The 57456-nt window shown below is 63.9% G+C and carries 51 protein-coding genes and 2 pseudogenes (2 of these 53 running past the window's edge); 24 read left to right on the forward strand and 29 right to left on the reverse strand.

All coding sequences use genetic code 11. The annotated features are described in order from the left end of the window. The 7 genes from hutC to hutG all read left to right on the forward strand — a co-directional run. Positions 1-313 carry the final stretch of a histidine utilization repressor gene (gene hutC / locus K3F44_RS21540; protein ID WP_178080811.1) on the forward strand. 398 nt of this gene lie to the left of the window's left edge, so only the last 313 of its 711 coding nucleotides appear in the window; its start codon lies off the left edge, out of view; it ends in the stop codon at positions 311-313. Further along, entirely contained in the window at positions 310-882 is a 573-nt protein-coding gene (locus K3F44_RS21545; protein WP_150572665.1) for a HutD family protein, read from the forward strand. The genes hutC and K3F44_RS21545 overlap by 4 nt, the downstream gene beginning before the upstream one ends. A 167-nt stretch (positions 883-1049) precedes the next feature. Beyond that, positions 1050-2723, forward strand: a complete 1674-nt coding sequence (gene hutU, locus K3F44_RS21550; RefSeq protein WP_220632930.1) for a urocanate hydratase — start codon at positions 1050-1052, stop codon at positions 2721-2723. A gap of 72 nt (positions 2724-2795) precedes the next feature. Next, a complete protein-coding gene (hutH, locus tag K3F44_RS21555) occupies positions 2796-4328 on the forward strand; it encodes a histidine ammonia-lyase (RefSeq protein ID WP_101315650.1) in 1533 nt (510 codons plus the stop codon). A 154-nt stretch (positions 4329-4482) separates the two neighbouring features. Then, entirely contained in the window at positions 4483-5886 is a 1404-nt protein-coding gene (locus K3F44_RS21560) for an amino acid permease (RefSeq protein WP_188035177.1), read from the forward strand. A gap of 15 nt (positions 5887-5901) precedes the next feature. Beyond that, the gene (hutI, locus tag K3F44_RS21565; RefSeq protein ID WP_220632931.1) at positions 5902-7107 is read left to right on the forward strand and encodes an imidazolonepropionase; all 1206 of its coding nucleotides are present in this window, start codon (positions 5902-5904) and stop codon (positions 7105-7107) included. Between the two features lie 10 nt (positions 7108-7117). Continuing rightward, positions 7118-7921, forward strand: a complete 804-nt coding sequence (gene hutG, locus K3F44_RS21570; protein WP_150571207.1) for an N-formylglutamate deformylase — start codon at positions 7118-7120, stop codon at positions 7919-7921. Here hutG and K3F44_RS21575 read toward each other — a convergent pair. Further along, positions 7918-8205, reverse strand: a complete 288-nt coding sequence (locus K3F44_RS21575) for a hypothetical protein (RefSeq protein ID WP_150571206.1) — start codon at positions 8203-8205, stop codon at positions 7918-7920. The genes hutG and K3F44_RS21575 overlap by 4 nt on opposite strands. 186 nt (positions 8206-8391) lie before the next feature. Here K3F44_RS21575 and pip point away from each other — a divergent pair, with 186 nt between their 5' ends. The 7 genes from pip (at position 8392) to K3F44_RS21610 (ending at position 17180) form a co-directional block, all read left to right on the forward strand. Then, positions 8392-9363 carry a prolyl aminopeptidase gene (pip, locus tag K3F44_RS21580; protein WP_101315661.1) on the forward strand — a complete coding sequence of 324 codons (972 nt, stop codon included), beginning with the start codon at positions 8392-8394 and terminating at the stop codon, positions 9361-9363. Continuing rightward, positions 9360-9797 carry a D-aminoacyl-tRNA deacylase gene (dtd, locus tag K3F44_RS21585; RefSeq protein ID WP_101315663.1) on the forward strand — a complete coding sequence of 146 codons (438 nt, stop codon included), beginning with the start codon at positions 9360-9362 and terminating at the stop codon, positions 9795-9797. The genes pip and dtd overlap by 4 nt, the downstream gene beginning before the upstream one ends. 263 nt (positions 9798-10060) lie before the next feature. Then, a complete protein-coding gene (locus K3F44_RS21590) occupies positions 10061-11776 on the forward strand; it encodes a glucan biosynthesis protein G (RefSeq protein WP_259407007.1) in 1716 nt (571 codons plus the stop codon). Continuing rightward, complete coding sequence (mdoH, locus tag K3F44_RS21595; RefSeq protein ID WP_220632933.1) at positions 11769-14333, forward strand: glucans biosynthesis glucosyltransferase MdoH; 2565 nt, start codon at positions 11769-11771, stop codon at positions 14331-14333. Before K3F44_RS21590 ends, mdoH begins: the two co-directional genes overlap by 8 nt. Positions 14334-14613: 280 nt before the next feature. Continuing rightward, positions 14614-15411, forward strand: a complete 798-nt coding sequence (locus tag K3F44_RS21600; protein WP_101322924.1) for a transporter substrate-binding domain-containing protein — start codon at positions 14614-14616, stop codon at positions 15409-15411. A 79-nt stretch (positions 15412-15490) separates the two neighbouring features. Beyond that, positions 15491-16453, forward strand: a complete 963-nt coding sequence (locus K3F44_RS21605) for an amino acid ABC transporter permease (protein WP_150571204.1) — start codon at positions 15491-15493, stop codon at positions 16451-16453. Next, entirely contained in the window at positions 16446-17180 is a 735-nt protein-coding gene (locus K3F44_RS21610; protein WP_101322925.1) for an amino acid ABC transporter ATP-binding protein, read from the forward strand. Before K3F44_RS21605 ends, K3F44_RS21610 begins: the two co-directional genes overlap by 8 nt. Before the next feature lie 41 nt (positions 17181-17221). Here K3F44_RS21610 and K3F44_RS25185 read toward each other — a convergent pair whose 3' ends face one another. The 13 genes and pseudogenes from K3F44_RS25185 to ubiE form a co-directional block, all read right to left on the reverse strand. Further along, on the reverse strand, positions 17222-18094 hold the full coding sequence (locus K3F44_RS25185) for a methyl-accepting chemotaxis protein (RefSeq protein WP_371918906.1): 873 nt from the start codon (positions 18092-18094) through the stop codon (positions 17222-17224). Next, positions 18077-19165: pseudogene (locus K3F44_RS25190) on the reverse strand (methyl-accepting chemotaxis protein); the annotation flags it as partial. The pseudogene K3F44_RS25190 and the gene K3F44_RS25185, both read right to left, overlap by 18 nt. A 151-nt stretch (positions 19166-19316) precedes the next feature. Next, positions 19317-20189 (reverse strand): methyl-accepting chemotaxis protein, encoded by an 873-nt coding sequence (locus tag K3F44_RS25195; RefSeq protein ID WP_371918907.1) that lies wholly within the window; start codon positions 20187-20189, stop codon positions 19317-19319. Beyond that, positions 20172-21233 (reverse strand): annotated as a pseudogene (locus tag K3F44_RS25200) (methyl-accepting chemotaxis protein); the annotation flags it as partial. The pseudogene K3F44_RS25200 and the gene K3F44_RS25195, both read right to left, overlap by 18 nt. Before the next feature lie 100 nt (positions 21234-21333). Continuing rightward, positions 21334-22041: a 16S rRNA (uracil(1498)-N(3))-methyltransferase gene (locus K3F44_RS21625; RefSeq protein WP_101315675.1), complete on the reverse strand. Its 708-nt coding sequence runs from the start codon at positions 22039-22041 to the stop codon at positions 21334-21336. Next, entirely contained in the window at positions 22038-22829 is a 792-nt protein-coding gene (gene tatC / locus K3F44_RS21630; RefSeq protein WP_101315677.1) for a twin-arginine translocase subunit TatC, read from the reverse strand. Before tatC ends, K3F44_RS21625 begins: the two co-directional genes overlap by 4 nt. After that, positions 22826-23242: a Sec-independent protein translocase protein TatB gene (gene tatB / locus K3F44_RS21635; protein ID WP_101315679.1), complete on the reverse strand. Its 417-nt coding sequence runs from the start codon at positions 23240-23242 to the stop codon at positions 22826-22828. The genes tatC and tatB overlap by 4 nt, the downstream gene beginning before the upstream one ends. A 3-nt stretch (positions 23243-23245) precedes the next feature. Beyond that, complete coding sequence (locus tag K3F44_RS21640; RefSeq protein ID WP_220632936.1) at positions 23246-23530, reverse strand: twin-arginine translocase TatA/TatE family subunit; 285 nt, start codon at positions 23528-23530, stop codon at positions 23246-23248. A gap of 124 nt (positions 23531-23654) precedes the next feature. Next, positions 23655-23990: a phosphoribosyl-ATP diphosphatase gene (locus K3F44_RS21645; protein WP_101315683.1), complete on the reverse strand. Its 336-nt coding sequence runs from the start codon at positions 23988-23990 to the stop codon at positions 23655-23657. Position 23991: 1 nt separating this feature from the next. Then, the gene (gene hisI / locus K3F44_RS21650) at positions 23992-24384 is read right to left on the reverse strand and encodes a phosphoribosyl-AMP cyclohydrolase (protein ID WP_220632937.1); all 393 of its coding nucleotides are present in this window, start codon (positions 24382-24384) and stop codon (positions 23992-23994) included. 73 nt (positions 24385-24457) lie between these two features. Continuing rightward, positions 24458-26068: a ubiquinone biosynthesis regulatory protein kinase UbiB gene (ubiB, locus tag K3F44_RS21655; protein WP_101315687.1), complete on the reverse strand. Its 1611-nt coding sequence runs from the start codon at positions 26066-26068 to the stop codon at positions 24458-24460. Then, on the reverse strand, positions 26065-26688 hold the full coding sequence (locus tag K3F44_RS21660) for an SCP2 domain-containing protein (RefSeq protein WP_220632938.1): 624 nt from the start codon (positions 26686-26688) through the stop codon (positions 26065-26067). The genes ubiB and K3F44_RS21660 overlap by 4 nt, the downstream gene beginning before the upstream one ends. Beyond that, positions 26688-27458 carry a bifunctional demethylmenaquinone methyltransferase/2-methoxy-6-polyprenyl-1,4-benzoquinol methylase UbiE gene (gene ubiE / locus K3F44_RS21665; RefSeq protein WP_101315691.1) on the reverse strand — a complete coding sequence of 257 codons (771 nt, stop codon included), beginning with the start codon at positions 27456-27458 and terminating at the stop codon, positions 26688-26690. Before ubiE ends, K3F44_RS21660 begins: the two co-directional genes overlap by 1 nt. A gap of 124 nt (positions 27459-27582) precedes the next feature. Between ubiE and K3F44_RS21670 the strand changes: the two genes are divergently transcribed. After that, positions 27583-27858, forward strand: coding sequence for a polyhydroxyalkanoic acid system family protein (locus K3F44_RS21670; protein WP_101315693.1), 276 nt, complete (start codon positions 27583-27585; stop codon positions 27856-27858). 98 nt (positions 27859-27956) lie between these two features. Here the strand turns inward: K3F44_RS21670 and K3F44_RS21675 are convergent, their stop codons facing one another. After that, positions 27957-32834: a DUF6543 domain-containing protein gene (locus K3F44_RS21675; protein WP_220632939.1), complete on the reverse strand. Its 4878-nt coding sequence runs from the start codon at positions 32832-32834 to the stop codon at positions 27957-27959. A gap of 53 nt (positions 32835-32887) precedes the next feature. Here K3F44_RS21675 and K3F44_RS21680 point away from each other — a divergent pair, with 53 nt between their 5' ends. Together K3F44_RS21680 and K3F44_RS21685 are read left to right on the forward strand one after the other, a co-directional pair. Beyond that, on the forward strand, positions 32888-33307 hold the full coding sequence (locus K3F44_RS21680) for a phasin family protein (RefSeq protein WP_101322926.1): 420 nt from the start codon (positions 32888-32890) through the stop codon (positions 33305-33307). A 10-nt stretch (positions 33308-33317) separates the two neighbouring features. Beyond that, a complete protein-coding gene (locus K3F44_RS21685; RefSeq protein ID WP_220632940.1) occupies positions 33318-34076 on the forward strand; it encodes a phasin family protein in 759 nt (252 codons plus the stop codon). A gap of 121 nt (positions 34077-34197) precedes the next feature. On the opposite strand, the gene K3F44_RS21690 is transcribed toward K3F44_RS21685, so the two are convergent. The 14 genes from K3F44_RS21690 to gshB all read right to left on the reverse strand — a co-directional run bounded on the left by K3F44_RS21690 (position 34198) and on the right by gshB (position 48157). Beyond that, entirely contained in the window at positions 34198-34812 is a 615-nt protein-coding gene (locus tag K3F44_RS21690) for a TetR/AcrR family transcriptional regulator (protein ID WP_150571198.1), read from the reverse strand. Between the two features lie 4 nt (positions 34813-34816). Beyond that, positions 34817-36499, reverse strand: coding sequence for a class II poly(R)-hydroxyalkanoic acid synthase (gene phaC, locus K3F44_RS21695; RefSeq protein WP_220632941.1), 1683 nt, complete (start codon positions 36497-36499; stop codon positions 34817-34819). Between the two features lie 87 nt (positions 36500-36586). Continuing rightward, positions 36587-37438 carry a poly(3-hydroxyalkanoate) depolymerase gene (gene phaZ / locus K3F44_RS21700; RefSeq protein WP_101315704.1) on the reverse strand — a complete coding sequence of 284 codons (852 nt, stop codon included), beginning with the start codon at positions 37436-37438 and terminating at the stop codon, positions 36587-36589. A gap of 55 nt (positions 37439-37493) precedes the next feature. Next, positions 37494-39173, reverse strand: coding sequence for a class II poly(R)-hydroxyalkanoic acid synthase (gene phaC / locus K3F44_RS21705; RefSeq protein ID WP_101315706.1), 1680 nt, complete (start codon positions 39171-39173; stop codon positions 37494-37496). A 352-nt stretch (positions 39174-39525) separates the two neighbouring features. Continuing rightward, positions 39526-39903, reverse strand: coding sequence for a gamma-butyrobetaine hydroxylase-like domain-containing protein (locus tag K3F44_RS21710; RefSeq protein WP_101315708.1), 378 nt, complete (start codon positions 39901-39903; stop codon positions 39526-39528). Between the two features lie 144 nt (positions 39904-40047). Beyond that, a complete protein-coding gene (hslU, locus tag K3F44_RS21715) occupies positions 40048-41394 on the reverse strand; it encodes an ATP-dependent protease ATPase subunit HslU (protein ID WP_101315710.1) in 1347 nt (448 codons plus the stop codon). Between the two features lie 73 nt (positions 41395-41467). Then, positions 41468-41998: an ATP-dependent protease subunit HslV gene (gene hslV, locus K3F44_RS21720; RefSeq protein WP_188035187.1), complete on the reverse strand. Its 531-nt coding sequence runs from the start codon at positions 41996-41998 to the stop codon at positions 41468-41470. 295 nt (positions 41999-42293) lie between these two features. Then, complete coding sequence (locus K3F44_RS21725; RefSeq protein WP_220632942.1) at positions 42294-43565, reverse strand: dihydroorotase; 1272 nt, start codon at positions 43563-43565, stop codon at positions 42294-42296. Beyond that, complete coding sequence (locus tag K3F44_RS21730; RefSeq protein WP_101315718.1) at positions 43562-44566, reverse strand: aspartate carbamoyltransferase catalytic subunit; 1005 nt, start codon at positions 44564-44566, stop codon at positions 43562-43564. The genes K3F44_RS21725 and K3F44_RS21730 overlap by 4 nt, the downstream gene beginning before the upstream one ends. A gap of 12 nt (positions 44567-44578) precedes the next feature. Beyond that, complete coding sequence (gene pyrR, locus K3F44_RS21735) at positions 44579-45097, reverse strand: bifunctional pyr operon transcriptional regulator/uracil phosphoribosyltransferase PyrR (RefSeq protein WP_103435772.1); 519 nt, start codon at positions 45095-45097, stop codon at positions 44579-44581. A 51-nt stretch (positions 45098-45148) separates the two neighbouring features. Further along, entirely contained in the window at positions 45149-45580 is a 432-nt protein-coding gene (gene ruvX / locus K3F44_RS21740) for a Holliday junction resolvase RuvX (RefSeq protein WP_101315722.1), read from the reverse strand. Continuing rightward, entirely contained in the window at positions 45580-46149 is a 570-nt protein-coding gene (locus K3F44_RS21745) for a YqgE/AlgH family protein (protein WP_101315724.1), read from the reverse strand. The genes ruvX and K3F44_RS21745 overlap by 1 nt, the downstream gene beginning before the upstream one ends. A gap of 69 nt (positions 46150-46218) precedes the next feature. Further along, positions 46219-47118 carry an energy transducer TonB gene (locus tag K3F44_RS21750; protein WP_220632943.1) on the reverse strand — a complete coding sequence of 300 codons (900 nt, stop codon included), beginning with the start codon at positions 47116-47118 and terminating at the stop codon, positions 46219-46221. 85 nt (positions 47119-47203) lie between these two features. Then, positions 47204-48157, reverse strand: coding sequence for a glutathione synthase (gshB, locus tag K3F44_RS21755; protein ID WP_150571194.1), 954 nt, complete (start codon positions 48155-48157; stop codon positions 47204-47206). A 236-nt stretch (positions 48158-48393) separates the two neighbouring features. Between gshB and K3F44_RS21760 the strand changes: the two genes are divergently transcribed. The 7 genes in view from K3F44_RS21760 to trhA are tightly spaced (at most 45 nt apart) and all read left to right on the forward strand, a layout consistent with a single transcriptional unit that may run on beyond the window. Beyond that, positions 48394-48795 (forward strand): PleD family two-component system response regulator, encoded by a 402-nt coding sequence (locus tag K3F44_RS21760; protein ID WP_101315730.1) that lies wholly within the window; start codon positions 48394-48396, stop codon positions 48793-48795. A gap of 45 nt (positions 48796-48840) precedes the next feature. Beyond that, the gene (gene pilH / locus K3F44_RS21765) at positions 48841-49206 is read left to right on the forward strand and encodes a twitching motility response regulator PilH (RefSeq protein WP_101322927.1); all 366 of its coding nucleotides are present in this window, start codon (positions 48841-48843) and stop codon (positions 49204-49206) included. Further along, positions 49203-49751, forward strand: a complete 549-nt coding sequence (locus K3F44_RS21770) for a chemotaxis protein CheW (RefSeq protein WP_220632944.1) — start codon at positions 49203-49205, stop codon at positions 49749-49751. The genes pilH and K3F44_RS21770 overlap by 4 nt, the downstream gene beginning before the upstream one ends. Before the next feature lie 10 nt (positions 49752-49761). After that, entirely contained in the window at positions 49762-51822 is a 2061-nt protein-coding gene (locus K3F44_RS21775; RefSeq protein ID WP_101315734.1) for a methyl-accepting chemotaxis protein, read from the forward strand. Between the two features lie 10 nt (positions 51823-51832). After that, positions 51833-56794, forward strand: coding sequence for an Hpt domain-containing protein (locus K3F44_RS21780; protein WP_220632945.1), 4962 nt, complete (start codon positions 51833-51835; stop codon positions 56792-56794). Then, on the forward strand, positions 56787-57248 hold the full coding sequence (locus K3F44_RS21785; protein ID WP_101315738.1) for a chemotaxis protein CheW: 462 nt from the start codon (positions 56787-56789) through the stop codon (positions 57246-57248). The genes K3F44_RS21780 and K3F44_RS21785 overlap by 8 nt, the downstream gene beginning before the upstream one ends. Before the next feature lie 32 nt (positions 57249-57280). After that, positions 57281-57456, forward strand: partial view of a PAQR family membrane homeostasis protein TrhA gene (gene trhA, locus K3F44_RS21790; protein WP_101315740.1) — the 5' end (the start) only. 442 nt of this gene lie beyond the right edge of the window; 176 of the gene's 618 nt are visible here — the first part of the coding sequence; it begins with the start codon at positions 57281-57283; its stop codon lies beyond the right edge, outside the window.

Here is a 57456-nt window from a genome sequence, read left to right on the forward strand (position 1 = left end):
CGAAAACGGCGTGCCGGTGCAGATCGAGGATCGCTACGTCAACGCCGCGATTGCCCCGGACTACCTCAAGCAGGACTTTACCCGGCAGACACCCTATGCCTACCTGTCGCAGGTGGCGCCACTGACTGAAGGCGAGCACGTGGTCGAGGCGATTCTGGCCGAGCCGGACGAGTGTCGCCTGCTGCAGATCGATGCCGGCGAGCCATGCCTGCTGATCCGCCGCCGCACCTGGTCGGGTCGCCAGCCGGTCACCGCCGCACGCCTGATTCACCCCGGTTCCCGCCATCGCCTGGAAGGACGCTTCAGCAAATGAGCCAGATGCAGTTGCTACACGCGGCGGATTACCCGCGCATGCCATGGAAGAACGGCGGCGGGTTTACCGAAGAGATCGCCCGCGATGCTGGCGATGGCCTGGATGGATTTGGCTGGCGCCTGTCGATTGCCGATATCGAAGAGTCGGGCGGCTTTTCCAGCTTTGCCGGGTACCAGCGGATCATCAGTGTGCTGCAGGGGGATGGCATGCGTCTGGTGGTCGACGGCCAGCTCAGCCGGCCGTTGCTGGCGTTCGATGCGTTTGCCTTCGGCGGCGAGAGCCAGGTTCAGTGCAAGCTGCTGGGCGGGATGATCCGCGACTTCAACCTGATCTACGCGCCGCAGCGCTATCGGGCGCGGTTGCAGTGGTTCGATGGCACCAGCCGCCTGTATAGCTCGGCGTCGACGCTGTTGCTGTTTGCCGCTGGTAGCCAGGTTGAAGTGCAGATGGCCGGGCGCGAGCTGCAGCGGCTGGGGTTGTATGACTGTTTGCGCCTGGAGGGCAACGACGGGTTGCTGGAGTTGGACGTGCAGGGGCGGTTTTGCCTGATTGAATTGATCACGGTTTGAGATTGCCGGGGCGCCGGACCGGTCGGAAAGGGGTGCGTAGCGCCCCCGGCTATCTAACGGCGAGCTCCGAATAATTTGGTTGTCCATGCTTGTACATACAAGTAAAGGTGTGTTTGTATATTACTCATCGACACCCCGCCGTCGGATGACCGCAAAGGACCTCTCCCGTGACTGACAACAACAAATACCGTGACGTAGAAATCCGTGCCCCACGTGGCAACAAGCTGACCGCCAAAAGCTGGCTGACCGAAGCGCCGCTGCGCATGCTGATGAACAACCTCGACCCACAAGTGGCCGAGAACCCCAAGGAGCTGGTGGTGTACGGCGGCATCGGCCGTGCTGCGCGCAACTGGGAGAGCTACGACAAGATCGTCGAGACCCTGACCCGCCTGGAAGACGACGAGACCCTGCTGGTCCAGTCGGGCAAGCCGGTGGGCGTGTTCAAGACCCACAGCAACGCCCCGCGCGTGCTGATCGCCAACTCCAACCTGGTGCCGCACTGGGCCAACTGGGAACACTTCAACGAACTGGATGCCAAGGGCCTGGCCATGTACGGCCAGATGACCGCAGGCAGCTGGATCTACATCGGCAGCCAGGGCATCGTCCAGGGCACCTATGAAACCTTCGTCGAGGCCGGCCGCCAGCATTACAACGGCAGCCTCAAAGGCAAGTGGGTGCTCACTGCAGGCCTTGGCGGCATGGGTGGCGCACAGCCGCTGGCCGCAACCCTGGCCGGTGCCTGCTCGCTGAACATCGAGTGCCAGCAGAGCCGCATCGACTTCCGCCTGAGCAGCCGTTATGTCGACGAACAGGCCAGCGACCTCGATGACGCCCTGGCGCGTATCGCCAAATACACCCAGGAGGGCAAGGCGATCTCGATTGCCCTGCTCGGCAACGCTGCCGAACTCCTGCCTGAGCTGGTCAAGCGTGGCGTGCGCCCGGACATGGTTACCGACCAGACCAGCGCCCACGACCCGCTCAACGGCTACCTGCCTGCTGGCTGGAGCTGGGAGCAGTACCGCGACCGTGCGCAGACCGACCCGGCGGCAGTGGTCAAGGCCGCCAAGCAGTCGATGGCGGTGCACGTCAAAGCCATGCTCGACTTCCAACAGCAAGGCGTGCCGACCTTCGACTACGGCAACAACATTCGCCAGATGGCCATGGAGGAGGGCGTCAGCAATGCCTTCGACTTCCCAGGCTTCGTCCCGGCCTATATCCGCCCGCTGTTCTGCCGCGGGGTCGGCCCGTTCCGCTGGGTGGCGCTTTCGGGTGACGCCGAGGACATCTACAAGACCGATGCCAAGGTCAAAGAGCTGATCGCCGACGATGCCCATCTGCACCGTTGGCTGGACATGGCCCGTGAGCGCATCAGCTTCCAGGGTCTGCCGGCGCGGATCTGCTGGGTTGGCCTGGGCCAGCGTGCCAAGCTCGGCCTGGCCTTCAACGAGATGGTCCGCAGCGGTGAGTTGTCGGCACCGATCGTGATCGGCCGCGACCACCTCGACTCTGGTTCGGTGTCCAGCCCCAACCGCGAAACCGAATCGATGCAGGATGGCTCCGACGCCGTGTCCGACTGGCCGCTGCTCAACGCCTTGCTCAACACCGCGAGCGGCGCGACCTGGGTGTCGCTGCACCACGGCGGCGGCGTTGGCATGGGCTTCTCGCAGCACTCGGGTATGGTCATCGTCTGTGATGGCAGCGATGAAGCTGCCGAGCGTATTGCTCGCGTCTTGACCAACGACCCGGGCACCGGCGTCATGCGCCACGCCGATGCGGGCTACCAGATCGCCGTTGACTGCGCCAACCAGCAGGGCCTCGATCTGCCGATGATCAACGGCTGATCAGCCGCCGCCGACAACGCCGATACTGAATAACAAGAAGGGGCCTGCGGGCCCCGCCAATGGAGTAGCGAAGTGACCGAACTGACCCTCAAGCCCGGTACCCTGACCCTGGCCCAGCTGCGCGCCATTCATGCCGCACCCGTCAAGCTGCGCCTGGATGACAGCGCGGGCCCGGCGATCGATGCCAGCGTCGCTTGTGTCGAGCAGATTCTCGCCGAAGACCGCACCGCCTACGGCATCAACACCGGTTTCGGCCTGCTGGCCTCGACCCGCATCGCCCGTGAAGACCTCGAGAACCTGCAGCGTTCACTGGTGTTGTCGCACGCCGCAGGCATCGGCGCGCCGCTGGACGACGCTTTGGTGCGGCTGATCATGGTGCTCAAGATCAACAGCCTCAGCCGTGGTTTCTCCGGCATTCGGCGCAAGGTCATCGATGCGCTGATCAGCCTGGTCAACGCCGAAGTCTATCCGCACATTCCGCTGAAAGGCTCGGTCGGCGCCTCCGGCGACCTCGCGCCGCTGGCGCACATGTCACTGGTGCTGCTCGGCGAGGGCAAGGCTCGTTACAAGGGGCAGTGGCTGGAAGCTAACGAAGCACTGGCTGTGGCCGGCCTCGAACCGCTGACCCTGGCCGCCAAAGAGGGCCTGGCCTTGCTCAACGGCACCCAGGCGTCTACCGCTTATGCCCTGCGCGGCTTGTTCCACGCTGAAGACCTGTTTGCCGCCGCGATCACCTGCGGCGGCCTGACCGTCGAAGCCGCGCTGGGCTCGCGCTCGCCGTTCGATGCACGCATCCATGAAGTGCGCGGCCAGCGCGGCCAGATTGACGCCGCGGCCTGCTACCGTGACCTGCTCGGTGACTCGACCGAAGTGTCGCGCTCCCACGAAAACTGCGGCAAGGTCCAGGACCCGTACTCGCTGCGTTGCCAGCCACAGGTGATGGGCGCTTGCCTGACCCAGTTGCGTCAGGCCGCGGAAGTGCTGGCGATCGAATCCAACGCTGTCTCCGACAACCCGCTGGTGTTCGCCGCCGAAGGTGATGTGATTTCCGGCGGCAACTTCCACGCCGAGCCGGTGGCCATGGCCGCTGACAACCTGGCCCTGGCGATTGCCGAGATCGGTTCGCTGAGCGAGCGTCGCATTTCACTGATGATGGACAAGCACATGTCCCAGCTGCCGCCGTTCCTCGTCGAAAACGGTGGGGTCAACTCCGGGTTCATGATCGCCCAGGTCACCGCCGCAGCATTGGCCAGTGAGAACAAGGCGCTGTCGCACCCACACAGCGTCGACAGCCTGCCGACCTCGGCCAACCAGGAAGACCACGTGTCGATGGCGCCGGCAGCAGGCAAGCGCCTGTGGGAAATGGCCGAGAACACGCGTGGCGTGCTTGCCATCGAATGGCTCGGTGCCTGCCAGGGCCTGGACCTGCGCAAGGGCCTGAAAACCTCGGCCAAGCTGGAGCAGGCGCGCCGCGCCCTGCGTGCCAAGGTTGCCCACTACGAGCGTGACCGGTTCTTCTCGCCGGATATTGAAATGGCCAGCGCGCTGCTGGCCGAAGGCACGCTGACCGGGTTGTTGCCGGCTGGAGTATTGCCAAGCCTGTGAAAAGCTGGGGGCCTGCTGCGCAGGCCTTCGCGGGTGAACCCGCTCCCACAGGTTACAGCGGCGCTGCAAATCCTGTGGGAGCGGGTTCACCCGCGAAGGGCCGCAAAGCGGCCCCAACGCGCTAATCCGTCCATAAAAATAAAAGGGACGCAGCATGCAACAATCTCAAGGTCTAAAACGCGGGCTGACGTCCCGCCACATCCGTTTCATGGCGCTCGGCTCGGCGATCGGCACCGGGCTGTTCTATGGCTCTGCCTCAGCCATCCAGATGGCCGGCCCAGCGGTACTGCTGGCCTACCTGATCGGTGGCGCCGCCGTGTTCATGGTCATGCGCGCGCTCGGCGAAATGGCCGTGCACAACCCGGTCGCCGGCTCCTTTGGCCAATACGCCAGTACCTACCTGGGGCCGATGTCCGGCTTTGTGCTGGGCTGGACCTACGCCTTCGAGATGATCATTGTCTGTATCGCCGACGTGACCGCCTTCGGTATCTACATGGGCTTCTGGTTCCCTGAAGTGGCACGTTGGATCTGGGTGCTGGGCATCGTCTTCCTGATCGGCGGGCTCAACCTGTGCAACGTCAAAGTGTTCGGCGAGATGGAGTTCTGGCTGTCGCTGCTCAAGGTCGGGGCGATTGTCGCGATGATCCTCGCCGGGCTTGGCATCATGGCCTTCGGCATGGGCCAGGTCGGTAGTGGCTCGGCGGTCGGCGTGAGCAACCTGTTCGAGCATGGCGGCTTCATGCCCAACGGCATTGCCGGGGTGATCGCCTCGTTTGCCGTGGTGATGTTCGCTTTTGGCGGTATCGAAATCATCGGTATCACTGCTGGCGAAGCGAAAGACCCGCAGCGGGTCATCCCCAAGGCCATCAACGCCGTGCCGCTGCGTATCCTGCTGTTCTACGTGCTGACTCTGTTTGTGCTGATGAGCCTGTACCCATGGCCGCAGATCGGCAGCCAAGGCAGCCCGTTCGTGCAGATATTCAGCAACCTTGGCATCGGTTCGGCTGCTGCTGTGCTTAACGTAGTGGTGATTTCTGCGGCAGTGTCGGCGATCAACAGCGACATCTTCGGTGCCGGGCGCATGATGTACGGCCTGGCCCAGCAGGGCCATGCCCCGCGTGGCTTCGCCCAGCTGTCCAAACACGGTGTGCCGTGGCTGACGGTGGTAGTGATGGGCGCGGCGCTGCTGATCGGCGTGGTGCTCAACTATCTGATCCCGGAGAACGTGTTCCTGCTGATCGCCTCGATCGCCACTTTCGCCACGGTCTGGGTCTGGCTGATGATCCTGCTCACTCAAGTGGCGATGCGCCGCAGCATGAGCCGTGAGGAAGCAGCCAAACTGAAGTTCCCGGTACCTTTCTGGCCCTATGGGCCGGCCCTGGCGATTGCCTTCATGGTGTTCATCTTTGGTGTGCTCGGCTACTTCCCGGATACTCAGGCAGCGTTGCTGGTCGGGGTGGTGTGGGTGGTGTTTCTGGTCGCGTCCTACCTGCTCTGGTGCAAGCCGCGTGCAGGTCAGGGTCAGTTGGCCGAGCAGCAGGCCGAGCTGCACCGCTAGTAACGGAGGAAGTGTATGGCAACGTTATGGCAGCACTGCCATGTGGCAAGCATGGTCGGCGGCAGCTATTCGATCATCGAGGATGCGGCGATCATCACCCGCGCCGGTCTGATCGAATGGATCGGCCCACGCGCCGAGCTGGCGCCACAGGCCGACCTGGAGACGGTCGATCTGGGCGGTGCCTGGGTCACCCCGGGGCTGATCGACTGCCACACCCATGCGGTGTTTGGCGGTAACCGCAGTGGCGAGTTCGAGCAGCGTTTGCAGGGTGTCAGCTATGCCGAGATTGCCGCCCAGGGCGGCGGCATTGCCAGCACCGTGCGCGCCACTCGCGCGGCCAGCGAAGAGCAGCTGCTGGCCAGCGCCCGGCAGCGGGTCGAAGCGTTGATGCGCGATGGGGTGACCACCCTTGAGATCAAGTCAGGCTACGGCCTGGACCTGGTCAACGAACGCAAGATGTTGCGCGTCGCTCGGCGTCTGGGCGAAGCGCTGCCGCTGACCGTGCGCAGCACCTGCCTGGCTGCCCATGCGCTGCCGCCGGAATATGCCGGGCGCGCCGATGACTACATCCAGCATATCTGCGACGAGCTGCTGCCAGCGTTGGCCGGCGAAGGCCTGGTCGATGCGGTCGATGCCTTCTGCGAACACCTGGCGTTCTCGCCGGCGCAGGTCGAGCGGGTGTTCATCAAGGCCCGCGAACTGGGCTTGCCGGTCAAGCTGCATGCCGAGCAGTTGTCATCGCTGCACGGCTCCAGCCTGGCTGCCCGTTATCAGGCGCTGTCGGCCGATCACCTGGAGTTCATGACCGAAGACGACGCCATTGCCATGGCCGCGGCGGGCACCGTCGCGGTGCTGCTGCCGGGCGCGTTCTACTTCCTGCGCGAAACCCAGCTGCCACCGATGGACGCGCTGCGTCGGCACGGGGTGAAGATCGCCCTGGCCAGCGACCTCAACCCTGGCACCTCGCCTGCCCTGTCGCTACGGCTGATGCTCAACATGGGCTGCACGCTGTTCCGCATGACCCCTGAAGAGGCGTTGGCCGGGGTTACCGCGCATGCCGCCACGGCACTGGGCCTGGGCAGCACTCACGGCACGCTGGAAGCCGGCAAGGTCGCCGACTTTGTCGCCTGGCAGATCGATCGCCCGGCCGACCTCGCGTACTGGCTGGGCGGCGACTTGCCCAAGCGGGTAGTGCGCGGCGGTGTGCAATCAACTTTTTGAGCGAGGCCTCATGGACAACGTATTGAGCTTTCACCAAGGCCGCCTGCCGCTGCTGATCAGCATGCCCCACGCCGGCCTCGGTTTGACCGCCGCCGTGCGCGACGGCCTGGTCGAACAGGCGCGCAGCTTGCCCGATACCGACTGGCATATCCCACGGCTGTATGACTTCGCCCGTGAACTGGGTGCCAGCGTGGTCGCCGCGGAGTACTCGCGGTTCGTCATCGACCTCAATCGGCCAGAAGATGACCAGCCGTTGTATGCCGGGGCCACCACCGGGCTGTTTCCGGCCACCCTGTTCGACGGCGAGCCGCTGTTCGTTGCCGGCCTTGCGCCGTCTGCGGCGCAGCGGGCGGAGTATCTCGAGCAGATCTGGCGCCCCTACCACGACACCCTGCGCGGGGAACTGGCGCGTCTGCGTGAAGAGTTCGGCTATGCACTGCTGTGGGATGCACATTCGATCCGTTCGTACATCCCGCACCTGTTCGACGGCAAACTTCCTGACTTCAACTTCGGCACCTTCAATGGCGCCAGTTGCGACGCGGCACTGGCCGAGCAACTGCAGCGCACCTGCGCCCAGGCGCCGGGCTACAGCCATGTGCTCAATGGACGCTTCAAGGGCGGGCATATCACTCGACACTACGGTGCACCGGACCAACACGTGCATGCCGTGCAGCTGGAGCTGGCGCAAAGCACCTACATGAACGAAACCGAGCCGTTCGCCTATCGTGAAGACCTGGCCCAGCCTACTCAGGCAGTGCTGCGCCAGTTGCTCGAAGTGATGCTTGCCTGGGGGCAGGCGCGGTACGCGCGCTAGACGCGCACGGCGCAGGGCTGTGCAGTTGCTCGAGACCAGGCAGGCGCAGGTTTCACTCGGGCGCGGGCGCCTGGTAAGCCTGCACTCCAGCGGCGGCAAAAGCGCTGTCCAGCGCCTGCGTCGCGCCGCAGGTATTTCAGATTGCCGTGCTGGTCGTGCACGCTGATGACGATGTTGTAGCCCTGCGCTACGGCGGCTTGCTGGGCCGCATCGGCCATCAGCATGGCGCTGCGCAGCTCCAGGCGCGGGTCGTCGGAAGCAGCGAACGCAGCAGGCGCGAGCAACGCCAGCAGGGCGACATGCAGGATTTTCTTAGGGTGTTTCCGGTTGTTGAAAGAGTGGGTCGCTATCCTAAAGGCGGTAGCACTGCGCAGGTGGCGCAGACTGTTAGCGTGTGTTGCCGATGCGCCCTGACATGATTCGGGTTTATGATGGCGGCAGCCGAAGAATAGCCCTTCATGGAGTGCGCAATGCAGACCCTGTACCCGCAGATCAAACCTTACGCCCGTCACGATCTGGCCGTGCAAGCGCCGCATGTGCTGTATGTCGACGAGAGCGGTTCGCCAGAAGGTCTGCCGGTGGTGTTCATCCACGGTGGTCCGGGTGCCGGCTGCGACGCGCAGAGCCGCTGCTATTTCGACCCGAACCTGTACCGCATCATTACCTTCGATCAGCGCGGCTGTGGCCGCTCCACCCCGCACGCCAGCCTGGAAAACAACACCACCTGGGACCTGGTCGAGGACATGGAGCGTATTCGCGAGCACCTGGGCATCGACAAATGGGTGCTGTTCGGCGGCTCGTGGGGCTCGACCTTGGCCCTGGCCTACGCACAGAAGCACCCCGAGCGCGTGCACGGGCTGATCCTGCGCGGCATCTTTCTCGCCCGCGCCCAGGAGATCCGCTGGTTCTACCAGGAAGGCGCCAGCCGGCTGTTCCCTGACTACTGGCAGGACTACATCGCACCGATCCCGCACGACGAGCGTGGCGATCTGGTCACGGCCTTCCACAAGCGCCTGACCGGCAACGATCAGATCGCGCAGATGCACGCCGCCAAGGCCTGGTCGACCTGGGAAGGCCGCACCGCCACCCTGCGGCCCAATCCGCTGGTGGTCGATCGCTTCTCCGAGCCGCAGCGTGCACTGTCGATTGCCCGTATCGAATGCCACTATTTCACCAACGATGCCTTCCTCGAACCCGATCAGCTGATCCGCGACATGCCCCGCATCGCCCACCTGCCGGCGGTTATCGTGCATGGCCGCTATGATGTGATCTGCCCGCTGGACAACGCCTGGGAGCTGCACCAGGCCTGGCCCAACAGCGAGCTGAAAGTGATCCGCGACGCCGGCCACGCCGCGTCCGAGCCGGGTATCACCGACGCGCTGGTGCGCGCCGCCGACCAGATGGCCCGGCGCTTGCTGGACCTGCCGTTGGAAGAAGCGTGAAGGCCCTGCTGCAGCGCGTGCAGAACGCCCGCGTCGAAGTTGCCGGCGAAGTGGTCGGTGCGGTCGAGCAGGGCTTGCTGGTATTGGTGGCGGTCGAGCCTGCAGATACGCGCGAGCATGCCGACAAACTGTTGCACAAGCTGCTTAACTACCGGGTGTTCAGTGATGCCGATGGCAAGATGAACCTGTCGCTCAAGGACATTGGCGGCGGCTTGCTGCTGGTGTCGCAGTTCACCCTGGCGGCCGATACCCGCAGTGGCATGCGCCCGGGCTTCTCGACCGCCGCGCCACCTGCACTTGGCGCTGAATTGTTCGAGTATCTGATGGGGCAGGCGCGGGCGTCACACGACGATGTAGCCAGTGGCCGTTTTGGCGCCGATATGCAGGTCCATCTGGTCAATGATGGCCCCGTAACATTTATGTTACAAATCTGAAGCGAAATAACCGCTTGTTTGTACAAAACAAGAGGGTTTTGACGATAAATAGTTGTTGCCGCCTGATGCGTTGTCACGCGGCCTGCTAGATAATCGCGCGGCTGTAGGGGCCTGCGTTCGCAGGTTCGTTGTACCAAGACTTGAGGACTGTCTGGAGCCGTTTGGGGAATCATTGAGCCCTTACGGGGTCCGAACAGTGCTCGCCAACCCGGCATTTGTAGCTGGCCGTTGGTTTCATGATCTGTTTTCGGCGAGGGTTGCTCGTGATTGTAAGTCCCCGTAATGCACCAAAGATCCCCGGCAATCGGTTGCGTACCGCCCTGGCGGCTGGCGTGGCCTTGGTCGGCCTGCTGAGCGCGGGTCAGCTGTGGGCATTCAACCTTGACGATGTCGCCGCCAAGGCGAAGGATCTGGCCGGTCAGAAGTACGAAGCACCGAAGAGCAATCTGCCGGCGGTGTTCCGTGACATGAAGTACGCCGACTACCAGAAGATCCGCTTCCTCCAGGAAAAGGCCGAGTGGGCTCAGGACAAGACCCCGTTCAAGCTGTCGTTCTATCACCAGGGCATGCACTTCGACACGCCGGTGAAAATCAACGAAGTCACTGCCTCCAAGGTTGAAGAGATCAAGTACGACGCCAGTCGTTTCGATTTCGGCGACGTGCCGCACGACGCCAAGACCGTGGAAAACCTCGGCTATGCCGGTTTCCGCGTGCTCTACCCGATCAACAAGGCTGACAAGCAAGACGAAATCATGACCTTGCTTGGCGCCAGCTACTTCCGCGTAGTCGGTAAGGGCCACGCCTACGGCCTTTCTGCACGTGGCCTGGCCATCGACACCGCGCTGCCGTCGGGTGAGGAATTCCCGCGTTTTACCGAATTCTGGGTCGAGAAGCCCAAGCCTGCCGACAAGCACCTGGTGATCTACGCCCTGCTTGATTCGCCGCGCTCCACCGGTGCCTACAAGCTGACCGTACGCCCGGGCAACGACACCATCGTCGACGTCAAATCGCGCATCTACCTGCGTGACCACGTCAGCCGTCTGGGCGTTGCACCGCTGACCAGCATGTATCTGTTCGGCCCTAACCAGCCGTCCAAAGTGCTCAACTACCGCCCAGCCCTGCACGACTCCGAAGGCCTGGCGATCCATGCAGCCAATGGTGAATGGCTGTGGCGTCCGCTGAACAACCCGCGCCACCTGGCCGTGAGCAACTTCAGCGTGGAAAACCCGCGTGGTTTCGGCCTGATGCAGCGCCACCGCGCCTTCAGCGACTATGAAGACCTCGACGACAACTACCAGAAGCGTCCAAGCGCCTGGATCGAGCCGCAAGGCGAATGGGGCAAGGGCACTGTCGATCTGGTCGAGATTCCGACCGCAGATGAAACCAACGACAACATCGTTGCCTTCTGGAGCCCGGAAACCCTGCCTGAGCCAGGCCAGTCAGCGGATTACAACTATCGCCTGCACTGGACCATCGACGAGGCCAAGTTCCAGGCCCCTGATCTGGGTTGGGTCAAGCAGACCCTGCGTTCCACCGGTGACGTCAAGCAGTCCAACCTGATCCGTCAGCCGGATGGCAGCGTAGCCTTCCTGGTCGATTTCGCAGGTCCCGTGCTTGCCGCTCTGCCTGAAGACAGCACCGTGCGCAGCCAGATCAGCGTTGGCGACAATGCCGAGGTGGTCGAGAACAACCTGCGCTACAACCCGGAAACCAAAGGCTGGCGCCTGACCCTGCGGTTGAAGATCCAGGATCCGAAGAAGTCCACCGAGATGCGTGCAGCGCTGCTGCAGGACGTCCCGGTAGAAGCGCCAAAACCGGCCAAGGACAGCAAGCATGCCAAGGCTGCGGCCAAGCATGCCAAGGCTGAAAAGCCTGCCGAGCAACCTGCTGCAGACGCGGCAGCCACCCCTGCGGCCCCGGCCACCACCGAGAAAGTGTTGACCGAGACCTGGACCTATCAGTTGCCTGCCGATGAGTAATTCGAACCTACGGCCAGTCTCGGTTGCCGAGTATCTGGCCCACCTGCCCCTGAGTGACGAGCAGCGCGCGCAACTGGCCGACTGCAACTCATTCAGCGAGCTGCACCAGCGTCTGGCGGCCGATCCGGCCGCCGGCTCTGCCGAGGCGTCGGTGGCTGCCCGCCTGACCGTCGGCAGTGCCGGCGAAATGGAAGAGGCCGAGATGCTCGGCGTTGACAGCAATGGCAACCTGAGCCTGAAGATCGCTCCGCCGATCACTCGCACCCGGGTGTTGCCAGAGCCATGGCGGACCAATGTGCTGGTGCGCATGTGGCGGCGCATGACCGGCCGCCCCAACGCCCCGCAACCACCCCAGCGCGAGCTGCCGGCGGCACGCTGGCGCTGGGTCGGCTCGATGCGCCGTTACATCCTGCTGACCTTGATGCTCGGCCAGACGATTGTTGCTGGCTGGTACATGAAGGGCATCCTGCCGTACCAGGGCTGGTCGTTCGTCGACCTTGACGAAGTGTTCAGCCAACCGCTGTGGGACACCGTGGTGCAGGTCTGGCCGTATGCCTTGCAGACCTCGATCCTGATCCTCTTCGGCATTCTCTTCTGTTGGGTTTCGGCCGGCTTCTGGACCGCCTTGATGGGCTTCCTGGAGTTGCTCACCGGGCGCGACAAGTACAAGATTTCCGGCAGCAGTGCCGGCAACGAGCCGATCGATGCCCAGGCGCGTACTGCGCTGGTCATGCCGATCTGCAACGAAGACGTGCCGCGGGTGTTCGCCGGCCTGCGCGCGACCTTCGAGTCGGTCGCCGCCTCTGGCAACCTCGACCGCTTCGACTTCTTTGTACTCAGCGACTCCAACGATCCGGATATCGCCGTGGCCGAGCAACAGGCCTGGCTTGAAGTGTGCCGCGAGGCCAAAGGCTTTGGCCGGATCTTCTATCGCCGCCGCCGCCGCCGCGTCAAACGCAAGAGTGGCAACCTCGACGACTTCTGCCGTCGCTGGGGCAGCGAGTACAAGTACATGGTCGTGCTTGACGCGGACAGCGTCATGAGCGGTGAATGCCTGAGCAGCCTGGTGCGCCTGATGGAGGCCAACCCGGACGCCGGTATCATCCAGACCGCGCCCAAGGCGTCGGGCATGGACACCCTGTATGCGCGTCTGCAGCAGTTCGCTACCCGCGTGTACGGCCCGCTGTTCACCGCTGGCCTGCACTTCTGGCAGCTGGGCGAATCGCACTACTGGGGGCACAACGCGATCATCCGCATGAAGCCCTTTATCGAGCACTGCGCGCTGGCGCCGTTGCCGGGTAAAGGTGCCTTTGCCGGCGCGATCCTCTCCCACGACTTCGTCGAAGCAGCGCTGATGCGCCGTGCCGGCTGGGGTGTGTGGATTGCCTATGACCTGGACGGCAGCTACGAAGAATTGCCACCCAACCTGCTCGACGAGCTCAAGCGTGACCGTCGCTGGTGCCACGGCAACCTGATGAACTTCCGCCTGTTCCTGGTAAAAGGCATGCACCCGGTGCACCGCGCGGTGTTCCTGACCGGGGTGATGTCGTACCTGTCCGCGCCGTTGTGGTTCTTCTTCCTGGTGCTGTCGACGGCGTTGCTGGCGACCAACACCTTGATGGAGCCGCAATACTTCGTTGAGCCGTTCCAGCTGTACCCGCTGTGGCCGCAATGGCACCCGGAGAAGGCCATTGCGCTGTTCTCCACCACGGTGGTGTTGCTGTTCCTGCCCAAGCTTTTGAGCATCATCCTGATCTGGGCCAAGGGCGCTACCGAATTCGGTGGGCGCTTCAAGGTGACCGTGTCGATGCTGATCGAGATGCTGTTCTCGATGCTGCTGGCGCCGGTACGGATGATCTTCCACACCCGCTTCGTGCTTGCCGCGTTCCTCGGCTGGGCAGCGACCTGGAACTCGCCGCAGCGTGATGACGACTCCACGCCGTGGAGCGAAGCGGTGCGTCGGCATGGTCCGCAGACCCTGCTCGGTGTGGCCTGGACGGTGCTGGTAGCCTGGCTCAACCCAAGCTTCCTGTGGTGGCTGGTGCCGATTGTTGGTTCGCTGATGCTGTCGATTCCGGTATCGGTGATTTCCAGCCGCGTGGGCCTCGGTCTGCGCGCCAAGGACGAGAAGCTGTTCCTGATTCCTGAGGAATACGCCACGCCAACCGAGCTGCTCGCCACTGACCAGTACACCCACGAGAACCGTTGGCATGCATTGAACGACGGCTTCGTGCGGGCTGTGGTCGACCCGCGGCAGAATGCGCTGGCCTGCGCCATGGGCACTGCCCGGCATGGCCAGTCGGCGGCGATCGAGGCACTGCGTGAAGAGCGCATCGCCAAGGCGCTGGAAGTCGGCCCGGCCGCGCTGGATGGCAATACGCGCCTGGCGCTGTTGAGCGACCCGGTCGCGCTGTCGCGTCTGCACGAGCGGGTCTGGGCTGGCGAAAATGCAGCCTGGATCGACGCCTGGCGCAGTTCGATCAACAGCGATCCGCATTCGCCGTTGTTGCCGTTGCATCCCGAGGGTGATGGGCAGCCGACGTTGGTCGGCGCCTGATACAACCCTGAGGGCCGCGCTGCGGCCCTTTTCGCGACACAAGGCCGCTCCTACAGGTACAGCGCGATCCCGTGTAGGAGCGGCCTTGTGTCGCGAAAAGGGCGCAGAACGCCCTCCAGGGCCCCCGAGATACGCATTCTTTTTGGCCAACAAAGTCCCCCCCAGCTCTAGGTCCCGAGCCGCGCATGCGTTAGCATCGCTTCCGGTATTCCGAGCAGGCCAGTACGGCCGTGCCAACAATAAGATTCGTACTCTTTCTTTGCTAGGGGACTTGGTGATGATGAAGAAATACCTGTCGCGACTGCTGGTCGGCGTCACGGCGCTGGTCGCGGTGACTGCGGCCCAGGCCGGCGCCATCGACGATGCGGTCAAGAGCGGCACCCTGCGGGTCGGTATGGACCCCACCTACATGCCGTTCCAGATGACCAACAAGCGTGGCGAGATCATCGGCTTTGAAGTCGATATCCTCAAAGCCATGGCCAAGTCCATGGGCGTCAAACTGGAGACCGTCTCCACCGCCTACGACGGCATCATCCCCGCTCTCCTGACCAACAAGTTCGACATGATCGGCAGCGGCATGACCCTGACTCAGGAACGCAACCTGCGCCTGAACTTCAGCGAACCGTTCATCGTGGTCGGCCAGACCCTGCTGATCCGCAAGGAGCTGGCGGGCGAGATCAAGTCGTACAAGGACCTGAACAGCGACAAGTACCGCATCACCTCCAAGCTCGGCACCACCGGCGAGATGGTTTCCAAGAAGCTCATCAGCAAAGCCAAGTACCACGGCTATGACAACGAGCAGGAAGCGGTCATGGACGTGGTCAACGGCAAGGCCGATGCCTTTGTCTACGACGCCCCTTACAACGTGGTGGCGGTCGAGAAGGCCGGCGCTGGCAAGCTGCTGTTCCTCGAAGAACCCTTCACCTACGAGCCACTGGCATTCGGCTTGAAGAAAGGCGACTACGACAGCATCAACTTCATCAACAACTTCCTGCACCAGATCAAGCACGACGGCACCTATGATCGGATCCACGACAAGTGGTTCAAGAACAAGGACTGGCTCAAGGAAATGGAATAAGGGCCCAGGCCACAAGCCCAGGCTTTGACCCCCGACGCGCAGGCAAACCCTGCGCGTTCGCATTTACGGAAGTACCCACGTGATCAAACACAAGAAAGCCCAGTGGCCCTGGCACGGGCTGACCGCGCTGGTGCTGGTCGGTCTGGCCATCAGCCTGTACCTCGCCACGTCGATGATGGCCTACGAGTGGCGCTGGAACCGCGTCCCGCAGTATTTCGCCTACCAGGCTGAAGAAGCCCAGCGCGCCGCCAGCTATGGCACGGTTGCCGAGATCGTAGTCCAGGGCGACAACGCACGCGTTACCCTCAAGGGTGAAGACGGCGAGCAGCAAGTACTGGACGTGGTCAAAGACAGCCTGCAACTGAGCCGCGGCGATGACGTTGCCGAAGGCGACCAGATCGGTGTCACCCGCCATTGGGCGGCCGGGCCGTTGGCCTGGGGCCTGTGGACCACGCTGTGGCTGTCGGTTGTGTCCGGGGCGCTGGGCTTGGTGATCGGCCTGTTTGCCGGGCTGTGCCGGTTGTCCAACAACCCGACCCTGCGCGATCTGTCGACGGTCTACGTCGAGCTGGTACGCGGCACGCCATTACTGGTGCAGATATTCATCTTCTATTTCTTCATCGGCACGGTGCTCAACCTCTCGCGCGAGTTCGCCGGGGTGGCCGCGCTGGCGCTGTTCACCGGCGCCTACGTGGCCGAGATCGTGCGTGCCGGGGTGCAGTCGATTGCCCGTGGGCAGAACGAAGCCGCGCGCTCGCTGGGCCTGAATGCCAGCCAGTCGATGCGCCATGTGATCCTGCCGCAAGCGTTCAAGCGGGTGTTGCCGCCGCTGGCCGGGCAGTTCATCAGCCTGGTCAAGGACACCTCGCTGGTCTCGGTGATCGCCATCACCGAACTGACCAAGAGCGGGCGCGAGGCGATCACCACCTCGTTCTCGACCTTTGAAATCTGGTTCTGCGTGGCAGGGCTGTACCTGCTGATCAACCTGCCGCTGTCGCACCTCGCCAGCCGGCTCGAGCGGAGGCTTGCGCAAAGTGATTGAAGTCCGTGATCTGTTGAAAGTGTTCGACACCCGCGGCCAGATGGTGCGCGCGGTGGATAACGTCAGTACCGGTGTAGCCAAGGGCGAAGTGGTGGTAGTACTGGGCCCGTCGGGCTCGGGCAAGTCGACCTTCCTGCGCTGCCTGAACGGCCTCGAGCACTTCGATGCCGGCCACGTGTCGATCAACGGCATACCGCTGGCCGACCCGAAAACCGACATCAATGCTTATCGCCGCGAAGTCGGCATGGTCTTCCAGCACTTCAACCTGTTCCCGCATATGACCGTGCTGGAGAATCTGTGCCTGGCGCAAAAGGTCGTGCGCAAACGCAACAAGGCCGAGCGTGAGGCCAAGGCACGGGCGTTGCTGGACAAGGTCGGGATTGCCGAAAAGGCCAACGAATTCCCGTCGCGGCTGTCCGGTGGCCAGCAGCAGCGCGTGGCGATTGCCCGCGCATTGGCGATGGAGCCGAAGGTGATGCTGTTCGACGAGCCGACCTCGGCGCTCGACCCGGAAATGGTCGGCGAGGTACTCGACGTGATGAAGACCTTGGCCAAAGAAGGCATGACCATGGTCTGCGTGACCCACGAAATGGGCTTTGCCCGCGAAGTGGCCGACCGCGTGCTGTTTTTCGATCATGGCAAGTTGCTGGAAGATTCGGCACCGGCGGCGTTCTTTGATTCGCCCAAAGACCCGCGCGCTCAGGCTTTCCTGCGCCAGGTGCTGTAAGTGCAGGGCCCGTCGCCAGCCGGACTGGCGACGGGCTCGGGTTACAGGCTGAAGCGACCGACCATGCTGCGCAGTTGCCGGCCCAGCTGCTCCAGCTCGCCGCTTGAGGCGGCGGTCTGCTCACTCGCCGCGCTGGTCTGATCGGACACATCACGTACGCTCAGCACGCTGCGGTTGATCTGCTCGGCGACCACGCTTTGCTCCTCGCTGGCAGTGGCGATCTGCTGGTTCATACCCTGAATATTGGACACCGTCTGGGTGATCTGGCCCAAGGCATCGCCGGCTTTGCGGCTCAGCTCGACGCTGCGCTCGGTGAGCTGCTTGCTGTCGTCGAGCAGTTGCGTGACCTGATCGGTACCGCTGTGCAGGTTGTCGATCAACTGCTCGATCTCTTCGGTCGACTGCTGGGTTCGTTGCGCCAGGCCGCGTACTTCGTCGGCAACCACGGCAAAGCCACGGCCCGCCTCGCCAGCTCGCGCTGCTTCGATGGCGGCGTTCAAGGCCAGCAGGTTGGTCTGGACCGATACTGACTTGATCACATCCAGAATACTGCCGATGCGCTGGCTCTCTGCCGCGAGGTGGTGCATGGCCTCCAGGCAGTGGTCCATCTGCGCGGCCAACTGCTCGATCTCAGCCACGGCCAGGGTCACTACCGCATCTCCCTGTTGCGCCTGCTGATCGGCACTGGTGGCCGCCTGTGCAGCGTGCTCGGCGTTCTGCGCGACCTCTTGCACAGTGGCGCTCATCTGGTTCATGGCCGTGGCGACCTGGTCGGTATCCTCCTTCTGCTGGTTGATCCGTGCCTTGGTGTCCTGGCTGGCGACAGCCAGTTGCGAGGCAGCGCTGGAGAGCTGGCCGACGCCCTGATCGATGCCGCCGATCAGCTCGCGCAGGCTCACGGTCATGTCGCGCATGCTGGCCTGCAGCTGGCCCAGCTCGTCGCGCCGCTCAACCGTGTCCAGCTGGCTGAGGTCGCCGCGGGCAATACGCGCGGCCTGGGCCAGGGTCTGGCGCAGGGGCTGGATGATCTGGCCGGTGATCAACCAGGCGGCGATTACCCCGACCACCAAGGCCAACAAGGCGACGCTGGTCAGCAGCGAGCGGTCTTCAACCGCCTCATGGTCGCGCTGCTCGATCTTCTGCTTGGCCAGGGCAACGCTGGCGGCGCTCAGCTGGTCGCCGAGTTTCTCCATGTTGTCGTGCAGTTGCTCCACCTCGATCGCAGCGCTGCGGTACTGCTCGAGGCTGCTGCGATAGCGCGCCAGCTCGGTGCCTGGCCGCTCCCTCAGGGCGCGCGGCAGGCCCAACGGTGCAAGGGCACCGCGCAATTGCGCAAGCGTACTGTCGGCGGCGGCCAACACCGAGTCGCCGACCTTGGCGAAGGCCTCCAGCGGCGAGTAGGTATAGGCCGGCAGCAGGCTTTGCTGGTTGGCACCCTCGACATGCCGCGAAAAGCTGTCCATGAGGCTGATCAGGTTGCTCTGTTGGCCATCGGCCGAGAGCTTGAGCAGGGTCTGGTTCTGCAACTCGTCGATGGCCTCACCCAGCGTGTGTTCCTGCTGCTGCATACCGACGCGCAGCTGGCCGCGTTTGGCCACGGCTTGCTGGAGCAGGCCGAAGTCTTCGCGCAGGCGCCTGAGCTGATCCAGTTTTTGCGTGAGCAGCTGGCGTGACTGGTCGACTGAGCTGCGTTGCTGGAGGGTGGCGAGCATGCTCTCGAGCTGCTCGATGATGGCGCTGATGCGCGTCCTGCTGGTCTCGTCGGCGAGCACCCGGTAGGTGATCCGCTCTGCGCGCAAGTCCTTGCTCAGGTCATTGATGCGGGTGATTTCGCTGAGCTGTTGCGAGCGACTGATGGCGCCGTCGAGGGCGTTCCAGCCACTTATTGTGGTGGCCAGGGTAAGCAGCAGCACCACGCTGAAGCCCAGCGCCAACTTGAGCCTGACGCTCAGGTTGCCGAGCGTGCGATTGATAAAGCCGAACATGGCATACCTCCGTCCATTCAAGATGACCACGGACTGTGGCCATGCCTGCTCATCGGCGCGGAGGTTGTAGGACTTGACCTGCAAATCCTGTAGGAAAGTTCACTGCGCTGCCTAGGAAAATTCCTAGGCCGCACGCAGTTCGGCTGCTCGTCTAGAGCCGGAAGCGCCCCACCAGGCTCTGCAGGTGGGTGCCCAGGCGCGCCAGCTCGACGCTGGAGCTGGCGGTCTCTTCACTGGCTGCCGAGGTTTGGTCGGAGATATCGCGCACGTTCATCACGCTGCGGTTGATCTCTTCGGCGACCGCGCTCTGCTGCTCGGCGGCAGTGGCAATCTGCTGGTTCATGGCCTGGATCGACGACACCGTGCGGGTGATCGTCTCCAGCGAACCGCCAGCACGGCGGGTCAGCTCGACGCTGCTCTCGGTCAGGTCGCGGCTGGCGTCCATCACGCTGGCTACACGCTGAGTACCGCTCTGCAGGCCGGCGATCAGCGCTTCGATCTCTTCGGTCGACTGCTGTGTGCGCTGGGCCAGGCTGCGCACTTCGTCGGCTACTACCGCAAAGCCGCGCCCGGCCTCACCGGCGCGGGCGGCCTCGATGGCGGCGTTGAGGGCGAGCAGGTTGGTCTGCTGAGCCACTGCCTTGATCACATCGAGCACGCTGCCGATCTTGTCGCTTTCGCCCTTGAGCTGATTCATCGCTTCGCTGGAGTTGTTCACCTCGCTGGCCAGACGCTCGATCTGAGCGATGGCTTCGCCGACCACGCGATCACCTTCACGGGCCTGCTGGTCGGCTGCCAGGGCCGCCTCGGAGGCCTGTTCGGCGTTGCGCGCAACTTCATGTACGGTGGCGGCCATTTCGTTCATGGCGGTGGCGACCTGATCGGTCTCGACCTTTTGATTGTTGACCCCGGCGCTGGTCTGCTCGGTGACTGCCGACAGCTCTTCAGCCGCACTGGCGATCTGGGTGACGCCGTCGCCGATACCGCCGATCAACTCGCGCAGGCTCACGGTCATGCGCTGCATGCTTGCCTGCAACTGGCCGAGTTCATCGCGACGGTCGATCTGCAGGTTCTGGCTGAGGTCGCCGCTGGCTACCCGTTCGGCTGCGGTCAGGGTGTAGCGCAGTGGCACAACAATCTGGCGGGTGATGGCCCATGCCGCGATCAGGCCGAGCAACAGGGCCAACGCGGTGGCGCCGGCGAGCAGGGTCTTGGCTTGCTGGGTGCCTTGGTCGCGCACCTCGGTTTGCGAACTGCTCATCTGCTTGCTGGTGTCGATCAGCACAGCGCCTTGCTCGGTCATGCGCTGCAGTGCCTGCTCGGCGGCGGTCTGGGCACTGGCAAACTGATTGACCGCATCGCGGTAGGCGGCCAGCGCTGTGGAGGCGTCATCCAGGCCTGCGGCATATTCAGCCGGCAGCTTGGTCGGCAGCGCGTTGAGCACGGCCAAGGCCTGGTCGATGGCCGTCAGAGCGGTCTGTTGGAATTCAGGTTTACCGCTGTAGGTGTAACCGCGCACCTGGAAGCGTGCCTGCTGCAGCAGGGCGCTGACCTCGACCGCGTGTTGGTACTGGTTGACATCGCCGGCCGCTAGCAGGCGCTGCTGGACCTGGCTGATCAGCGCAGCGGCCTTGTCGGCACTGTCGCCGAGCACGCTGCGGCTGGCATCGCGTCGCTGGCCGGCCTGGCGGATGTCAGCAAAGGCTTGCTGGTATTGACGCACCGCCTCACGTTGCTGCTCCAGGCGCTGTAGGTCGGCAGGTTGCTCAATTTGGCCGAGCATCAATTGCACCTGACGGTCCAGGTTGCCCAAGGCTGTTTCCAGCGCGGCGACGCCTTTCTCGTCGCGGTCACGCTCATATTGCTGGCGAGCGATGCGCAGTTCCTGGGTGTACTGATGGATCACCGAGATGTTGCCCAGCGTGTCACCGCGCGAGGTAACGCCGTTGATGCCGGACCAGCCGGTCAAGGTGATTGCCAGGGTCAGCAACAGGACCAGGCCAAAACCAAAGCCGAGCTTGCGGCTGACACTCATATTTCCCAGAGACTGGGCAACCCACTGGAACATGTTCGACTCCCCCGGCGTTGGCGCTGCAGATTTTTTCTTGTGCTGCTCAGGGCATCGGCCTTGGCTGGGGAAACTTGACGGAAAAGTTCTGACCGATCAGTCAGAAAATGCGCGAGAGCAGGGCAGTGACGGCAGTCTCGACCCGCAGGATGCGTGCACCCAACTGCACCGGTTGCAGGCCTGCTTTGGCCAGCAAGTCGACTTCATAGGGGATCCAGCCGCCTTCCGGGCCGATTGCCAGGGTGACCGGCTGCTGCACGGCGCGAGGGCAGGCCGGGTAGTCGCCGGGGTGGCCGACCAGACCCAAGGTGTCGGCGGCGATGGCCGGTAGCCGGTCTTCGACGAACGGCTTGAAGCGCTTCTCGATGATGATTTCCGGCAGCACCGTGTCGCGCGCCTGTTCCAGGCCGAGGATAAGGTTTTCGCGGATTGCCTCGGGGGTGAGAAACGGCGTTTGCCAGAAGCTCTTCTCGACCTTGTAGCTGTTGAGCAGGATCAGCCGTGGCACGCCGAGGGTGGCGATGGTCTGGAACAGCCGGCGGAGCATCTTCGGCCGCGGTACGGCGAGGATCAGGGTCAACGGCAGCTTGGCCGGTGGCTGCTGATCAAAGCTGACCTGCAGCTCCGCTTCGTGCCCCTCCAGGCGAACCACGCTGGCTTGGCCCATCAGCCCGTTTATCTGACCCACGCGCAGGTTGTCGCCCACTGCAACGCGATGAATCTCCTGCATGTGGGTGAAGCGCCGATCAGCCAGCACGACGCGGTCGGCCGCGATGAAGTCGGCCTGTTCAAGCAGCAGCAGGTTCATGGCTGGGTCGCTGGCGGCTGGTCTTCCGGATCGTCGGCAGCGGGTTCATCGAGCGGGCCACGCTTGCGGATCAGGCCACCACAGAGCACGCCGATTTCGAACAGCAACCACATCGGTACGGCCAGCAGGGTCTGCGAAAAGATATCCGGCGGAGTCAGGACCATGCCGACCACGAAGCAACCGATGATCACGTAGGGGCGGATCTTGCGCAGGTATTTGACGTCGACCACGCCGATCCACACCAGCAACACCACCGCCACCGGGATCTCGAAGGCCACGCCAAAGGCGAAGAACAAGGTCATGACGAAGTCGAGGTAGCTGGCGATGTCGGTCATCATCGACACCCCTTCCGGGGTGGCGCTGGCGAAGAAGCCGAAGATCAGCGGGAATACCAGGAAGTAGGCGAAAGCCATGCCGGCATAGAACAGCACGATGCTCGACACCAGCAGCGGGATCGCGATGCGTTTCTCATGGCGATACAGGCCCGGTGCGATGAAACCCCAGATCTGGTGGAGGATCACCGGGATCGCCAGGAACAGCGAAACGATCATGGTCAGCTTGAACGGCGTCAGGAACGGCGAGGCCACGTCAGTGGCGATCATCGTCGCGTTGGCCGGCAGGTGGTCGCGCAGCGGCGCCGAGACCAGGGTGTAGATCTGCTGGGCAAACGAGAACAGCCCGGCAAAGATCAGGAAGATCACCGCGATACAGCGCAGCAGGCGTGTCCGCAGTTCGGTCAGGTGCGAGACCAGCGGCATCGGCTGGTCGTGGTCCGGTCTATCGCTCATGGGGCTCGTGGCGTCTGGGGCGGCTCAGGGATGGCGGCCGGGGCAACAGGCGTGCTCGGCTCGGCGGGCACTGCAGTAGGGGCCTGCACGGCGGCTGGTGGCTCTGCCAGCGGCACGGTCGGCGCGCCAGCGTCTACCGGCGGTTGGGCTGGCTTGGGTGGCTCTGCCTGTGGGTTGAGAATGCGCCGGGCCTCCTGCTCCATCGACAGGATGTGCTCGTTGTGCAGCTGACGGCGGATGTCGTCGGCGCCGATTTCGCGCTCGACTTCCATCTTGATGCTGTTGAAGCTGCGCTTGAGCCGGCCAATCCACAGCCCCGCCGTACGCGCGGCGCCGGGCAGGCGCTCGGGGCCGAGCACCACCAGGGCGACCAGGCCGACGAGCAGCAACTCGCTGAAGCTGATGCCGAACATGGGTCAGTCTTTCCGCTGCTGCTCTTGGGCCGGCTGGGCCTGGCCCTCGAGGGTGGTGTGCGGTTGAGTCAGCGGCGCTGTGGTATGCGGCTGTTGGGTTGGCGGCACTGGCTGCACCGGCGGCGGGGTCTGCTCGGCAGGTTTGTGCTCTTCATCGCTCATGGCCTTGCGGAAGCCCTTGATCGACTCACCGAGGTCACCACCGAAGTTTTTCAGCTTCTTGGTGCCGAACACCAGGACCACCACGACCAGCAGGACGATCCAGTGTTTCCAGTCAAAAATACCCATTTTGTACTCCTGAAAAAGGTGTGTCGGCTTCGCCAATACGCTCCTTGTACAGGAGCGGCCTTGCCGGGGCGCCGGATCGGTCGGAACAGGCTGCAAGGCAGCCCCATCAATCAGTGCATCACTATCAGGCCGAAGGCTGCCGCGCTGCCTTCTCATCATGCCCGGACAAACCAAAGCGGCGGTCCAGCTCATCCAGCACCGCCTGCGGATGTTGCCCCAGTGCCGAAAGCATCACCAGGCTATGGAACCACAAGTCAGCCGTTTCGTAGATGACATCACTGCAGTCGCCGCTGTGCGCAGCGTCCTTTGCAGCAATAATGGTCTCGACCGACTCTTCACCGACCTTCTCGAGGATCTTGTTCAAACCCTTGTGATAGAGGCTGGCAACGTAGGAGCTGTCCGGGGCCGCGCCTTTGCGGGCCTCCAGTACTTCGGCAAGACGGGTCAGGGTATCGCTCATGTCAGTGGCCTGCGCGGTAAATTGCATCGGGATCTTTCAAAACCGGGTCGACGCTGACCCATTGGCCATTTCCGAAGACGCGGTAGAAGCAGCTTTCGCGGCCGGTGTGGCAAGCGATCTGGCCCAGCTGCTCGACCATCAGAATGATCACATCGGCGTCGCAGTCCAGGCGCATCTCGTGCAGCTTCTGCACATGGCCGGACTCCTCACCCTTGCGCCACAGCTTGCCACGCGAGCGCGACCAGTAGATAGCACGGTTTTCGGCGGCCGTCAGAGCCAGCGCTTCGCGGTTCATCCAGGCCATCATCAGCACCCGACCGCTTTTATGGTCCTGGGCAATTGCCGGCACCAGGCCATCGCTGTCCCACTTGATCTCGTCCAGCCAGTCTTTCATCGTCGACTCCAAAACCGGGCCCGCTTCGCTATCGGGCCTGTTGCATTAGTGTGCCAGCCAGCAGCGTGGCTGGCTATCGGCGTACCACCAGGTACAGCCCGGCGCTGAGCATCAGCCAGGCCGGCCACGCCGCTGGCGCACCCAGGCTGACGGCGCCCGTGGCAAGGATGGCGCCACCAGCGAGCAGGCCGGCACCGAGCAGGCGCAGCGCCCATTGATCACCGTTACGACGGCGCTGGGGCATCTGCGGGTCGTGCAGGTGCGGTTGCGACAGGCGCTCGAGCAGGTCGCGGGTCATGTCGGCCAGGTGCGGCAGTTGCTCGGCCTGACTGTAGATATTGCCCAGTACCGCCTTGGGGCTCATGCGCTCGCGCATCCAGCGCTCCAGAAACGGCTTGGCCGTGCTCCACAAGTCCAGATCCGGGTACAGCTGACGGCCCAGGCCTTCGATGTTGAGCAGAGTCTTTTGCAGCAGGACCAATTGCGGCTGGACTTCCATGTTGAAGCGCCGCGCGGTCTGGAACAGGCGCATCAGCACCTGGCCAAACGAGATGTCCTTCAGCGGCTTCTCGAAGATCGGCTCGCACACGGTGCGGATCGCGGCTTCGAATTCATTGACCTTGGTATGCGCCGGGACCCAGCCGGAGTCGATGTGCAGCTCTGCTACACGGCGATAATCACGGCGGAAGAAGGCGATCAGGTTGCGCGCCAGGTAGTCCTGGTCTTCGGCGGTGAGGCTGCCGACGATCCCGCAGTCGATGGCGATGTACTGCGGGCTCCATGGCTTGACCGTGCTGACGAAGATGTTGCCTGGGTGCATGTCGGCATGGAAGAAACTGTCGCGGAACACCTGGGTGAAGAACACCTCGACGCCACGCTCGGCCAGCAGCTTCATGTCGGTGCGCTGGTCGGCCAGGGCCACCATGTCGGTGACCGGCACGCCATAGATGCGCTCCATCACCAGCACCTTGGGCCGGCACAGGTCCCAATACACTTGCGGCACGTACATCAGATCGGAGCCTTCGAAGTTGCGCCGCAGCTGGCTCGAGTTGGCCGCCTCGCGGAGCAGGTCGAGCTCGTCATAAATGGTTTTTTCGTAGTCGCCGACCACTTCCACCGGGTGCAGGCGGCGGGCATCGGCGGACAACCGCTCGGCGCCCTTGGCGATCAGGAACAGCCAGGCCAGGTCCTGGGCGATGATCGGCTTGAGGCCAGGGCGCACCACCTTGACCACTACCTCTTCGCCGGTCTTCAGGCGTGCGCTATGGACCTGGGCGACCGAGGCCGAGGCCAGTGGCTCGACGTCGAAGCGGCTGAACACTTCGCTGACCTTGGCGCCCAGTTGCGCTTCGATCAGCGCCACTGCCTGTTGCGGGTCGAATGGCGGTACGCGGTCCTGCAGCAACATCAGCTCGTCGGCGACGTCGCTTGGCAGCAGATCGCGGCGGGTCGACAGCAACTGGCCGAACTTGATGAAGATCGGACCCAGGTCCTGCAGCGCCAGGCGCACCCGTGCGCCTCGGCTGAGCGGCGAGGGCTTGCGTGGCAGCCAGCGCCAGGGCATGAGCAAACGCAGGCTCATCAGCCACCAGGGCAGCGGTTGCTCGAACAGAATGTCATCGAGGCGGTAGCGAATCACTACACGCTGGATACGAAACAGGCGGCGGACGGCGAGCAACTTCATGCGTTATCGCTGGTATCAAGGGATCGGGCAAGGCGGCGGATGCGCGCCTCGAGGCGTTCGACATCGACCTTGACGCTGTCGAGCTCGCTGAATGCGGCCTCGGCTTCGCGGCGGCCGACCAGGGTACGGGATTCTTCGGCAAGGTACTCGGAGAGGTTCTGGCTGAAGCGCGCCAGGCCCTGCCGGGTCCAGCGTGCACGCAGGCGCAGGTGGCCGGCGAGCAGGGCGGTGGGCACCGGGCCCAGCCAACGCGACAGCTCGTACTCCCAGTCCAGCTCGAGGTCTTGCAGCACGGCCACCAGGTCGAGCAACACGGCGCTGTCACCGTGCAGCTGCACCTGCGGGCTGTGCAGTACAGCGGTCTTGTCCTTGGCCAGGGCCAACTGGACCAGGCTACTGGCCGGTGCGCGCAGGGTGCAGTCGGCCTCGTTTTCCCAATGCGCAGCCAGCAACAGGCCATCTTCATCGGGCAGGATGTACAGCTGCAGGGCCGGCTGCAGACAGTCGATGGCGATCACCTTGCCTTCCAGCGCGGCCAGCCGCGGCAAGGCCGTACTGTCCAGACGCAGGACGCGGTTGAGGCCATGCTCGACGCTGGCGAGCAGCCCGGCCAGCAACATCAGGGTTTGATCCCCCGGTGCACGGCGACGATACCGCTGGTCATGTTGTGATAGGTGACGCGGTCGAAACCGGCATCGACCATCATCGCCTTCAGCGTTTCTTGATCGGGGTGCATGCGGATCGACTCGGCCAGGTAACGGTAGCTTTCCGAGTCATTGGTGATCAGCTTGCCGGCCAGCGGCATGAAGGCGAACGAGTAGGCGTCGTAGGCCTTGGACATCAGCTTGCTGGTCGGCTTGGAGAACTCCAGCACCAGCAGGCGACCACCGGGCTTGAGTACGCGCAGCATGGAGCGGATGGCATCGTCCTTGTGAGTGACGTTGCGCAGGCCGAAGGCGATGGTCACGCAGTCGAAGTGGTTGTCCGGGAACGGCAGCTTTTCCGCGTCGGCCTGGACGAATTCGATGTTGCCGGCCACGCCACGGTCGAGCAGGCGGTCACGGCCGACCTTGAGCATCGACTCGTTGATGTCGGCCAGCACGACCTGGCCAGTAGGGCCGACCAGGCGCGAGAACTTGGCTGCCAGATCACCTGTGCCACCGGCGATATCCAGCACCCGGTTGCCACTGCGCACACCGGACAGCTCGATGGTGAAGCGCTTCCACAGGCGGTGCATGCCGCCCGACAGCACGTCGTTCATCAGGTCGTATTTGGCGGCTACGGAGTGGAAAACCTCGGCGACTTTCTTCGCTTTCTGGCTTTCTGGCACATCTTTGTAGCCGAAATGAGTGGTGGGTTCGGCGTGTTCGCCTTTGCGCTGGTCGTTCATATCGCATCACCGGAAAAAAGTATCGCCATTCTAGGGGCAATGGGCGGATTTGTCTTGGCGGGGTGTGCCCTCGGGCAGGGGCGGGCATAATGGCGCCATTGTCTTTATATCCAGGATTGCCCGCATGACCCAGATCAGCGTTGAACGCAAACACGCCCTCGGCCGCGAAGCCGCCCGCGCCAAGGCCGAAGCGCTGGTCGACAAACTGACCCGCGAATATGGCCTGGAGGCCAACTGGCAGGGTGATCGGGTCGAAGTTTCGCGCAGCGGCGCCAAGGGCAGCGTCGAAATCGGCGACGACCTGATCCGCGTTCAATTGAAGCTGGGCATGATGATGTCGATGATGAGCGGCACCATCAAGGGCGAGATCGAACGGGCATTGGACAAGGCCTTGGCCTGAGCCTCCAGTCTTGAGGCATGTGCCGCCTCTGTGGGAGCGGCCTTGCGTCGCGATGGGCTGCGCAGCCGTCCCAGTACAGCTGCGCTCAGTGAGGCGTGCTAGGGGGCGGAAAACGGGAACAGGTCTTCGATCTGCTCCAGGCGTAGATCCCCGCGGTAGATGCGCACCCGCTCCGCCGGGTTGACTGTGCGCTGCAGTTGTTCTTCCCGGCTCATCGCGCGTGGCTCCCAGAACTTCAGGTGGCCTTTGGCAAACGCGCGTGGCGCGGCTTGTGCGCTGGAGTAATGGAAGTGCGCTTCCCATAGCTGCTGGTGCGGCATCGTGCGGTTGATGGCGTAGACATCCAGGTAATCCTTGTCCTTGAGCCGTTTACGCAGCGTGGTCGGCACGCGTTGGATCTGTACCTCGCCTTGCGCCACCAGAAAGTGCAACGCCTGGCTGTCAGGGTGGCGGGTATCAAGGTAGGCCTGCGTCAGCAGGCGGCGCTTTTCACTTTGCATTTGCCCGATGGCCTCACGCAGTTGGGTGGCAAGCGCCTGCTCCTGGCCGGCTTCAAGCTGCGTGGCAATGCCGTCCATGTCCTGGATGTGCCAGTCCAGCAGGTCGGCGAGGCTGTTGGGCTCGTTCAGGTAGCGGGCGGCCAGTGCGAGCCTGGCGTCCTTGCGCGCCAGCAGGCTTGAGCCAACACGGCGCAGGTAGGCGTTACCGGGCGGGGTCGGCGCGGCTTTGGCCGCCTCGGCCCATTGGCCGTCACGCTGCTCGTAGTGGCTGACTGCCTGGTCGGTGAGCGGATCATGCTGGACTGCAAGCGTTCCTTGATCGTTTTGCTCGGCGAGCAGCGGCTTGCCGCGAGCGGTGCGGATCAAACGACGGTTGCCCGGTCGTTCCCTGTGGGTCATCGGCACAACTGGCGGCGTGGCGCCACTGTCGTTGTCGCGCAGGGTGTTGCTCAATTGCTCGACGGTCAGTGCTTCCAGTTGGGAAAGCTCGCGGATGTAGTCCTCGACCCTGGGCTTGTCCACCGCAGGCTCGTCGAGCGACAACAGTTCGTGGGCCTTGCCCAGCGAGGCGCGGTATTCGCGCAATGCGTTGTCCAGCACCTCCACCCTCTCCGCGGGTTCCAGGGCGGTGCCTTCGAGGCTGTCATGGCTGAGCATGGCCTGATGAAAGTCACTGCTGCGAAGACCCGCCTGCAGGCGCAGCACTGCTTCAAAACTCTCGGGCTCCAGACGCGTCCTGTCGATCACCAACTGGGCGAGATCGCTGAAGATCTGTCCACGCACCATGAGGGTCGAATAGGTGCGATACGCAACCGCCTTGCTCATCTTTTCCTGCTGGTTCTCGAACTGGATTCGGTGGTCGGCGTAGATCATGCGGATGTTGGCGTCGAGCCTTTCGCTGACGGTGAGCATACGCTGGTGGGTGGTGAGGGCCTCGGCGACAGTGCGGCGAAACGTGGTGGCTAATTCGATCTCTGCTGGCTCGACAGGAAGGCGTGCGAGCTCCCGTGATTGCTGACTGAGAGAGTCGTAATCGGTCAGCTCCAGTAACCGATGATAAAGGTACTGATCGTTGTTTATGGATTGCTCATACCATTGATTGAGGGCCCGACGGGCGCGAGCCTCAGGGTCCATGCGCTGGTACTGCGGTTCGCCGAGTTCAGTGAAAAGCGCAATATTGGACTCGATCAGCACGGACTGTTTCTCGAAAATGGAGGCCATTATTCCGAGGATGGGGCGGTGTTGCTTGCGCTGCCCATGCAGGTTTTCCAGACGGATACGCAGATCATCCGGGAGCGCTGCGCGCGCATCAGGCGGCAGTTTTTCCATGTCGCTTCGAAAAGCTGCGGCTTCTTGATCATAGGCGCTGAGCAACTGCGCATTGCGTTCTGCGAGCGGTGCCAGCTTGGTCAGCTCGCTGTCGTTGTTGCGGCGACGCTGCTGCAGCGCGTTGAAATGGTCCACTTTCTCTGCGACCGCCTGGCGCCTGCTTTTCGGCATCCCGCCGGCCAGCCTCAGGTCGAGCCGCCACTCGCCGTTCCAGCGGGTGATCCAGGGGCCCTGGGCACGTTCGCGATCAGGCAGGTAGTAACCGTCCGGCGCGCCGCCCCACTGTCCCGACCACTCACTCTGGCTCTGCTCGGGGCCGACGATGCGGACACCGGCAAAGGTCTCCTGGACTTCGTAGGGCTCGTGGTCGAGCGCCACATAGTGACGTTCATTCACCTTGAACAGGCCGCGCAGGCGGCCGTGCGGCTCGGCGCTGTGCCCGGCGAGGGAGATCCTTGCGCGCAGGCCGGCCAGCGTCTCACGTTGCGCCGCGGTCAAATGGCCAAGGCCTTGCCCACCCTGCCAACCACTCACCCGCAAAGGTGCCGGACGGCCTTGGTCGACGGGGTCCTGCCAGGGCGCCGGAGAGGGTTCCTCACGGTTGAGCGTGGCGCCGGGTTCGTGCGGTCTGGGCCCTTCGAGACGTGGCTTGAGCGGTGTGGACAGTGTGTCCGTTTGCGCCCCGCTGGCATGACCGTGAACCAGCAGCATGGCCAGGTTGGTCAGCACGTCAGTGACAGCCAGGGCCTTCTCTTCAGGCGTACCCCGCTCCAGCGCGGCGAGGTCATCCTTGAGTGCCACCAGGCTGATGATCAGCCAGGCCACTGACGCGGCTGGACCGCGTAGCACCGATGCGACCGTGTTGAAGGCGAGCCAGGCCAGTTGACTGATCAGTGCCCAGCGTTGTTGAGCGTTGGAGACGCTTTGCCTGGACGCCAGCACCAGCAGGGCCTTGCCGCGGGCCTGGAACATGTGCTGGTCAAGATCGCCCTGCCAGGCGCTGAAGCGCACCCTTGCCGGCTGGCGCAATCGACTCAGCAGTGCATCCAGCATGTCTGCAGGGGCCAGCAGGTGCGCCAGTTCAGAAAGATTGCGGTGCAGGTGCGGTCGCTGGAAGCCACCGTCTTCATAGATCGCGCGAGCGTCGTCGTCCATCCAGTCCAGCATGTCTTGCTGCAGGGGCTGATCGGCGAGAACGCTGTCCATCAGATGCTCGAGGTCGTCGAATTCGCGTACGACCTGCTCGTTGCAAAGCGCCCGGTAAAGCACCCAAGGCCCGTTCGCCTGGAGCCGGATCAGGAACATGCCCTGGACCTCATTGGCCGCAGCCGCTTGCGGCGCACAGAGAAATGCCAGCGGGGCCATGGCGTGGACGCTGGAGCGATCCCCGGGCCGGTCACAGAAATCGGCCAACGCCTGCCAGCTGCGGTCCCGCAACTGGCCAGCGATCTTCGCCTGGAGGGCTCCGAGCAGCAGATGGCTGCGCCATTCGCGGGCGTGCAGCCGCACCCGGTGGGCCGTGTTGCGGGCATCCTGCAGCGCGGCGTTGACGTACCCCGGGTAGCGACCGCCGATGTCGACTGTCCGTATCAACCTGTCGACATACTCAGGAGTCAGCCATTGAGGCGGTTGCGAGCCGTCGGCCAGAAGAATGCCGGTCACCGCTTCATGCTCGCCGACCTGCAGGCGGGTAATGGCCAGCGCGGTGAGCGACTCGGTTCTGTGGTATTGAAGATCGAAGGTCAGCGAAGAGGTCTGCACCCTTTGGGCAATGCTCGCCAGCACCTGGTCTGGCTGTAACAGCCTCCCCTGGGGATGATCCGCGTGCATCTGTTCACGCAGGCAGCGTGAGGCGTATTGGTTGAGGTCTTCGATATCACCCCACGAGGTCTCGCCTTTGGCCAAGGCTTGGCTGGCGGCTAACTGGAGCATGGCCGTCTGGTACTGGAAACGATCGCCCGCGCTGGCCTGGGCCAGCCAGCCCGGTACTTCGATGGTGGGTTGGGCCGCTGGCGGCCACGGCTGATCGAGAAAGCCGGCCGCAGGGTCACTGAGCAGGCTCAGCGCCGCTTCAAGTTCACGCGGGGTAGCGATATCGGCCAGTCGCAGGCGGCCAATCTCATCGAGGATGCCATTGAGCAGCTGGCGGGCCTGATGTGCGAACGTATCCTCCTCCAGCGGCGCCTTCGCCCACACCATCGATTCGAAGTGATACCGCTGTGCCAATTCGTCGCGCAGGGCGCAGGCGAGGGCGGACAGGTCGTGGTAACCGTGCACGGTGCCGGTGGGCTTGCACCAGAGCAGCAAGTCACGATCGGCGTGGCGTGCACAGAGCAACGTGCTGCTGAGTGAGAGGCAGTGCTCGACCCCCGCGCTGTTCAGCCTGACCTGCAGGGCATGGCACACCAGGCCATCGCTGCGGCCCTCGAGCAAGCCGTACAGCACGCTCTTCTCGGCGTCGCCGAGGCCCTGGCGCTGGATGTTGGCCAGCAGGTTTGCTTTCAATAACTGTTGCATCCAGCGCAGAGCGGAGATTTCCGAATCGCCTTCGCGGGCGTTCCAGAAGCCGATCTGGGCTTGCTGGAAACTGTCGATCACGCAGGCCAGCAGGGCGTCGAAATCCTGGTTGAGGTCGGCCATGCGCAGATCGATCTCTGGCTGGCCTGGCCCGGCTTGCTGCGGGTGAAACACCTGTCCCGTTGCCAGGCTGAGCTGATCGGTCGGCGCCAACGCCATGCGCTTTCCGCTGAGCAGGTGGGCGATCAGCGTGTCGACCAGCGGGCTTTGCCCAGGCCCTGCGCCGGGGGCTTGGGCGTGGATAATGCCGAAGCCTTCGAGCGATTCGAGCTGAGGGTAGCTGGTACGAATCCACGGATAGCGCCTGGCAAGCGTCTCCAGGCCTTCGTGGGCAATGACCTGGCGCAGGCTGGGGCGGTTGGCGAAGCGCGCCGCGACGAGGCGTTGGATCGAAGCGATGGGCGTTGGGGCGGCAAGCGGCATGGTGCAGGTCTCCAGTGCGAAAGGAGCTCGTACGCTAGGCCAGCGGCGGTGGTGGCCTGCGGTAAATACATCAAACGTGGGCCTGGTCGTTGCGGTTGCGTCGCTTAGGGTGAGAATTCTAATTTTTCTGCATACCGTTGTGCTCAAGCCCGAAGTCCGTGGGCAGTTCCTCCATCCCCTATGAGCGAGAGGTGCAGAGCATGGCCAAGATCAATCTGAAGAAAAAAGACGACGCCCAAGGCACGCTGGACGAAGTGCGTAACTATGCGCGCAGAGTCTGGCTGGCAGGCCTGGGCGCCTATGCCCGAGTCGGCCAGGAGAGCACCGACTACTTCAAGGAGCTGGTCAAGGCTGGCGAAGGCGTCGAGAAGCGTGGCAAGAAAGTCATCGACAAAAAGCTCGATGCCGCCAACGAGCAGATCGATGAAGCCGGTGAAGAAGTCAGCCGCGTACGTGGCAAGGTTGAAGTTCAACTCGACAAAATTGAAAAAGCTTTTGATGCGCGTGTCGCGCGTGGCTTGAATCGCCTCGGCATTCCGTCTAAACATGACGTTGAGGCGTTGTCCATCAAGTTGGAACAACTCCACGAGTTGCTCGAGCGTGTCGCGCGCAAACCATAAGGAGAGCAGGATGGCTGGCAAGAAGAATATCGATAAAGAAGGCGGCTCCTGGATCGGCGGAATCGAGAAGTACTCCCGCAAGATCTGGTTGGCTGGCCTGGGTATCTACTCCAAGGTCGATCAGGACGGCCCCAAGCTGTTTGATTCGTTGGTCAAGGACGGCGAAAAAGCCGAGAAGCAGGCGAAGAAGACCGTTGATTCGGCAGCTGATGAAGCCAAGTCGGCAACCTCTTCGCGCGTTGCCGACGTCAAGGAGCGCGCGCTGGGCAAGTGGGGCGAGTTGGAAGAAGCCTTCGACAAGCGCCTCAACAGTGCTATCTCGCGCCTCGGTGTACCGAGCCGCAACGAGATCAAGGCGCTGCACCAGCAGGTCGACACGCTGACCAAGCAGATCGAGAAGCTGACTGGCGCGTCGGTGACGCCGGTGTCCAAGGCGGCCGCGAGCAAATCTGCTGCAAAACCGTTGGCCAAAGCAGCCGCCAAAACCGCCGGCGCCAAGCCTGCAGGCAAAACGGCAGCCGCCAAACCAGCGGCTAAAACCGCAGCGGCCAAGCCTGTAGCCAAGCCGGCGGCCAAGTCTGTAGCTGCCAAGCCTGCGGCGAAACCGGCAGTGGCCAAGGCAGCGGCAGCGAAGAAGCCTGCGCCGAAGAAAGCGCCGGCCAAACCGGCAGCCAGCGCCGCTCCGGCCGCTACCGCAGCACCCGCATCTGCCGCGGCTCCGGGCAGCAGCACGCCGTCGGCACCAACGGGTACCGATACCCTGATCTGATAACGCGTCGTCTTCTTCGCGGGCGAGCCCGCTCCCACAGGTACAGCGCCGATCAGCAGCTCAGCGCAGGCTCCGTGGGAGCGGGCTTGCCCGCGAAGGCCCCAACGCCGGAACCTCAGGTCTACCCCTCCAGATACTTCATCGCCAACTGCTCCGCCGCTCGCCGTGCGGGCACTTGCAGATGCGGCGCCACCAGCATCATTACCTGGTACACCACCACCCCGACGTCGGCCGCGCGGCCGATCACGCGCTGATAGTCCAGCGAGAACATCAGGGTCATGGTGATCTGCTCGACCAACTGCCCCAACGCCTGAGTATCGCTGGTGACCTGTCCGTGCGCCTTGAGGCTGGCCAGCAGCGCCGCCAGGGTGCGCTTGATCGCGTTGATCAGGCTGCGCATGCCGCGGGCCAGCTTGGGCAGGCGCCCGGTCAGGTTCGACAGGTCCTGAAACAGGAAACGGTACTGGGCCATGCGCTCGACGATCAGGTGCAGGAACAGCCAGTAGTCCTCGGCGTCCAGGCGCACGTCCAGCGGCGGATCGAGCAGCGGCATCAGGGCCTCTTCGAAGCGCTCGAACAGGCCGTTGACCAACGGCTCCTTGCCGTGGAAGTGGTAATACAGGTTGCCCGGGCTGATGCCCAGCTCGTTGGCGATTTCCAGCGTCGACACATTCGGTTCGCCCTGCTGGTTGAACAACTGCAGGGCACATTCAAGGATACGGTCACGGGTCTTCATCGAGTCAGCGCACCAATACGTAAGTGCCAGGTGCCGGCGCCAGGGGTGGATAGGTGGTGTTGCCCAGGCTGCTGCGCGGAGCTTTCAGCGGCCCCGAGCGCTGGCCGATCCACTCCAGCCACAGTGGCCACCAACTGCCTTCGCTGCGCTTGGCATCATGGAACCAGGCGCGCGGGTCGCTGCTCAGGCGTGGGTTGTCGAGGTAGTAGGCCTTGGGGTTGCCGGGCGGGTTGATGATGCTCTGGATATGGCCGCTGTTGGCCAGCACGAAGCGTTGCTTGCCGCCGACCAGCAGCGCCGAGCGGTACACCGCATCCCAGGGCGTGATGTGATCGTTGCTGCCGGCGACATGAAAGCTGTCCAGCTCGACCTGCTTGAGATTGATCGGCGTGCCGCACACCTCCAGGCCATCGGCGTGGGCCAATGGGTTGAGCTTGAAAAAGTCCAGCAGGTCGCCATGCAGGGCTGCCGGCAGCCGCGTGCTGTCGGCGTTCCAGTAGAGGATGTCGAAGGCCGGCGGGGTCTTGCCGAGCAGGTAGTTGTTGACCCAGTAATTCCAGACCAGATCGTTGGGCCGCATCCAGGCAAAGATCCGCGCCACTTCAGCGCCGTCGAGCACGCCGCGCTGGTAGGAGCGGCGCTTGGCGGCTTCGACTGTCTGCTCGTCGGCAAACAGGCTGGCCGGGCTGTCGAACTGGCTGTCGAGCAGGCTCACCAGATAGGTCGCGCTGCGCACCTTGCGTAGTTGCTTCCTGGCCTGCAGATGGCCTTGCAAGGCCGCCATGGTCAGGCCGCCGGCGCAGGCGCCGAGCAGGTTCGGGTCGCGGTTGCCGGTAATGCTGCGGCAAGCATCGAGCGCTTCCTCCAGCGCCTGCACGTAGCTCGACAGGCCCCATTCGCGGTGACGCGGTTCCGGGTTACGCCAGCTGACCATGAACACCTGCAGGCCGTTCTTGAGCATGTACTGGACGAAGCTGTTGCCGGGGCTGAGGTCGAAAATGTAGTACTTGTTGATCTGCGGCGGCACGATCAGCAGCGGCCGCGCATGCTGTTGCTCGCTCATCGGCTGGTACTGGATCAGCTCCAGCAGCTCGTTGCGAAACACCACCGCGCCGGGCGTGTTGGCCACGTTGCCACCCACGGCGAAGGCGCTCTGGTCGACCTGGCGCGGCATGCCGTCGTTGTGGCGCAGGTCGTCAAGCAGGTGGCCAAGGCCGCGCAGCAGGCTCTGCCCGCCGGTGTTGAGCAGCTCTTTGACGGCCAGCGGGTTGAGCAGCGAGTTGCTCGGCGCCAGCGCGTCGTTGATCTGGTTGAGCAGAAACTGCGCGCGGGCGCGATCATCTGCCGACAGTGAACTGTGCTCGATCCACAGCCGCGATTGTTTCTGCCAGGCCAGATACGCCTGCAGGCCGCGTCGGTACAGCGGGTTGTCCAGCCAGGTCGGGTCAGCAAAGCGGGTGTCACGCGGGTGCGGCTGTAGCGGCGAATCGCCGAGCATCACCCGGCCCAGTTGGCTGCCCAGGGCGAGCAGGTGGCGGGCGGTGTGCAGCGGATCGCGCAGGCCCTGACGGCCAACCTGGCGCAGTGTCGAAATCAGGTCGCGACCGCGCAGGCCGGTGATGGCGTTCTGCACATTCATCACCGTGACCGGGGCGGGTGAGTTGCCTTTGGCCGGCTTTTCTTGCATGACAACACTCCCTCGTTGTGATGGCGTCGGTTGCACCAGCGCGGTCGCGGCGTCACTGCCCGAACAGCGCCAGATGCACAGGTGTAGCTAGGTGCCGCTGGCGGGGCGCGGGTGCATCCGTGCGCGCTGCCGTTCCTGCTCGAGAAACTTCATGATGATCGGCGCCACCGCTTCGGCCCGGGTAATCAGGAACAAGTGACCGTCGTCGATGATGTGCAACTGGGCGTTGGGGATGCGCCAGGCCAGCAGGCGCATGTTGATCAGCGGAATCAACGGGTCATCGTCACCGGCCAGCACCAGGGTCGGCTGGCTGATCTTGTGCAGCCAGTGAATGCTGGTCCAGCCAAGGCCGGCGAACAGTTGCCAGTAATAACCGAGCTTGCCGCCCGAGCGCACTTTTGCGGCATGCCGGGCAGCCAGTTCCGGGTCGCGGCGAAACGCGCCGCCGTAGATCAGCGGGGCGATACGTATCACATGGGATGGCTGCACATAACGCCGCGGGCTGGCCATCATCCACAGCACCTTGGGCTTGCCCGGCACCATCACCGCACCGGCCGCCGTGGCCGCCAGCACCAGCTTCTTGCAGCGCTCGGGGTAATCATGGGCGAATTGCTGGGCGAGGGCGCCGCCCCAGGACACGCCGATGACGTTGACCTGGCCGTAGTCGAGGTAGTCGAGCATGCGCGCGGTCAGCTTGGCCAGGCCAGGAAAGCGATATGGCTGGCGCGGCGTCGATGAGCCGCCCACACCGGGCACGTCGAAGGCAATTACCTCGAGGTCCGGGTCAAGCGCCTCGATGAATGGAAACACCAGCTCAAGGTTGGCGCCGATGCCGTTGAAGATCAGCAACGGCGTCAGGTGCGGCTTGCCTGGGCGAACCGCCGTGCGGATGGACTGGTCGTCCAGCTCGACGGTGCGAAAAACATAGGGTTGCGGCATGCGCGAAACTCTGTGAGGAACGAAGCGCCACGGCGCTAGGCCGTGGCGGTCATGCTCAACGTTCGTGAACGTAGGTGCCCGGTGCAGCTTCGCCGGCGACATAGGCCCGATTGCCCAGCCGCGCTGGGGCTTTTTTCAGCTCGCCCGCACGCTCGCCGAGCCAGGCTTGCCAGTGCAGCCACCAGGAGTCGGCGTGCTTGATGGCGTTTTCCTGCCAGGCCAGCGGGCTGTCCGGGCGATCTTCACCGGTCATGAAGCGCGCCTTGGGATTGCCTGGCGGGTTGAGGATGCTCTGGATGTGGCCGCTGCTGGACAACACGAACTCGATCTTGCCACCGAACAGATGCGCCGAGCGGTAGCAGGCCTGCCACGGCGTGATGTGGTCGGCGGTGCCGGCCAGGCTGTAGATATCGCACTTGACCTGCTTGAGGTCGATGGCCGTGCCGCACACTTCCAACGCTTGGGGGCGGGTCAGCGGGTTGTTCTTGAACATCTCGATCAGGTCGCCGTGGAAGGCTGCCGGCAAGCGCGTGGTGTCATTGTTCCAGAACAGGATGTCGAACACCGGCGGCTCGTTGCCAAGCAGGTAGTTGTTGACCCAGTAGTTCCAGATCAGGTCATTGGGGCGCATCCAGGCAAACACCTTGGCCATGTCGCTGCCTTCGAGTACGCCGGCCTGGTAGGAGTGGCGCTTGGCTGACTCGAGGGTCTGCTCGTCGACAAACAGCGCGACCTGGTTGTCCATGGTGGTGTCGAGCACGCTGACCAGCAGGGTCAGGGCGTTGACCTTGTTCTCGCCGAGCGCGGCATAGTGGCCGACCAGCGCGGTGCAGGTGATGCCGCCGGAACAGGCCCCAAGCATGTTCAAGTCCTTGCTGCCGGTGATCGCCAGCACCGCGTCGACCGCTTCCTTGAGCGCATCGATGTAGGTCGACAGGCCCCATTCGCGCTGGGCCTTGGTCGGGTTGCGCCAGCTGATGATGAAGGTCTGCTGGTGCGAGCGCAGGCAAAAGCGCGCCAGGCTCTTGTCCGGGCTCAGGTCGAAGACGTAGAACTTGTTGATCTGCGGCGGCACCACCAGCAACGGCCGGGCGTGCACTTGTTCGGTGATCGGCCGGTACTGGATCAGCTCGAGCACGTCGTTGCGAAACACCACTGCGCCTTCGCTGGTGCCGAGGTTCTTGCCCACTTCGAACGCGTCCTTGTTGACCTGGCTGGGCATGCCGCCATTGCTGACCATGTCCTTGGCCAGGTTGGACATGCCATCGAGCAGGCTCTTGCCGCCGGTTTCGAAGAAGCGTTTGACCGCTTGCGGGTTGGACAGGGTATTGGTCGGCGACATGGCCTCGGTCATCAGGCCGATGACGAACTGGCCGCGGCTGATGTCCTGTGGCGACAGGTCGCTGGTGCTGATCCAGTCGTTGAGCTCCTGGCGCCAGGCCAGGTAGGTCTGCAGGTAGCGTCGGTACAGCGGGTTTTGTTGCCAGGCTGGATCATTGAAGCGGCGGTCGTCGCCGGCCGGTTGCAGGCTGGACTTGCCCAGCAGCACGTTTTTCAGTTCCAGGCCAAAGTGGGCGACGTGCTTGGCGCTGTGCAGCGGCTGGCGAATGGCCTGGCGCAACACCGTACGCGCCGTGCTGAGCAGATCCTTGCGGCGAATGCCGATGATCGGGTTCAGGCCCAGGGTGTTTTCCGAGGCCTGGCGCTGCAAGTCATCGTTGTTCTTGTTACTCATCTACGACGCTCCGTTGTCCTGAGACGAGTACCGGCTGGCTGAGGCAGATACACAGCACATGCCGGTACAGATCGCTCGGGTGACCAGTGATAAGGAACAGCGCTGCGGCGAGCGGATGCGTAGTGGTGATGAGCTGCGGGGGATTCTGCGTGTGAAGACAGCCTGCTTTCGCTCGCGACCTCTACAACAACCGGCTCGGCCCTGCTTGGCTGAATGCAATGCAGGGAGCTTGCCAGCTCCATTGGTTACCCGACTTTCATGTATTGCGCAAGACAGCCCAAACCCTGGCTGGCATCAAGCCATTCAAGCAGAGCAAATTAGAAAATGCGCTCTAAACATGACAATCCTTGCGCTAGAGCATCAGCTTGACCACAGATTCGGCAGGATCGCGGGATTTGCCGGCCTTGCGCAGCTCGTCGAGATAGTCGGCCCACAGCTCGGCCTGACGCAGGCTGAGTTGTTCGAGGTATTCCCAGGTGAACAATCCGCTGTCATGGCCGTCGTCGAAGATCAATTTCAGTGCATATTGGCCGGCCGGTTCCACGCCGATGAGGCCGACGTTGATCTTGCCGAATTGCAGGATGGGTTTGCCGTGGCCCTGGACCTCGGCGGAAGGCGAGTGCACCCGCAGGAATTCGGCGGGCAGCTGGTAGACCTCGCCGGGGGCGTAGGTCAGGGCGAGGGTTTTCGAGGCTTTGTGCAGGTTGATCGCGGTTGGGAGGCGGGGCATGGGTCGGGATCTCTTTCGGAGCTGAGGGCCATGGGGGCCGCTCCGCGACCCTTTCGCGACACAAGGCCGCTCCTACAGGGGACCGCGATGTCTGCAGGAGCGGCCTTGTGTCGCGAAAGGGCTGCGTAGCAGCCCCCAGCGGTCTTACAGAATATACCGAGACAGATCTTCGTTCTGCGCCAGCTCACCCAGATGGCCGTTGACGTACTCGGCGTCGATCCGGATCGGCGTGTCGTCATGCGCGCTGGCCAGGTCGCCAGCACTGAACGAAACCTCTTCGAGCAGACGTTCAAGCAGGGTGTGCAAACGACGCGCACCGATATTTTCGGTCTTCTCGTTGACCTGATAGGCAATCTCGGCCAGACGCTTGATGCCGTCGGCCGCGAACTCGATGGTGAGGCCTTCGGTCTTGAGCAGCTCGCGGTACTGTTCGGTCAGCGACGCGTGCGGCTCCTGCAGGATGCGCTCGAAGTCTTCCGGGGTGAGCGCCTTGAGTTCGACGCGGATCGGCAGACGGCCTTGCAGCTCGGGTACCAGGTCGCTCGGCTTGCTCAGGTGGAATGCACCGGAGGCGATGAACAGGATGTGGTCGGTCTTGACCATGCCCAGCTTGGTGTTGACCGTGCAGCCTTCGATCAGCGGCAGCAGGTCGCGCTGTACGCCTTCACGGGAGACATCGGCGCCGCCGACATTGCCGCGCTTGGCCACCTTGTCGATCTCGTCGATGAACACGATGCCGTGCTGCTCGACCGCTTCGAGGGCCTTGGCCTTGAGCTCTTCTTCGTTGACCAGGCGGCCCGCTTCTTCTTCGCGGACCATCTTCAGCGCTTCCTTGACCTTGAGTTTGCGCGACTTGCGCTTGCCCTTGCCCATGTTGGCGAACAGGCTCTGCAGCTGGTTGGTCATCTCTTCCATGCCGGGCGGAGCGGCGATGTCGACGCCCATGCTCTCGGCTACTTCGATCTCGATTTCCTTGTCGTCCAGCTGGCCTTCGCGCAGGCGCTTGCGGAACAGCTGACGGGTGTTGGTATCGCTGCTCGACGGCGCGGCTTCTTCGGCAAAGCTGCTGGCGCTGCGGGCCTGTGGCAGCAGTGCATCGAGTATCCGGTCTTCGGCGGCATCTTCGGCGCGGTGGCGCACACGGATGATTTCCTGCTCACGGAACAGCTTCAACGCAGCGTCGGCGAGGTCGCGAATGATCGACTCGACGTCGCGGCCAACGTAGCCGACTTCGGTGAACTTGGTCGCTTCGACCTTGATGAACGGCGCGTTGGCCAGCTTGGCCAGGCGACGGGCGATCTCGGTCTTGCCGACGCCGGTCGGACCGATCATCAGGATGTTTTTCGGGGTGACTTCAGCGCGCAGCTCAGCCGGCAGCTGCATGCGCCGCCAGCGGTTGCGCAGGGCAATGGCGACGGCGCGTTTGGCGTCGTCCTGGCCGATGATATGGCGGTTGAGTTCGTGGACGATTTCGCGGGGGGTCATGGACATGATCTATTCGGTCCTCGGGCACAGTAATCAGTGTGGAAAAGTCCCGCGCTGAGCGGGACGCCAGAACAACTGATCACTCGGCCAGGTCCTGCTCCTCGATGGTCAGGTTGTGGTTGGTGAACACGCAGATGTCACCGGCGATGTGCAGCGCGGTTTCGGCGATTTCGCGAGCCGACAGCTCAGTCTTGTCCAGTAGTGCGCGGGCAGCGGCCTGGGCGAAGGCGCCGCCGGAACCCATGGCGATCAGGCCGTCTTCTGGCTCGACCACGTCACCGTTGCCGGTGATGATCAGCGAGGCGTCTTTGTTGGCCACGGCGAGCATGGCTTCGAGGCGGCTCAGGGAGCGGTCGGTGCGCCATTCCTTGGCCAGTTCGACGGCGGCGCGAACCAGGTGACCCTGGTGTTTTTCCAGCTGGCCTTCGAAGCGCTCGAACAGGGTGAAGGCATCGGCAGTGGCCCCGGCGAAGCCTGCAATGACCTGACCGTGGTACAGGCGGCGGACTTTTTTCGCGTTGCCTTTCATCACGGTGTTGCCGAGGGATACCTGGCCGTCGCCCGCCATGACGACTTTGCCGTGGCGGCGGACTGAAACGATGGTAGTCAAGGGAGAGTCTCCACGCAGCGGGGCGAAAATGCCTGATGCAGACTCATATGGGGGGAGGGGGGAAAGATTTCAACCTTGGCGGATGGATGGTTGGCTTCAGGGCCACGCGATGCCCGATGGGGTACGCGGTCGGCGTAGGAGCGGCCTTGTGTCGCGAAAGGGTCGCGGAGCGGCCCCATACTTTTCAGCTTCGCCGCCGACATCGCCGGGCCCGCTGTGCGGGCCTTTCGCGACACAAGGCCGCTCCTACAGATCGCGGTGTTCGCGGTCGGTGCAGGAACGGCCGCGCCAAGCCTCAGGCTTCGTGGCAGATGTGGCCGTCCACCAGCGTATAACGCACCGCACTCGGCAGGCAGTGGCCGATGAACGGGCAGTTGTCGCCGCGCGACAGCCAATGCTCACCGGCCACGGTCGAGGCCTTTGGATCAAACAACACCAGATCCGCCGCGCCGCCAACCTTCAGCTCACCTGCCGGCAAGCGCAGTGCCTGGGCAGGCCCGCTGGTCAGTCGCGCAAGCAAGGTCGGCAGATCCAGCAGGCCATCCTCGACCAGCGTCATCGCCAACGGCAGCAACAGCTCGACACTGCTGATACCAGGCTCGGTAGCGCCAAACGGCGCCAGTTTGGCATCGCGCTCGTGCGGCTGGTGATGGCTGGAAATCGCCTGGATCACCCCCGACTTGACCGCTTCACGCAGGCCATCGCGATCCGCCGCGGTGCGCAGCGGTGGCTGCACGTGGTACAGGCTGGAGAAGTCGCGCAGCGCTTCGTCGGTGAGGATCAGCTGGTACAACGCTACGTCGGCCGTGACCGGCAGGCCCAGTGCCTGCGCCTGGGCAATCAGGCGGGCGCCGCGGGCGCTGGTGATATGGGTGAAGTGCGCACGCACGCCACTTTGCTCGACCAGCAGCAGGTTGCGCGCCAGGGCGACGGTTTCGGCGCTTTCCGGGATGCCGGGCAAGCCGAGGAAGCTGGCCATCGCACCTTCGTGGGCCAGCCCGCCGAGGGCCAGGTCATGGTCCTGGGAGTGGAACACCACGGTCAGGTCAAAGGTGGCGGCGTACTCCAGCGCGCGCGCCAGGGTACGGTTGTTGGGGATCTGCTTCAAACCGTTGCCAAATGCTACGCAGCCGGTATCACGCAGGGCCACCAGCTCGGCCAGTTGCTCGCCTTCAAGGCCCTTGGTCAGGGCGCCGATCGGGTAGACCTTGCTGTTGCCGGCTTCACGGGCACGGTCGAGCACCAGCTCGGCCACTGCCGAGGTGTCCAGCACCGGCTTGGTCTGCGGTGGGCAGCACAGGCTGGTGACGCCACCGGCGACGGCCGCGCGGGTTTCGCTGGCGATGTTGCCCTTGCGGCTGTAGCCCGGCTCGCGCAGGGCGACGTCGAGGTCGACCAGGCCCGGTGCGGCGACCAGGCCGTTGGCGTCGATACTGCGGCTGGCGCTGAAACCGGCCGGGGCGGCGCCGATGGCGACGATCTTGCCCGCTTCCAGGTGCAGGTCGCTGATGCTGTCCAGGCCGCTAATCGGATCGATGACCCGGGCGCCAAGAATACTGATGCTCACAGGGCGTGCTCCTGGTCCAGTTGTCGTTGCGTGTTCTGCCCGCTCATGGCCATCGACAGCACCGCCATGCGCACGGCGATGCCGTAGGTGACCTGGTTGAGGATTACCGAATGTTTACCGTCGGCGACTGCCGATTCGATCTCGACGCCGCGGTTGATCGGCCCCGGATGCATGACGATGGCATCCGGTTTGGCCCCGGCCAGGCGCGCCGTGGTCAGGCCGAACAGGCGGTAGAACTCGCCTTCGCTGGGCAGCAGGCCGCCGGCCATGCGCTCACGCTGCAGGCGCAGCATGATCACCACGTCGACGTCCTTGAGGCCTTCGGCGAGGTCGGTGTAGACCTTCACGCCGTACTGCTCGATGCCCACCGGGATCAGGGTTTTCGGGCCGATCACGCGGATGTCCGGGCAACCCAGGGTCTTCAGCGCGAGCATGTCGGAGCGGGCCACCCGCGAGTGCAGGATATCGCCGACGATGGCTACCGAGAGGTTCTCGAAGCTGCCTTTGTGGCGGCGAATGGCGAGCATGTCGAGCATGCCCTGGGTCGGGTGCGCGTGGCGGCCGTCGCCACCGTTGATCACGGCAACGTCCGGGCACACGTGCTCGGCGATGAAGTGCGCCGCGCCCGAGTCGGAGTGGCGCACGACGAACATGTCGGCGGCCATGGCCTCAAGGTTGCGCAGGGTGTCGAACAGGGTCTCGCCCTTGCTGGTCGAGGAGGTCGACACGTTCAGGCTGATGACGTCGGCCGACAGCCGCTGGGCCGCCAGCTCGAAGGTGGTGCGGGTGCGGGTGGAGTTTTCGAAGAACACGTTGCACACGGTCTTGCCGCGCAGCAACGGGACTTTCTTCACTGCCCGGTCGCCGACTTCAAGAAACGAGTCGGCAGTGTCGAGAATCTCGGTGAGCAGTTCGCGGGGCAAACCATCAAGCGAGAGGAAGTGGCGCAGCTGGCCCTGATCATTGAGCTGCAGCGGGCGCTTGGCGTCGAGTGGCGTCATCGCGGGGGACTCTTAAAGGGCGGAAGCGGTAGCAAGGTCCTGGCGCTCGAGGGCGAGCGGGGCCGGGCCGGTCAATTTTACCCGCTCATGGGCTGCCAGTGACAGCGTGGCGCCGAGCACGTTGGGCCGGATCGGCAGTTCGCCGGCATCCAGGTCGAGCAGGCACACCAGGGTGACGCTGGCCGGGCGGCCATAATCGAACAGTTCGTTGAGGGCAGCGCGAATTGTGCGCCCGCTCATCAGCACGTCATCGACCAGCACCAGGTGCTGGCCTTCGACCTCGAACGGCAGCTCGGAGGGGCGCACTTGCGGGTGCAGGCCGTTCTGGCTGAAGTCGTCGCGATAGAACGACACATCCAGGGTGCCCAGCGGGCTGCTGTCGGCAAGCTCCTGCTGCAACGCCTGAGCGACCCACACACCACCGGTGCGGATGCCGATGAAGCGCGGCTCGGCAATGTTGCGGCGGGCCAGGTGGGCGCGAAGGTCGACGGCCATCTGCCGGATCAACTCGGCGGGGTTGGGTAGGCTCATTGCGTGCTCCTCGGGGCGCCGGCAGACCCGGCGGCAAAGCGAAAGGTGGAATCAGTGACCGGTATTGGCCTCCAGCCAGCCCTGCAGGAGCAGCGCGGCGGCGATGGCGTCGACCGGGTTGTCGCGATAGGTGCCGCGCTGACCGCCACGGGCCATGCGCTCGCCCTTGGCTTCGAAGGTGGTCAGGCGCTCGTCGTGGGTGTGCACCGGCAGGTTGTAGCGGCCGTGCAGGCGGTTGGCGAACTTCTGCGCGCGGGCGCTCATCTCGCTGGGGGTGCCGTCCATGTTCAGCGGCAGGCCAACGACGATGGCGTCGGGTTTCCATTCCTTGATCAGTTTTTCCACCTGGGCCCAATCCGGAATACCGTCCTGGGCACGCAGGGTGCACAGCTCGCGGGCCTGGCCGGTGATGACCTGGCCAACCGCGACGCCGATCTGTTTGGTGCCGTAGTCAAAGCCCAGCAGCAGGCGCACCTCGGCCATCAGGCGTGACCTGCCTGGCTGGTCAGCAGGCTGAGGTTGATGCCCAGCGACGCTGCTGCCGCACTCAGGCGCTGGTCGCTGGCCAGGCTGAAGATGATTTCAGGGTCGAATGGGCAGTTGAGCCAGGCGTTGTCGGCAAGTTCGGCCTCCAGCTGGCCGGCTTCCCAACCCGCGTAACCGAGGGTGATCAGGCTCTGCGCCGGGCCTTCGCCGTTGGCCAGGGCAAACAGCACATCCTGCGAGGTCGACAGCGACAGGCCTTCGAGCTCGATGGTGGCCTCATAGCTGCGCTCGCTGCTGTGCAGAACGAAGCCGCGGTCGGTCTGTACCGGCCCGCCGATGTAGATCGGTACTTGCAGGGTACTCAACGGCGGTTCTTCATCCGGGCGCAACTGCTCGAGGATGTCTGCCAGGTTGAGTTCCTGCGGCCGGTTGACCACCAGGCCCATGGCGCCATTGGCGTTGTGCTCAACGATATAGGTCAGGGTCTGGGCAAAGTTCGGATCGGCCATGTGCGGCATGGCGATCAGGAACTGATGCTTGAGGTAACTCGGAGTGAGGTTTTTCATGGGGGTAGTGTGGCGCCAGGCGACGCCAGCTTCAAGCTGCAAGCTGTGAGAAAAAACCACTGACGCGGTTTAGTTGCTCGACAGCCGGTCGCCGCGGGCAAAGCGCCAGGTACGAATGATCTCCAAACGGTCGAATTCGGCCAGATCACCGGTAAACGGCGCGAACGGCGCGGCAAGGCGAACGATGCGCTGCGCGGCCTGATCCAGCAGCGGTTGGCCGGACGACTCCAGCACCAGCACCTCGAACAACGAGCCATCGCGGTTGATCGAAACCATCATGCGCAGGTTGCCGTAGATCTGCTGGCGGCGCGCCTCGTCGGGGTAGTTGAGGTTGCCGACCCGCTCGACCTTCTTGCGCCATTCCTCTTTGTACCAGGCACCTTTGTCGCGCATGGTCGAAGCCGCGTTCAAACGATGGATCTTGGGCCGCTTGGCGTACAGCTGCTGCTCGTTGGACAGCTCGGCTTCAAGGCTGGCGATCTGGCTCGACAGCTGCGAGCTGTCAAATTCCGGGGTCGCCGCAGGAGGCTTGGGCTGGGCCTTGGTTTCCTTCGGCTTGGGTTCGACCTTCTGCACCTTGGCTGCCGTGGTGGCGACCGCGGCCTTCTGCGGAGCGGGTGGCGTTTCGCGCTTGGCGGCCGGCGGAGGCGTGACCTTGTTGATCTTGCTGTCCTGAAACGGCGCCAGCTCGGTGGTTTTGGGCACTGCCTTCTTGTCCAGGGTACCGCTGCCTTGCTGGTTGTCCTGGGCCTGGAAGTCGGCCTTCTCAGGCGCTTTCTCGCTCTTGAAGGTTGCCAGGGTGATATCCATGGTGTGGCGGATTTCACTCGGCTTGACCACCGTGAAGCCGACCCCGAGGATCAGCGCCAGGTGCACCAGGGCAGCCAGAAACAAGGTAAAGCCAAGCCGGTCCACCGGGCGAACGCGGGGTGGCAGCAGGTCGGCAGGGATGTCAGCGGGCAGCGTCATCGGGTATCCAGCAATCGCCAGGCGGGGCAGCAGGTCAAAGGACCGGCATCATACCGCACTGAGCGATTGCGCTTCGCGTCGGTGGTCAGCGCGCCTTCAGCTTGCGATCAATGGCGTCCATCAACTGCACGCCGATCTGGGTGCCGTAGGCGTTGTCGATTTCGCGGATGCAGGTCGGGCTGGTCACGTTGATTTCGGTCAGATGCTCGCCGATCACGTCCAGGCCGACGAACAGCAGGCCCTTTTCGCGCAGGGTTGGCCCGACCTGGGCGGCGATCCAGCGGTCGCGCTCGCTCAGTTCGCGCGCTTCACCACGGCCGCCAGCAGCCAGGTTGCCACGGGTTTCGCCGCTGGCCGGGATGCGCGCCAGGCAGTACGGCACCGGCTCGCCGTCGATCATCAGGATACGCTTGTCGCCGTCCTTGATTGCCGGCAGGTAGGCTTGCGCCATGATCTGCTGGGTGCCAAGCGCGGTCAGGGTTTCGAGGATCACCGACAGGTTCGGGTCACCGACCCGGTGGCGGAAGATCGAGGTGCCGCCCATGCCGTCCAGCGGCTTGAGGATCACATCGCCATGCTCGGCGGCAAACGCACGGATGATGTCCGGGCGGCGGCTGACCAGGGTCGGCGGGGTGCACTGCGGGAACAGTGTGGCGAACAGCTTTTCGTTGCAGTCGCGCAGGCTCTGCGGGCGATTGACCACCAGTACCCCGGCAGCTTCGGCCTGCTCCAGCAGGTAGGTGCTGTAGACGAACTCCATGTCGAACGGCGGATCCTTGCGCATCAGGATCACGTTGAGGTCGCTCAGCGGTGCGTCGATTTCAGCCTCCAGCTCGAACCACTTCTCGGGATTGGCGAATACCTGCAGCGGGCGCATCTTCGCCCGCGCCACGCCTGCGCTCTGGTACAGGTCCTGCTGCTCCATGTAGAACAGCGTCCAGCCGCGGGCCTGGGCTGCCAGCAGCATGGCCAGCGAACTGTCCTTTTTGTAGGAGATGGACGCGATAGGGTCCATGACAATCCCGAGGCGAACGCTCATGGGGGAATTCCTCTTGGCGGCAATTGGCCGCGATGGCAATAGATAAAGTGGCTCAGGGTGGCGCCGCGCGCGCCGTCGGTCAAGGGGGCGGCGATGGCAAAGGCTGTCAGGATGCGTGCAGCTTCAAGCTGCACGCTATAAGCTGCTGGTAAATGCGCACAGTCGCTGGCGCAGCGCTTTTTCCGGGCGCGTGAACCTTGTACTGTGCGGCGCAACGTCATTGTCGGTAGGCGATTATGGAACAACCCCTGAAGGTGATGGTGATCGACGATTCACGCACGATCCGCCGCACTGCGCAGCTGCTGCTGGGTGAGGTCGGCTGTGAAGTGATCACCGCCAGCGACGGCTTTGACGCGCTGGCCAAGATTGTCGACCATAGGCCGCGGATCATCTTCGTCGACGTGCTGATGCCGCGTCTGGACGGTTACCAGACCTGCGCCGTGATCAAGCACAACAGCGCCTTCAAGGACACCCCGGTGATCCTGCTGTCGTCGCGTGATGGCCTGTTCGACAAGGCCCGCGGCCGCGTCGTTGGCTCTGATCAATTTTTGACCAAACCATTCAGCAAAGAAGAATTGCTTGAGGCGATCCGGGCCCATGTGCCGGAATTTGCCGCCCAGGCGCAACCTGCATCCTGACCGCGCCTGGCATGGCGGCGGCACTTTCCTTCAATGGGGAACAGCATGGCCCGAGTTCTGATTGTCGATGATTCGCCGACAGAGTTGCACAAACTCACCGCGATCCTGGAAAAGCATGGCCATGAGGTGCTCAAGGCCGACAACGGCGCCAACGGCGTGGCGCTGGCCCGCCAGGAAAAGCCCGATGTGGTCCTGATGGACATCGTCATGCCCATCCTCAACGGCTTTCAGGCAACTCGCCAGCTGAGCAAGGACGCCGCTACCAGCGGCATCCCGGTAATCGTCATCACCGCCAAGGACCAGGAAACCGATCGGGTCTGGGCGGCGCGCCAGGGCGCGCGTGATTTTCTCATCAAGCCGGTTGATGAAGACTCGCTGCTGGCCAAGCTGAAAGCGGTGCTCGACATTTGACCACCCGCCGCGCCTCGCTGACTGCGTTCGAGCTGCTGCTCGACATCGATCGCCGCTGCCGTCTGCTGGAGGCCGATCAGCCGTCGCAGGACAGCCGGCTGCAACAGTGGAGCGGGATTGGCTTTCGCGTTGCCGAGCAGTGGTTCGTGGCGCCCATGGTCGAAGTCGCCGAAGTCTTGCGCGAGCCGCGCAGCAGCCGCGTCCCCGGCGTGCAGCCGTGGGTATGCGGGGTGGCCAACCTGCGTGGGCGGCTGTTGCCGGTGATGGACCTGAGCAGTTTTTTCGGCCTTGGGCCACTGCCGCCAGGCAAGCAACGGCGGGTGCTGGTGCTGGATCACGAGGCACTGTTTGCCGGCTTGCTGGTCGATGAGGTGCTGGGGTTGCAGCACTTCAGCCTGAGCAGTCTTGAGCTGTCGCCACCGCAGCCGTTGCTGGCGGCGGCGACGCCGTTTGTGCAGGGCCATTTTGCCCGCGGGCACAACTGGGCCATCTTCAGCCCGCTGGCCCTGGCCCAGGCGCCGGGTTTTCTTGATGTAGCGTTGTAGAGGATCGACCGTGAACAAGCCTGTCAGCCCCGTCACTCCACCGGCCGTGACCCCGCGCGTGCGCAGCAGTGCGCAGATCACCGTGCTGTTCGTGGTGCTGATCCTGTCGATCATCCTGCTGTTCGCCAACTTCGCCTACCTCAACACCCAGTCCAATTACGACAAGCAGTACATCGGCCACGCCGGTGAGTTGCGCGTGCTGTCCCAACGTATCGCCAAGAACGCTACCGAGGCCGCTGCCGGCAAGGCCCTGGCGTTTCGCCTGCTGTCCGATGCGCGCAACGACTTCGAGCGGCGCTGGGGCTACCTGCGTGAAGGTGACAAGGCCACCGCGCTGCCGGCAGCGCCAGCCAAGGTCCGCGATGAAATGGAAGCGGTGCGCCAGGACTGGGAGACGCTGCGCAAGAACACCGACGTGATCCTCGCCAGCGAACAGACCGTGTTGTCGCTGCACCAGGTCGCGGCAACCCTCGCCGAGACCGTGCCGCAGTTGCAGGTCGAATACGAGAAGGTGGTCGAGATCCTGCTGCAAAGCGGTGCCCCCGCCGCGCAAGTGGCGGTAGCCCAGCGCCAGTTGTTGCTGGCTGAGCGGATTCTGGGTTCGGTCAACACCGTGCTGGCCGGTGATGACTCGGCAGCGCAGGCGGCCGATGCCTTTGGCCGCGATGCCAGCCGCTTTGGTCAGGTGCTTGAAGGCATGCTCGGCGGCAACCCGGCGATCCAGGTCACTCGGGTCGAGGACGCCGATGCCCGCGCGCGGCTGGCGGAGATTGCCGAGCTGTTCCAGTTTGTCTCCGGCAGTGTCGATGAAATCCTCGAAACCTCCCCCGAACTGTTCCGCGTGCGCGAAGCGGCGAGCAATATTTTCAGCCTGTCGCAAACCCTGCTCGATGAAGCCTCGCACCTGGCCAACAGCTTCGAGAACCTGGCCAACGGGCGCACCCTTGATACCGTTGGCGGCTACGTGCTCGGCTTGCTGGCGCTGGCCTCGATCATCCTCATCGGCTCGGTGATGGTCCGCGCGACCAATCGCCAGCTGCGCGAAACCGCGGAAAAGAACGAGCGCAACCAGCAAGCAATCATGCGCCTGCTCGACGAAATCGAGGAGCTGGCCGACGGCGACCTGACAGTGACGGTGTCGGTCACCGAAGACTTCACCGGGGCCATCGCCGACTCGATCAACTACTCGGTGGACCAGCTGCGTGACCTGGTCACCACCATCAACCACAGCGCCCTGCAGGTTGCCGCCGCCGTGCAGGACACGCAGAACACCGCACGCCAGCTGGCCAAGGCCTCTGAGCAGCAGGCCGAGCAGATCAGCGAAGCCTCGGTGGCGGTGGGCGACATGGTCGAGTCGATCGACCGGGTGTCGGCCCACGCCTACGAGTCGGCCAAGGTCGCCGAGCGTTCAGTGGCCATCGCCAACAAAGGCAACGAGGTGGTGCACAACACCATCCACGGCATGGACAACATTCGCGAGCAGATTCAGGACACCGCCAAACGGATCAAGCGCCTGGGTGAGTCGTCTCAGGAGATCGGCGACATCGTCAGCCTGATCGACGACATTGCCGAACAGACCAACATTCTCGCCCTCAACGCAGCGATTCAGGCCTCGCTGGCCGGTGAAGCCGGCCGCGGTTTTGCTGTGGTTGCCGACGAAGTTCAGCGTCTGGCCGAACGCTCGTCGTCGGCCACCCGGCAGATCGAGGCGTTGGTGCGGACCATTCAGACCGACACCAACGAGGCGGTCATCTCCATGGAGCAGACCACCGCCGAAGTAGTCCGCGGAGCGCGTCTGGCGCAGGATGCCGGGGTGGCTCTGGCGGAAATCGAAGGCGTCTCGCAGACCCTCGCCGAGCTGATCCACAGTATTTCCGATGCCGCCCAACTGCAGACCTCTTCAGCCGGGCAGATTTCCCACACCATGGCTGTGATCCAGCAGATTACCGCGCAGACCTCAAGCGGCTCCGGCGCCACCGCCGACAGCATTCGCCACCTGGCGCGGATGGCCAGCGAGATGCGCCGCTCGGTCTCCGGTTTTACCTTGCCGGCCCCGGCCGAACCCCGCTGAGGAGTAACCCATGGCCTCGGCAGCAGTAAGCCCCGAACGTCACGACACGGTCGCCCTGGCCTGGACCAAGGCGCCCATTCTCGATTGCCTGGCCCAGGCCCGGCAGGCGCTTGAGCGGTTTGCCGGCGACCCGACGGAGCTGGCCACGCTGGCGCTGTATGTGGATAACCTGCACCTGGTCCACGGTTGCCTGCGCATGCTTGAACTGCGCGGGGCGACGCGCCTGGCCGAAGAACTCGAGTTGCTCGGACGGGCCATGGCCGACGGCCAGATCAGCCCGCGCGGCGACTGCCTCGGCGCGATGTTCCGTGGCCTTGAACAGCTACCACCTTACCTAGAGCGCCTGCGCGGCGCCCGCCACGACCTGCCGCTGGTGATGCTGCCGTTGCTCAATCGCCTGCGTGAGTGCCGTGGTGTCGAGCCATTGGCCCAGGGCAGCCTGATGGGTGAAGCGGCGCAGCGCCTGGCCGGTGCTGCCGACCTGGCTGACCTGGACCTGTCGCTGGGCAACTGGCGCGAGCAACTACAGGCTGGCCAGGGCCGCGACGCCCTGCGTTCGGTGGTGGCGGCGCTGTGCGATGACCTGATGCGGATCAAGGACTGCCTCGATCAGTTTGTCCGAGGCGAGCAATCGCGCGAGCAACTGGACGCCCTGGTCGCGCCCTTGCGTCAGGTCGCAGACACCCTGGCAGTGTTGAATTTCCAGCAACCGCGGCGGGTCATCATCGATCAGGTGCTGGCGTTGCAGGCTCTGGCACAGGATCAGCAGAGCGTCGACGATGCGCTGTTGATGGACGTTGCCGGGGCCCTGCTGTACGTCGAGGCAACCCTCAATGGTATGGTCGGCCCGCTGGAAGAAAGCGGCCAGGGCAGCATGCCCGGCTCGGACATGGCGCACATCCGCCACGTGGTCCTCAGCGAAGCGGTGTCGGTGCTGCAACAGGCCAAGGACCTGATTGGCGACTGCCTCGAATCGGGCTGGCCACGTCAGCGCCTGCAAGCCTTGCCGGGGTTGTTGCAGCAAGTGCGCGGTGCATTGGCGATGCTCATGCTGCCTGCTGCCGCCGAGCTGTTTGCCGGTGCCGCAGGCTATGTGCAGGGCTGGCTGGCGCATCTGGAGGAAGAGCCACAGCTGGATGAACTGACCCACCTGGCCGATGCGTTGTGTGCCGGCGAATGCTATTTGCAGTGGCGCGTGGCTGATCCGCTGGCCGACGCCCAGCCGTTCATCGACATGGCCAGGTCCAGCCTGGCGGCGCTTGGCGTGAACTGTGGGCATGGCGCACTGGCCGATGAAGGCGAGGAAATCGACGCCGAGTTGCGCGAGGTATTCCTTGAAGAAGCCAACGAGCTGCTGCCCGAGATCGAACGCCACTGGCTGCGCTGGCGTGCCGACAACAGCCTGCGTGAGGCGCTGATCGAAGTGCGCCGGGCTTTGCACACGCTCAAGGGCAGCGGCCGCATGGTCCGCGCCGAAGCTCTGGCGGAGCTGGCCTGGGGCGCCGAGCGGCTGATCAACCGGGTGCTCGAAGGCCGGGTCGGCCTGGCCGGGCAAGGCCTGGTCGCCTTGCAGCAGGCTTTCGTGCGCCTGCCGGACCTGCTCGCCGACTTCGCCGTGGGCCATTTGCCGCCGCTGGCCGAGGTCGAGCATCTGGTCAGCCAGTTGCACGCGCTGGCCGTCAACGAAGCCCCTGTCGCGGCGGGGCTGGATGGGCTTGATCCGCAGTTGCTGGAGATCTTCCGTAACGAGGCGCAAGGCCATCTGGCCAGCCTCGAGGCGTTTCTGCTAGCTGCCGACAGCCATGGCACGCCGGTCAGCGACAGCTTGCAGCGCGCGCTGCACACGCTCAAGGGCAGCGCCGCCATGGCCGGGGTGATGCCGATCGCCGAGCTGGCCACGGCCTTCGATCGGCTCGCGCGGGAATACCGCAGCCATGAGTTGCGCCTGCAACAGACCGAACTCGACTGGCTGGAAGCCGCCCACGCGCTGTTCCATCTGGGCCTGGCGCAGCTGCACAGCACACCGCTGGCGCCCATCGCCGGCGCCGCCGAGTTGATCGAACAGGTTGGTCAGGGCGTCGATGCTCAGTTAGCGGCATTGCACGACGAATCCTCGGCCAATCGCCGTAGTCGGCGTGACCCGCAGCTGATCGCCAGCTTTCTGGCCGAGAGCATGGACATTCTGCTCGATGCCGAGTCGCTGCTGGCGCGCTGGCAGCAGCAACCGCAGCAGCGTCAGGAGCTGGAAACCCTGCTCGACGAACTGACCAATCTCAGCCACGGCGCGAACCTGGCCGACCTCTGGCAAGTGGACGAGGTCTGTGAGGCGCTGCTCGATCTGTACGGTGCGGTGGAAGAGGGCAGCCTGGTCGCCGACACGCGCTTTTTCAACCAGGCCCGCCAGGCCCACGACGTGCTGATCGACATGCTCGACGAGATTGCCGCCGGGCAGGAAGTCAGCTCGCGCAGCGAGTGCGTCGACGGTTTGCGCGCACTGCTCGATCAAGCGCTGGCGCCCGATGGCACCGGCCTGATCGGCCGTGATGGGGTCACGCCGCTGCCTCCCCTCGAATATGCGCAAGTAGTGCAGCCAGCGCTGCTCGAAGCACCGCCCGAGCCAAGTCAGGCTCCGGCTACTGTAGAGCCTGTTGAACCCGCCGAAGCGGCGGACAGCCCAGGTGATCAGGAGCTACTCGAGGTGTTCCTCGAAGAAAGCTCGGACATCGTCGAAAGCTCTGCGGCAGCGCTGGCCCGCTGGCAGGCCGACCCGCGCAGCAGTGTCGAGGTCGAGACCCTGCTGCGCGACCTGCATACGCTCAAGGGCGGCGCGCGCATGGTCGAAATCGCCGCGATCGGCGACCTCGCCCATGAGCTGGAATTTCTCTACGAGCTGCTTGCCGCTGGCCGCCTGCCGCCGACCGCAGCGCTGTTTGCCCTGCTGCAGAACTGCCACGACCGCCTGGCGCACATGCTCGATGCGGTGCGCCTGGGCGAGCCGCTGCATGCGGCCACGGCGCTGATCGACTACATCCGCAACTTCAGCAGCGCGGCGTTGACCGACAGCGCCGCCGCGCCGGCCATCGCCAGCGAAGCGGCAGTGCCCGCTGAACCGGCAGCGGTTGCCCCGGAGCGGGCGCCGGGCGATATGGTCAAGGTCGATGCCGAGCTGCTCGATGATCTTGGCAACCTGGCCGGCGAGCACGCGCTGATCCGCGGCCGTATCGAGCAGCAGGTCAGCGACGCCCAGTTCGCCCTCAGCGAGATGGAAACCACCCTTGAGCGCATGCGTGATCAGTTGCTGCGCCTGGAGATAGAAACTCAGGCCAGCAGCGCCAGCCGTTATCAGGCTGAAAGCGACAGCTATGACGATTTCGATCCGCTGGAAATGGACCGCCATTCACAGTTGCAGCAACTGTCGCGGGCGCTGTTCGAATCCGCCTCGGACCTGCTCGACCTGAAGGAAACCCTGGCTCAGGGGGCGCAGGAAGCCCACGGCCTGCTGCAGCAGCAGGCGCGGGTCAACAGCCAGTTGCAGGAGGGCCTTACCGCTACCCTGATGGTGCCGTTCGAGCGCCTGGTGCCGCGTTTGCAACGTGTCGTGCGGCAGGTCTCCAGCGAACTCGGCAAGCAGGTCGAGTTGGTGGTCGGCAATGCCGAGAGCGAGCTTGACCGCAGCGTGCTGGAGCGCATGGTGGCGCCGCTTGAACACATGCTGCGCAACGCCGTCGACCATGGCCTGGAGTCGCGCGAGGCGCGCCTGGCTGCCGGTAAACCTGAGCAAGGTACGATCCATCTGAATCTGCTCCACGAAGGCGCCGACATCGTTATCGAGATGAGTGACGACGGTGCCGGGGTGCCGCTCGCGGCGGTGCGCGACAAAGCCATCAAGCGCGGCCTGCTCGATCCGCGCGCGCGCCTGAGCGACCACGAAATCCTCCAGTTCATCCTCCGCCCCGGTTTCTCGACGGCAGAAAAGATCACTCAGATTTCCGGCCGCGGGCTGGGCATGGATGTTGTTCATGAAGAGGTCAAGCAGCTCGGCGGCGCCATGAGCATCGCTTCCAGCCCCGGCAAGGGCGCGCGCTTCCAGATCCGCCTGCCATTCACGGTGTCGATCAACCGCGCCTTGATGGTCCACCTGGGTGATGAGCAATACGCCATTCCGCTCAACACCATCGAAGGCATCGTCCGCGTGCCGCCCAGCGAACTGGCTGCCTGCTACCAGCTGGATACGCCGAGCTACGTGTATGGCGGCCACGCCTACCAGCTGCGCTACCTGGGCGAGTTGCTGCAAAGCGGTGTTGCCCGGCCTGGCCTGCTTGGCCAGAGCGTGCCGCTGCCGGTGATCCTGGTGCATTCGCAGGAAGCGTCGTTCGCGATCCAGGTCGACAGCCTGTCACCCAGCCGCGAGATCGTGGTCAAGAGCCTCGGCCCGCAGTTTGCTGCAGTGCCGGGGCTGTCCGGGGCAACCTTGCTCGGTGACGGTCGGGTGGTGCTGATTCTCGATCTGCTCGGCCAGCTCCGCGGCCAGCAACGGCGCCTGGCCCGGCTGCCCAGTGGCGATGTGCATCAGCAGCGGCAGTTCGAGGCCGCGCCTCGGCAACGGTTGGTGATGGTGGTCGACGATTCGGTAACGGTGCGCAAGGTCACCAGCCGCTTGCTCGAGCGCCACGGCATGAGCGTGCTGACCGCCAAGGACGGCGTTGATGCCATGGCCCTGCTGGCAGAGCATCGGCCTGACGTACTGCTGCTGGACATCGAAATGCCCCGTATGGATGGCTTTGAAGTGGCCACGCGGATTCGTCAGGACCAGCGCCTGAAGGACCTGCCGATCATCATGATTACCTCGCGCAGCGGCCATAAGCACCGCGACCGAGCCATGGCCATCGGCGTCAACGAATACCTGGGCAAGCCGTATCAGGAGTCGCTGCTGCTGCAAAGCATTGCCCACTGGAGCCAAACCCATGCTTGAACATATCGCCGGCCAACGCAGCAGCCTGACCGGCCTGCTGCTGCCCCTGGGTGATCGGACCCTGGTTCTGCCGAATGTGGCTGTGGCAGAGTTGATCGGCCAGCGTGCGTTGTCTTGTCAGATCGGTGAGCCAAACTGGCACCTGGGCTGGCTCGACTGGCGCCAGCAACGCTTGCCGCTGATTGGTTTCGAGGCGGCCTGTGGCGGCCAGACGGTGTGCGGCGCGCGCGCGCGGATTGTCGTACTCAATGCGTTGGGTGATACCGGCCTGCGCTACCTGGCGTTGCTGCTGCAGGGCATCCCGCGGGCGTGCAAGCTGGACAGCCAGCTCAATTATGTCGACGTGCCGTTGAACGCGCTGGAGCTGGCGGCGGTCCAGGTAGGCGAGCAAGTAGCGCGGGTGCCGGACCTGGTCGCGCTGGAGCGGATGGTGCGCGAGGCGGCGCTGCGCTGAAACCCGGAACTAGCGAGGAGGTCTTTGACTGCATGTATTACGGTGAACGCTTCAATGCCTGGACGCACCTGGTCGGTGCCATCTTGGCTTTCATCGGTGCCAGCTGGCTGATCATCACCGCCGGCCTGCAAGGCGACCCATGGAAGATCATCAGCTTCTCGATCTACGGCGGCACCCTGGTGCTGCTATACAGCACCTCGACCCTGTA

It is taken from the genome of Pseudomonas sp. S07E 245 (assembly GCF_019599025.1).
In the GTDB taxonomy this organism is placed as follows: Bacteria; Pseudomonadota; Gammaproteobacteria; order Pseudomonadales; family Pseudomonadaceae; genus Aquipseudomonas; species Aquipseudomonas shirazensis.

Bases quoted from the DNA above. Each gene is read 5' to 3' on its own strand.
- K3F44_RS21545 (WP_150572665.1), top strand. From the start codon at position 310: ATGAGCCAGATGCAGTTGCTACACGCGGCGGATTACCCGCGCATGCCA.
- K3F44_RS21560 (WP_188035177.1), top strand. From the start codon at position 4,483: ATGCAACAATCTCAAGGTCTAAAACGCGGGCTGACGTCCCGCCACATC.
- hutI (WP_220632931.1), top strand. From the start codon at position 5,902: ATGGCAACGTTATGGCAGCACTGCCATGTGGCAAGCATGGTCGGCGGC.
- hutG (WP_150571207.1), top strand. From the start codon at position 7,118: ATGGACAACGTATTGAGCTTTCACCAAGGCCGCCTGCCGCTGCTGATC.
- pip (WP_101315661.1), top strand. From the start codon at position 8,392: ATGCAGACCCTGTACCCGCAGATCAAACCTTACGCCCGTCACGATCTG.
- mdoH (WP_220632933.1), top strand. From the start codon at position 11,769: ATGAGTAATTCGAACCTACGGCCAGTCTCGGTTGCCGAGTATCTGGCC.
- K3F44_RS21600 (WP_101322924.1), top strand. From the start codon at position 14,614: ATGAAGAAATACCTGTCGCGACTGCTGGTCGGCGTCACGGCGCTGGTC.
- K3F44_RS25185 (WP_371918906.1), bottom strand. From the start codon at position 18,094: ATGCGCGACATGACCGTGAGCCTGCGCGAGCTGATCGGCGGCATCGAT.
- K3F44_RS25195 (WP_371918907.1), bottom strand. From the start codon at position 20,189: ATGCAGCGCATGACCGTGAGCCTGCGCGAGTTGATCGGCGGTATCGGC.
- K3F44_RS21625 (WP_101315675.1), bottom strand. From the start codon at position 22,041: ATGAACCTGCTGCTGCTTGAACAGGCCGACTTCATCGCGGCCGACCGC.
- tatC (WP_101315677.1), bottom strand. From the start codon at position 22,829: ATGAGCGATAGACCGGACCACGACCAGCCGATGCCGCTGGTCTCGCAC.
- tatB (WP_101315679.1), bottom strand. From the start codon at position 23,242: ATGTTCGGCATCAGCTTCAGCGAGTTGCTGCTCGTCGGCCTGGTCGCC.
- K3F44_RS21640 (WP_220632936.1), bottom strand. From the start codon at position 23,530: ATGGGTATTTTTGACTGGAAACACTGGATCGTCCTGCTGGTCGTGGTG.
- K3F44_RS21645 (WP_101315683.1), bottom strand. From the start codon at position 23,990: ATGAGCGATACCCTGACCCGTCTTGCCGAAGTACTGGAGGCCCGCAAA.
- hisI (WP_220632937.1), bottom strand. From the start codon at position 24,384: ATGAAAGACTGGCTGGACGAGATCAAGTGGGACAGCGATGGCCTGGTG.
- ubiB (WP_101315687.1), bottom strand. From the start codon at position 26,068: ATGAAGTTGCTCGCCGTCCGCCGCCTGTTTCGTATCCAGCGTGTAGTG.
- K3F44_RS21660 (WP_220632938.1), bottom strand. From the start codon at position 26,688: ATGTTGCTGGCCGGGCTGCTCGCCAGCGTCGAGCATGGCCTCAACCGC.
- ubiE (WP_101315691.1), bottom strand. From the start codon at position 27,458: ATGAACGACCAGCGCAAAGGCGAACACGCCGAACCCACCACTCATTTC.
- K3F44_RS21670 (WP_101315693.1), top strand. From the start codon at position 27,583: ATGACCCAGATCAGCGTTGAACGCAAACACGCCCTCGGCCGCGAAGCC.
- K3F44_RS21680 (WP_101322926.1), top strand. From the start codon at position 32,888: ATGGCCAAGATCAATCTGAAGAAAAAAGACGACGCCCAAGGCACGCTG.
- K3F44_RS21685 (WP_220632940.1), top strand. From the start codon at position 33,318: ATGGCTGGCAAGAAGAATATCGATAAAGAAGGCGGCTCCTGGATCGGC.
- K3F44_RS21690 (WP_150571198.1), bottom strand. From the start codon at position 34,812: ATGAAGACCCGTGACCGTATCCTTGAATGTGCCCTGCAGTTGTTCAAC.
- phaC (WP_220632941.1), bottom strand. From the start codon at position 36,499: ATGCAAGAAAAGCCGGCCAAAGGCAACTCACCCGCCCCGGTCACGGTG.
- phaZ (WP_101315704.1), bottom strand. From the start codon at position 37,438: ATGCCGCAACCCTATGTTTTTCGCACCGTCGAGCTGGACGACCAGTCC.
- phaC (WP_101315706.1), bottom strand. From the start codon at position 39,173: ATGAGTAACAAGAACAACGATGACTTGCAGCGCCAGGCCTCGGAAAAC.
- K3F44_RS21710 (WP_101315708.1), bottom strand. From the start codon at position 39,903: ATGCCCCGCCTCCCAACCGCGATCAACCTGCACAAAGCCTCGAAAACC.
- hslU (WP_101315710.1), bottom strand. From the start codon at position 41,394: ATGTCCATGACCCCCCGCGAAATCGTCCACGAACTCAACCGCCATATC.
- K3F44_RS21730 (WP_101315718.1), bottom strand. From the start codon at position 44,566: ATGACGCCACTCGACGCCAAGCGCCCGCTGCAGCTCAATGATCAGGGC.
- pyrR (WP_103435772.1), bottom strand. From the start codon at position 45,097: ATGAGCCTACCCAACCCCGCCGAGTTGATCCGGCAGATGGCCGTCGAC.
- ruvX (WP_101315722.1), bottom strand. From the start codon at position 45,580: ATGGCCGAGGTGCGCCTGCTGCTGGGCTTTGACTACGGCACCAAACAG.
- K3F44_RS21745 (WP_101315724.1), bottom strand. From the start codon at position 46,149: ATGAAAAACCTCACTCCGAGTTACCTCAAGCATCAGTTCCTGATCGCC.
- K3F44_RS21750 (WP_220632943.1), bottom strand. From the start codon at position 47,118: ATGACGCTGCCCGCTGACATCCCTGCCGACCTGCTGCCACCCCGCGTT.
- gshB (WP_150571194.1), bottom strand. From the start codon at position 48,157: ATGAGCGTTCGCCTCGGGATTGTCATGGACCCTATCGCGTCCATCTCC.
- K3F44_RS21760 (WP_101315730.1), top strand. From the start codon at position 48,394: ATGGAACAACCCCTGAAGGTGATGGTGATCGACGATTCACGCACGATC.
- pilH (WP_101322927.1), top strand. From the start codon at position 48,841: ATGGCCCGAGTTCTGATTGTCGATGATTCGCCGACAGAGTTGCACAAA.
- K3F44_RS21780 (WP_220632945.1), top strand. From the start codon at position 51,833: ATGGCCTCGGCAGCAGTAAGCCCCGAACGTCACGACACGGTCGCCCTG.
- K3F44_RS21785 (WP_101315738.1), top strand. From the start codon at position 56,787: ATGCTTGAACATATCGCCGGCCAACGCAGCAGCCTGACCGGCCTGCTG.